Annotated in this window: 57 protein-coding genes (1 of these 57 only partly in view); 21 read left to right on the plus strand and 36 right to left on the minus strand. The window is 70.8% G+C overall.

Annotated elements, in window-relative coordinates:
* Positions 1 to 279: 279 nt before the first annotated feature.
* From DEJ06_RS14155 to DEJ06_RS14210, 12 genes are all read right to left on the minus strand, one after another.
* The gene (locus DEJ06_RS14155) at positions 280 to 1602 is read right to left on the minus strand and encodes an ATP-dependent RecD-like DNA helicase (protein ID WP_111030936.1); all 1323 of its coding nucleotides are present in this window, start codon (positions 1600 to 1602) and stop codon (positions 280 to 282) included.
* Positions 1599 to 3641 (minus strand): cytochrome c oxidase assembly protein, encoded by a 2043-nt coding sequence (locus DEJ06_RS14160; RefSeq protein ID WP_111039735.1) that lies wholly within the window; start codon positions 3639 to 3641, stop codon positions 1599 to 1601. Before DEJ06_RS14160 ends, DEJ06_RS14155 begins: the two co-directional genes overlap by 4 nt.
* Positions 3642 to 3804: 163 nt before the next feature.
* Positions 3805 to 4092, minus strand: a complete 288-nt coding sequence (locus DEJ06_RS14165) for an HU family DNA-binding protein (protein ID WP_017886454.1) — start codon at positions 4090 to 4092, stop codon at positions 3805 to 3807.
* A gap of 290 nt (positions 4093 to 4382) precedes the next feature.
* Entirely contained in the window at positions 4383 to 4688 is a 306-nt protein-coding gene (gene rpsN, locus DEJ06_RS14170; protein WP_111039736.1) for a 30S ribosomal protein S14, read from the minus strand.
* Between the two features lie 2 nt (positions 4689 to 4690).
* Complete coding sequence (gene rpmG, locus DEJ06_RS14175) at positions 4691 to 4861, minus strand: 50S ribosomal protein L33 (protein ID WP_017886456.1); 171 nt, start codon at positions 4859 to 4861, stop codon at positions 4691 to 4693.
* A complete protein-coding gene (gene rpmB, locus DEJ06_RS14180) occupies positions 4861 to 5097 on the minus strand; it encodes a 50S ribosomal protein L28 (protein WP_027464952.1) in 237 nt (78 codons plus the stop codon). Before rpmB ends, rpmG begins: the two co-directional genes overlap by 1 nt.
* Positions 5098 to 5528: 431 nt before the next feature.
* On the minus strand, positions 5529 to 6224 hold the full coding sequence (locus DEJ06_RS14185; protein WP_071246243.1) for an alpha/beta fold hydrolase: 696 nt from the start codon (positions 6222 to 6224) through the stop codon (positions 5529 to 5531).
* 10 nt (positions 6225 to 6234) lie between these two features.
* Entirely contained in the window at positions 6235 to 6660 is a 426-nt protein-coding gene (locus tag DEJ06_RS14190) for a Fur family transcriptional regulator (protein WP_111033016.1), read from the minus strand.
* The gene (locus DEJ06_RS14195) at positions 6657 to 7595 is read right to left on the minus strand and encodes a metal ABC transporter permease (protein WP_071404908.1); all 939 of its coding nucleotides are present in this window, start codon (positions 7593 to 7595) and stop codon (positions 6657 to 6659) included. The genes DEJ06_RS14190 and DEJ06_RS14195 overlap by 4 nt, the downstream gene beginning before the upstream one ends.
* Positions 7595 to 8440: a metal ABC transporter ATP-binding protein gene (locus DEJ06_RS14200; RefSeq protein WP_051596603.1), complete on the minus strand. Its 846-nt coding sequence runs from the start codon at positions 8438 to 8440 to the stop codon at positions 7595 to 7597. The genes DEJ06_RS14195 and DEJ06_RS14200 overlap by 1 nt, the downstream gene beginning before the upstream one ends.
* A gap of 47 nt (positions 8441 to 8487) precedes the next feature.
* Complete coding sequence (locus tag DEJ06_RS14205; protein ID WP_111039737.1) at positions 8488 to 9399, minus strand: metal ABC transporter solute-binding protein, Zn/Mn family; 912 nt, start codon at positions 9397 to 9399, stop codon at positions 8488 to 8490.
* A gap of 128 nt (positions 9400 to 9527) precedes the next feature.
* Positions 9528 to 10796, minus strand: coding sequence for a PTS transporter subunit EIIC (locus DEJ06_RS14210; protein ID WP_111039738.1), 1269 nt, complete (start codon positions 10794 to 10796; stop codon positions 9528 to 9530).
* 178 nt (positions 10797 to 10974) lie between these two features.
* Between DEJ06_RS14210 and DEJ06_RS14215 the strand changes: the two genes are divergently transcribed.
* Positions 10975 to 11211, plus strand: coding sequence for a PTS transporter subunit EIIB (locus tag DEJ06_RS14215; RefSeq protein WP_017886464.1), 237 nt, complete (start codon positions 10975 to 10977; stop codon positions 11209 to 11211).
* Positions 11208 to 11660: a glucose PTS transporter subunit IIA gene (locus tag DEJ06_RS14220; protein ID WP_027464960.1), complete on the plus strand. Its 453-nt coding sequence runs from the start codon at positions 11208 to 11210 to the stop codon at positions 11658 to 11660. Before DEJ06_RS14215 ends, DEJ06_RS14220 begins: the two co-directional genes overlap by 4 nt.
* Positions 11661 to 11738: 78 nt before the next feature.
* Here DEJ06_RS14220 and DEJ06_RS14225 read toward each other — a convergent pair whose 3' ends face one another.
* The 6 genes from DEJ06_RS14225 to DEJ06_RS14250 form a co-directional block, all read right to left on the minus strand.
* Positions 11739 to 12473 (minus strand): GntR family transcriptional regulator, encoded by a 735-nt coding sequence (locus DEJ06_RS14225; protein WP_111039739.1) that lies wholly within the window; start codon positions 12471 to 12473, stop codon positions 11739 to 11741.
* Between the two features lie 126 nt (positions 12474 to 12599).
* Positions 12600 to 13181 (minus strand): GNAT family N-acetyltransferase, encoded by a 582-nt coding sequence (locus DEJ06_RS14230; protein ID WP_111030920.1) that lies wholly within the window; start codon positions 13179 to 13181, stop codon positions 12600 to 12602.
* Positions 13182 to 13320: 139 nt separating this feature from the next.
* Positions 13321 to 14907: a dihydrolipoamide acetyltransferase family protein gene (locus DEJ06_RS14235; RefSeq protein WP_111039740.1), complete on the minus strand. Its 1587-nt coding sequence runs from the start codon at positions 14905 to 14907 to the stop codon at positions 13321 to 13323.
* Between the two features lie 41 nt (positions 14908 to 14948).
* On the minus strand, positions 14949 to 15908 hold the full coding sequence (locus DEJ06_RS14240; protein ID WP_071404980.1) for an alpha-ketoacid dehydrogenase subunit beta: 960 nt from the start codon (positions 15906 to 15908) through the stop codon (positions 14949 to 14951).
* 86 nt (positions 15909 to 15994) lie between these two features.
* Entirely contained in the window at positions 15995 to 17131 is a 1137-nt protein-coding gene (locus DEJ06_RS14245; protein ID WP_071404900.1) for a thiamine pyrophosphate-dependent dehydrogenase E1 component subunit alpha, read from the minus strand.
* Between the two features lie 23 nt (positions 17132 to 17154).
* The gene (locus DEJ06_RS14250) at positions 17155 to 18234 is read right to left on the minus strand and encodes a histidinol-phosphate transaminase (protein ID WP_111039741.1); all 1080 of its coding nucleotides are present in this window, start codon (positions 18232 to 18234) and stop codon (positions 17155 to 17157) included.
* A 61-nt stretch (positions 18235 to 18295) separates the two neighbouring features.
* Here DEJ06_RS14250 and DEJ06_RS14255 point away from each other — a divergent pair, with 61 nt between their 5' ends.
* The 5 genes from DEJ06_RS14255 to DEJ06_RS14275 all read left to right on the plus strand — a co-directional run bounded on the left by DEJ06_RS14255 (position 18296) and on the right by DEJ06_RS14275 (position 22817).
* A complete protein-coding gene (locus tag DEJ06_RS14255; protein ID WP_071404898.1) occupies positions 18296 to 18694 on the plus strand; it encodes a phage holin family protein in 399 nt (132 codons plus the stop codon).
* A 47-nt stretch (positions 18695 to 18741) separates the two neighbouring features.
* Entirely contained in the window at positions 18742 to 19254 is a 513-nt protein-coding gene (locus DEJ06_RS14260; RefSeq protein WP_017886476.1) for a low molecular weight protein-tyrosine-phosphatase, read from the plus strand.
* Entirely contained in the window at positions 19251 to 20636 is a 1386-nt protein-coding gene (purB, locus tag DEJ06_RS14265) for an adenylosuccinate lyase (RefSeq protein ID WP_111039742.1), read from the plus strand. Before DEJ06_RS14260 ends, purB begins: the two co-directional genes overlap by 4 nt.
* A gap of 151 nt (positions 20637 to 20787) precedes the next feature.
* A complete protein-coding gene (locus tag DEJ06_RS14270; protein ID WP_111039743.1) occupies positions 20788 to 22008 on the plus strand; it encodes a hypothetical protein in 1221 nt (406 codons plus the stop codon).
* Positions 22009 to 22010: 2 nt separating this feature from the next.
* Positions 22011 to 22817, plus strand: a complete 807-nt coding sequence (locus DEJ06_RS14275) for a L,D-transpeptidase family protein (protein WP_258372601.1) — start codon at positions 22011 to 22013, stop codon at positions 22815 to 22817.
* Between the two features lie 99 nt (positions 22818 to 22916).
* Here the strand turns inward: DEJ06_RS14275 and DEJ06_RS14280 are convergent, their stop codons facing one another.
* Positions 22917 to 23831 carry a LysR family transcriptional regulator gene (locus DEJ06_RS14280; RefSeq protein WP_017886480.1) on the minus strand — a complete coding sequence of 305 codons (915 nt, stop codon included), beginning with the start codon at positions 23829 to 23831 and terminating at the stop codon, positions 22917 to 22919.
* 72 nt (positions 23832 to 23903) lie between these two features.
* Between DEJ06_RS14280 and DEJ06_RS14285 the strand changes: the two genes are divergently transcribed.
* The gene (locus DEJ06_RS14285; RefSeq protein WP_258372527.1) at positions 23904 to 24926 is read left to right on the plus strand and encodes an EamA family transporter; all 1023 of its coding nucleotides are present in this window, start codon (positions 23904 to 23906) and stop codon (positions 24924 to 24926) included.
* On the opposite strand, the gene DEJ06_RS14290 is transcribed toward DEJ06_RS14285, so the two are convergent.
* Together DEJ06_RS14290 and DEJ06_RS14295 are read right to left on the minus strand one after the other, a co-directional pair.
* Positions 24895 to 25872 (minus strand): epimerase, encoded by a 978-nt coding sequence (locus tag DEJ06_RS14290; RefSeq protein WP_111039745.1) that lies wholly within the window; start codon positions 25870 to 25872, stop codon positions 24895 to 24897. The genes DEJ06_RS14285 and DEJ06_RS14290 overlap by 32 nt on opposite strands.
* Before the next feature lies 1 nt (position 25873).
* Positions 25874 to 26542, minus strand: a complete 669-nt coding sequence (locus DEJ06_RS14295; protein ID WP_111039746.1) for a DUF4166 domain-containing protein — start codon at positions 26540 to 26542, stop codon at positions 25874 to 25876.
* Positions 26543 to 26589: 47 nt separating this feature from the next.
* Here DEJ06_RS14295 and DEJ06_RS14300 point away from each other — a divergent pair, with 47 nt between their 5' ends.
* A complete protein-coding gene (locus DEJ06_RS14300) occupies positions 26590 to 27504 on the plus strand; it encodes a cation diffusion facilitator family transporter (protein ID WP_111030904.1) in 915 nt (304 codons plus the stop codon).
* Positions 27505 to 27614: 110 nt separating this feature from the next.
* Here DEJ06_RS14300 and DEJ06_RS14305 read toward each other — a convergent pair whose 3' ends face one another.
* On the minus strand, positions 27615 to 28220 hold the full coding sequence (locus DEJ06_RS14305; protein WP_111039747.1) for a hypothetical protein: 606 nt from the start codon (positions 28218 to 28220) through the stop codon (positions 27615 to 27617).
* Between the two features lie 120 nt (positions 28221 to 28340).
* Positions 28341 to 29630, minus strand: a complete 1290-nt coding sequence (locus DEJ06_RS14310; protein WP_111039748.1) for an MFS transporter — start codon at positions 29628 to 29630, stop codon at positions 28341 to 28343.
* Between the two features lie 81 nt (positions 29631 to 29711).
* Here DEJ06_RS14310 and DEJ06_RS14315 point away from each other — a divergent pair, with 81 nt between their 5' ends.
* Entirely contained in the window at positions 29712 to 30590 is an 879-nt protein-coding gene (locus DEJ06_RS14315; protein ID WP_181436883.1) for a LysR family transcriptional regulator, read from the plus strand.
* Between the two features lie 72 nt (positions 30591 to 30662).
* Here the strand turns inward: DEJ06_RS14315 and DEJ06_RS14320 are convergent, their stop codons facing one another.
* The 8 genes from DEJ06_RS14320 to DEJ06_RS14355 form a co-directional block, all read right to left on the minus strand.
* Positions 30663 to 31439, minus strand: a complete 777-nt coding sequence (locus DEJ06_RS14320) for a hypothetical protein (RefSeq protein WP_146237731.1) — start codon at positions 31437 to 31439, stop codon at positions 30663 to 30665.
* On the minus strand, positions 31429 to 31968 hold the full coding sequence (locus tag DEJ06_RS14325) for an RNA polymerase sigma factor (RefSeq protein ID WP_017886488.1): 540 nt from the start codon (positions 31966 to 31968) through the stop codon (positions 31429 to 31431). The genes DEJ06_RS14320 and DEJ06_RS14325 overlap by 11 nt, the downstream gene beginning before the upstream one ends.
* Positions 31969 to 32211: 243 nt before the next feature.
* The gene (locus DEJ06_RS18715) at positions 32212 to 32925 is read right to left on the minus strand and encodes an HNH endonuclease (RefSeq protein ID WP_111039750.1); all 714 of its coding nucleotides are present in this window, start codon (positions 32923 to 32925) and stop codon (positions 32212 to 32214) included.
* Entirely contained in the window at positions 32922 to 34157 is a 1236-nt protein-coding gene (locus tag DEJ06_RS14335; protein ID WP_111039751.1) for an AAA family ATPase, read from the minus strand. Before DEJ06_RS14335 ends, DEJ06_RS18715 begins: the two co-directional genes overlap by 4 nt.
* A gap of 419 nt (positions 34158 to 34576) precedes the next feature.
* Positions 34577 to 34840: a hypothetical protein gene (locus tag DEJ06_RS14340; protein WP_111032976.1), complete on the minus strand. Its 264-nt coding sequence runs from the start codon at positions 34838 to 34840 to the stop codon at positions 34577 to 34579.
* Positions 34837 to 35496, minus strand: coding sequence for a DUF308 domain-containing protein (locus DEJ06_RS14345; RefSeq protein ID WP_228513510.1), 660 nt, complete (start codon positions 35494 to 35496; stop codon positions 34837 to 34839). Before DEJ06_RS14345 ends, DEJ06_RS14340 begins: the two co-directional genes overlap by 4 nt.
* Before the next feature lie 143 nt (positions 35497 to 35639).
* On the minus strand, positions 35640 to 37655 hold the full coding sequence (locus tag DEJ06_RS14350; protein ID WP_111039752.1) for a DUF11 domain-containing protein: 2016 nt from the start codon (positions 37653 to 37655) through the stop codon (positions 35640 to 35642).
* A gap of 109 nt (positions 37656 to 37764) precedes the next feature.
* Positions 37765 to 39411 (minus strand): glycoside hydrolase family 13 protein, encoded by a 1647-nt coding sequence (locus DEJ06_RS14355; RefSeq protein ID WP_111039753.1) that lies wholly within the window; start codon positions 39409 to 39411, stop codon positions 37765 to 37767.
* 106 nt (positions 39412 to 39517) lie between these two features.
* Here DEJ06_RS14355 and DEJ06_RS14360 point away from each other — a divergent pair, with 106 nt between their 5' ends.
* The 5 genes from DEJ06_RS14360 to DEJ06_RS14380 all read left to right on the plus strand — a co-directional run bounded on the left by DEJ06_RS14360 (position 39518) and on the right by DEJ06_RS14380 (position 43425).
* Positions 39518 to 40084 carry an NADPH-dependent FMN reductase gene (locus tag DEJ06_RS14360; RefSeq protein ID WP_027464982.1) on the plus strand — a complete coding sequence of 189 codons (567 nt, stop codon included), beginning with the start codon at positions 39518 to 39520 and terminating at the stop codon, positions 40082 to 40084.
* Between the two features lie 174 nt (positions 40085 to 40258).
* Positions 40259 to 40771, plus strand: coding sequence for a MarR family winged helix-turn-helix transcriptional regulator (locus DEJ06_RS14365; RefSeq protein ID WP_111024711.1), 513 nt, complete (start codon positions 40259 to 40261; stop codon positions 40769 to 40771).
* Positions 40772 to 40884: 113 nt separating this feature from the next.
* Positions 40885 to 41391: a Dps family protein gene (locus tag DEJ06_RS14370; protein WP_017886495.1), complete on the plus strand. Its 507-nt coding sequence runs from the start codon at positions 40885 to 40887 to the stop codon at positions 41389 to 41391.
* 8 nt (positions 41392 to 41399) lie between these two features.
* The gene (locus tag DEJ06_RS14375) at positions 41400 to 42200 is read left to right on the plus strand and encodes an SDR family NAD(P)-dependent oxidoreductase (protein WP_111039754.1); all 801 of its coding nucleotides are present in this window, start codon (positions 41400 to 41402) and stop codon (positions 42198 to 42200) included.
* A 31-nt stretch (positions 42201 to 42231) separates the two neighbouring features.
* Positions 42232 to 43425, plus strand: coding sequence for an NAD(P)/FAD-dependent oxidoreductase (locus DEJ06_RS14380; protein ID WP_111039755.1), 1194 nt, complete (start codon positions 42232 to 42234; stop codon positions 43423 to 43425).
* Positions 43426 to 43581: 156 nt separating this feature from the next.
* On the opposite strand, the gene DEJ06_RS14385 is transcribed toward DEJ06_RS14380, so the two are convergent.
* From DEJ06_RS14385 to DEJ06_RS14400, 4 genes are all read right to left on the minus strand, one after another.
* On the minus strand, positions 43582 to 44652 hold the full coding sequence (locus tag DEJ06_RS14385) for an alpha/beta fold hydrolase (protein ID WP_111039756.1): 1071 nt from the start codon (positions 44650 to 44652) through the stop codon (positions 43582 to 43584).
* Positions 44653 to 44722: 70 nt separating this feature from the next.
* On the minus strand, positions 44723 to 45598 hold the full coding sequence (locus DEJ06_RS14390) for an SMP-30/gluconolactonase/LRE family protein (protein WP_111039757.1): 876 nt from the start codon (positions 45596 to 45598) through the stop codon (positions 44723 to 44725).
* Positions 45599 to 45677: 79 nt separating this feature from the next.
* On the minus strand, positions 45678 to 46511 hold the full coding sequence (locus tag DEJ06_RS14395; RefSeq protein ID WP_111039758.1) for a DUF1206 domain-containing protein: 834 nt from the start codon (positions 46509 to 46511) through the stop codon (positions 45678 to 45680).
* Positions 46512 to 46638: 127 nt separating this feature from the next.
* On the minus strand, positions 46639 to 47805 hold the full coding sequence (locus DEJ06_RS14400) for an RtcB family protein (protein WP_111039759.1): 1167 nt from the start codon (positions 47803 to 47805) through the stop codon (positions 46639 to 46641).
* Between the two features lie 503 nt (positions 47806 to 48308).
* Here DEJ06_RS14400 and DEJ06_RS14405 point away from each other — a divergent pair.
* Positions 48309 to 50129 (plus strand): glycoside hydrolase family 15 protein, encoded by a 1821-nt coding sequence (locus tag DEJ06_RS14405; protein WP_111030882.1) that lies wholly within the window; start codon positions 48309 to 48311, stop codon positions 50127 to 50129.
* A 46-nt stretch (positions 50130 to 50175) separates the two neighbouring features.
* Positions 50176 to 50778, plus strand: a complete 603-nt coding sequence (locus DEJ06_RS14410) for a DUF1992 domain-containing protein (RefSeq protein WP_111039760.1) — start codon at positions 50176 to 50178, stop codon at positions 50776 to 50778.
* A gap of 417 nt (positions 50779 to 51195) precedes the next feature.
* Here the strand turns inward: DEJ06_RS14410 and DEJ06_RS14415 are convergent, their stop codons facing one another.
* A complete protein-coding gene (locus tag DEJ06_RS14415; RefSeq protein ID WP_110865654.1) occupies positions 51196 to 51879 on the minus strand; it encodes a hypothetical protein in 684 nt (227 codons plus the stop codon).
* A gap of 195 nt (positions 51880 to 52074) precedes the next feature.
* Between DEJ06_RS14415 and DEJ06_RS14420 the strand changes: the two genes are divergently transcribed.
* The 4 genes from DEJ06_RS14420 to DEJ06_RS14435 all read left to right on the plus strand — a co-directional run.
* Positions 52075 to 54531 carry a phosphoketolase gene (locus DEJ06_RS14420; RefSeq protein ID WP_111039761.1) on the plus strand — a complete coding sequence of 819 codons (2457 nt, stop codon included), beginning with the start codon at positions 52075 to 52077 and terminating at the stop codon, positions 54529 to 54531.
* A 93-nt stretch (positions 54532 to 54624) separates the two neighbouring features.
* Complete coding sequence (locus tag DEJ06_RS14425) at positions 54625 to 54975, plus strand: hypothetical protein (RefSeq protein ID WP_111039762.1); 351 nt, start codon at positions 54625 to 54627, stop codon at positions 54973 to 54975.
* Positions 54956 to 55171, plus strand: a complete 216-nt coding sequence (locus DEJ06_RS14430) for a hypothetical protein (RefSeq protein WP_111039763.1) — start codon at positions 54956 to 54958, stop codon at positions 55169 to 55171. Before DEJ06_RS14425 ends, DEJ06_RS14430 begins: the two co-directional genes overlap by 20 nt.
* A gap of 33 nt (positions 55172 to 55204) precedes the next feature.
* A protein-coding gene (locus DEJ06_RS14435; protein ID WP_111039764.1) for a fumarylacetoacetate hydrolase family protein crosses the window boundary here: on the plus strand, positions 55205 to 55668 show its 5' portion. The gene runs 220 nt beyond the window's last position; the window shows 464 of its 684 coding nt (coding positions 1-464); its start codon is at positions 55205 to 55207; its stop codon lies off the right edge, out of view.

A 55668-nucleotide genomic window follows, 5' to 3' on the forward strand; every position in this document is an offset into this window, starting at 1 on the left:
TGCCGCTTCCGACGGACCCGTTGGGTCCGCTTCGGCCACACGCCGCCGGCACGCGCGCCTGCATGCCCGGACGCACACCGCCGAGCGGTCACGACTCCCCGCTCAGGTGCTTCGGCCGGTCACGAACTGTCGGATGCGGAGTGTCCAGGCGACAACGAGTGACCACTCGGCGCAGGACCGACGGGGAGTCGTGACCGCTCGGCGGTGTGCGTCCGGGCATGCAGGCGCGCGTGCCGGCGGCGTGTGGCCGAAGCGGACCCAACGGGTCAGTCGGACGCGTCAGTCGGCGTCGGGCTCCGCGTCCGGCTGCTTCTTCGGGGCCTCGAGCTCGGTGGCGACGATGCGGGGCGCCTCGGACATGAAGCGTCGGACGTCCAGGTCGACGATGATGTCCTGCGGCCGGAGCGGCCGGGTGAGGAACAGCCCCTCGAGGGAGGTCAGCCGCGACAGCGCCACGTACGTCTGACCCGCGCTGAACACCCGGTTGCCGAGGTCGACCACGGCCCGGTCGTAGGTGCTGCCCTGGGACTTGTGGATGGTCACGGCCCAGGCGAGCCGGAGCGGGAACTGCTGGAACTCCCCGACGGTGTCCTTCTTGAGTTCCTTCTTGTCCGCGTCGTACGAGTACTTGAACTTCTCCCACACCGACGGCTGGACCTCGAACGACTCGCCGTCGACGTCGACCCACACCGTGTCGCGGATGGCCGTCACGATGCCCAGGGTGCCGTTCACCCAGCGCTGGTCGGCGTCATTGCGCAGGAACATCACGTGCGCGCCGGGCTTCAGCTCGAGGGCTTCGTCGGCCGGGAAGTTCCGTCCACCGAAGTCCCCGTTGACGTCGGCCTTGGCGGTCTTCACCTTGCCGGGCAGCCGTTCGAGGGCCGCCTTGTTGATCCGGGCGACCGTGTCGTTGCGGGTCGCCAGGGTGATGGCGTCGTCCGGGGCCGGGCGGGCCCCCGCGGTGTTCAGCTGCTCGGCGATGTCCGCGGTGACCCGACCGTGCCGGACGGCGGTGAGCATCGCGGCGAAGGCGTCGTCGCGCTGCCGGTGCACCGTGGCGAGCTCGATGATGTTGAGCTCGGCTTCGAGCCACACCTTGGCGTCGAAGAACCACATCGACCGGTAGTGGTCGGTGAAGTAGGCGCGCTCGTCGGCGTCGCCGGGCACCGGGGGCAGCTGGTACGGGTCGCCGAACATCACGACCTGCACACCGCCGAACGGCTCGAACTGCCGACCGCGGGCCTTGCGGAGCGACCGGTCCATGCCGTCGAGCAGGTCGGCGTTGACCATCGAGACCTCGTCGATGACCAGGGTGTCGATCGTGTTGAGCAGCTTGCGGGTGTCCGGGCCCTGCCGCAGCTCGGCGTCGGCGATGAGCCCGATCGGCAGCCGGAACAGCGAGTGGATCGTCTGGCCGCCGACGTTGAGCGCGGCGACCCCCGTCGGGGCGCAGATGACGACCTGCTTCTCGGTGTTCCACGACAGGTGGTTGAGCAGCGTGGACTTGCCCGTGCCGGCCCGGCCGGTGATGAACACGTGGTCACGGGTGTGCTCGATGTACTCGAAGACGGCGCGCTGTTCGTCGCTCAGCTCGATGCTCATCGGGCGTCCGCTCCGGGCGAGGGTTCGAGGTCGTCGCTGCCGTCGTCGAAGTCCAGGTCGTCCTGGTCAACCCGGGAAGCGGGCTCGGCGGCGGCGGTCGGACCGGCCACAGCTGCGTCGCCGGCAGCAACTGCGTCGACGACGTCGGCCGGGTCTCCCCCGTCACGACGCAGCCGCACGAGCACCACCACGACCACGGTCACCAGGAGCAGCACCCCGGCGACGATCAGCACCAGGCCCGCCCGGGCCTGGTCGACGAGCGGATCGGGCCCCCACGTCCGGCCCATCGCGCCGAACCACGATGCCTGCAGCAGCCCGAGCGGCCCGCGCATCGCGATGCCGAGCGAGACGATGCCCGCCGCGATCACCACCGCCCCGACGATCCGGACGACGGCGGCAGCCGTGGTCGGGCGGCGGTGCCCGGCAGGGATCGGTGTGCAGAGCGTCGGGACGGCCAGCAGCCCGACCAGCAGGAACACGGCGTCGCTGACGGTACGACCGGTGGGGTCGCTCACGGACCACCGGACGGCATCGGTGGCGAAGAAGGCCCACCACAGGGCTGCCGCGAGCAGGAACGCGGGGAACGGCTGGGCCAGGTACCGCACGGACGGGTGCTCGACGATGACGTCGGTCCACTCACGCACCCCGGTGCTGTCGTCGCTGCGGGGGTGCACGGCGGCGCGGATCAGGGCGACCGGTGCCGCCGCCCACACCAGGGCGGGGACCACCAGGCCGAGCAGCACGTGGGCGCCGACGTTCGCCGAGACCAGGAACCGGTCGTACTGGTGGAGCGAGCCCGAGGTCGCGACCACCAGGGACACGATCGCCAGGGCCGCGGCGATCGAGCGTCGCGCCGGCCACCGCACGCCGCTCCGCCGCAGTCGCACGACGCCGGCCACGTACGTCGCGGCGAGCAGCACGGCGGCCATCAGCCAGAACAGGTCGATGTTCCACTGGGTCAGCCAGCCCCACGCACCGGGCGCGTGCGGCAGCAGGTCGTCGGTCAGGAGCTCCGCCGGGCTCGGGTCGGTGGTCTTGCTCAGGGCGATCTGGTCGACCGGGGTGGCGGTCCGTCCGAGTGCCGCGGCGAACCCCGACGCCACACCCATCACCGCGAGTTCGACGACGATGAGGGTCCAGAAGGGCCGCTGCCGACCGGGCGAGGTGGTCAGCGCACGGATGGCCCGACGGCGCTGCACCGCGCCGAGGACCCCGATGGCGACGATCGCGCCGATCTTCACCAGGACGAGCGTGCCGTACGGGGTGAACAGGTTCGACAGCGCTCCGACGCGGATCTGCGCCGACGCGGTGCCCGAGACGGCGACGAGCACGAAGCAGCCGAGGGCGATGCTCGAGTACCGCGCCACGACCACGGCCAGCCGCTCCCCGGGCAGCACCCCGCGCAGCAGCACGAGCATGACGAGCCCACCGACCCACAGCGCCGCACCGACCAGGTGCAGCCCCAGTGCCGTCACGGCGGCGTCGTGGCTCGCGGTGCCGGCGGCGTGGCCCTGCTGCGCGAGCGGGATGAGGCCGATCATCGAGACGCCAGCGGTCAGGGCGACCATGCCCCGCGAACGGACGGCGAAGCAGAGCACCGTGACGGCCGCGGCGACGAGGACGGTCACGAGCCAGGCGAGCCCGAGCTCGGTGCCGGTGAGGAAGACCCCCATCGACTGCCCGAACTGCTCGTCGATGCTGATGCGCGAACCGGCGACGCTGAGGAACGTGCAGAACGTGGCGACGGCCGACGCGACCGTCCAGACACCACTGGCCCCGGCGGCGACGTCGATCGCGCGGTTCCACTCGGGGCCGGAGCGCGAGAGGCCGATGGTCGCCAGTGCGAGCCCACCGATCGTGGTGGCCGCGGACAGGTCGACGACGAGCCGGGCGATCGGCAGCCCGAAGCGGACGACGGGCCCTGGGTCGGCGATGAGTGCGGGGTTCGCGCCCCCACCGATGACGAGTGCCGTGAGCAGCGCCACGAACCCGACGAGCAGGAGCACGGCGGGACCGGCGATGCGCGCGATCCGATTCACCCGTCAAGCCTAGGCGGTGCCCACCCGGCCGACGGACGGGGCGGGCCGATCTGTGCAAACCGGCACGGGCCTCCAGGCCAGGACCCGCGCACCACGCGCCCGCGCGCCCCGGGAACGACGAAAGGGACGGCCGAAGCCGTCCCTCCCGATGCGCGGAACAGTCTTACTTGACCGCAGCCTTGAGCTTCGAGCCGGCGCTGACCTTGACCGAGTCGCTCGCGGCGATCTCGATGGCGTCACCCGTCTGCGGGTTGCGGCCGGTGCGGGCGGCGCGGTGCGTCTTCTCGAAGGCGATCCAACCGGGGATCGTGACCTTCGTGCCGTCGGCGACGGACGACGAGACGACGCTGAAGAGCGCGTCGACGACGCCGTTGACGGTGGCCTGGCTCTGGCCGGACTCAGCGGCGACGGCAGCGACGAGCTCGGTGCGGTTCAGTGACTTGTCAGCCATGGATGTCCTCCTCGGACTTCTTGCAGTATCGGTCGGACGCACGTGTCGTCCGGCGCCCGGAGCGGTTGCCCCGTGCCACGGTGCCAGTGGGCCGAGGGCCCGGCGGAACCGGAGTTGAACCTACCAGCCGCCGGGGGTGAAAACCGCCGACTCGCCCGGATTTCCGGGGTTGTCGGGGCTCCGAGGGGGTGCTGGAGGGGCAGATGTGACGAATGACGGCTCGCATGTACCCCGTACACAGCGAACGCCCCGCCACCAGGAGGTGACGGGGCGTCGTGTACTGCGAGTGCTTACCAGGAGCTCTTCGTGATGCCGGGGAGCTCGCCGCGGTGGGCCATGTCACGGAAACGGACACGGCTGATGCCGAACTCACCGAGGTGGCCACGGGGGCGGCCGTCGATGGCGTCGCGGTTGCGGTAGCGGATGGGCGATGCGTCGCGGGGCAGCTTCTGCAGGCCCACGCGGGCGGCCTCACGCGACTCGTCGGTGCCGTTCGGGTCCACGAGGGCCTTCTTCAGCTCGAGACGACGCTCGACGTAGCGCGCGATGATGACGGCACGCTGGTTGTTCTTCGCGATCTTGCTCTTCTTCGCCATGCTTAGCGCTCCTCACGGAAGTCGACGTGCTTGCGGATCACCGGGTCGTACTTCTTGAGCACGAGTCGGTCGGGGTTGTTCCGACGGTTCTTCTTGGTCACGTAGGTGAACCCGGTGCCCGCCGTCGAGCGGAGCTTGATGATCGGACGGATGTCCTGACCCTTTTTCGCCATCAGATCTTCTCCCCACGGGCGAGGAGATCCTTGACGACGGACTCGATGCCACGTGCGTCGATCACCTTGATGCCCTTCGCGCTGAGCGTGAGCGTGACGTTACGACGAAGCGAGGGCACGTAGTACGTCTTCTTCTGCACGTTCGGGTCGAAGCGACGCTTCGTCCGGCGGTGCGAGTGCGAGATGTTGTGACCGAAGCCGGGAACGGCGCCGGTCACCTGGCACACTGCTGCCATGGTTTCCTCCTGAGTACCGTGCGACCGGACGGCCGCACCCAAGTTCACTTGCCTGGTGCGCACGCGCAGTGCCACCGGGGTGGCCGTGCGAGGGGGTTGTGTGCACCGCCCAGGTCCGCATCCCCTGTCGAAGGAGAGCCGGACACCGCGCGACCGCGGCGTTCGCGACGGTCGGAGGGCTTGGAACAACGGGTCCGCCGCGCGGACGCGGAGAACCAGGGGTCCACGTTACGCGAGGACCGGGCGTGTCGCAAGCCGCGCCTCCAGGCCTGGAGGCCCGTGGCGGCCGACCGCCCCGCTCACGTGGCCCCGTTGGTCGCCCCCACGGCGTTCGAGTGTGCAGAAGACACCGGGTGCCGGAGGCGGACCCGACGTCTTCTGCTCACTCGACGGCGACGCGCGCTCGAGGCCGCGCGCTCGGCGCTGCGCGCCTACGGCGCCTGCGTCGGCTTGGGCGCCAGCGCCTGCACCATCAGCTCGCCGAGCTGCTGCGGCGCCGTGAACATCGGCCAGTGGCCGGTCTCGAGCCCGACGATGGAGAGTTCCTCGGTCGCGACGAGCTCCGCCGCCCAGGCCTGGTGGTCCGCCACCATCGCCAGCAGCTCGGCGGCGGGGATTTCGCAGGTGATGATCGTCGCGGGGATCGTGTGCCGTGCCGGGTCGGCGTAGTGGAACCGGTCGGACGGCACCGAGGCCGGCTCGGGGATCGCCCGGTGCTCGACGTCCTGCCGGACCTCGGGCGTCATGCCCCGGACGGTGGCGGGCTCCCAGATGTCCCACGACGGCAGCGGCACGACCCCGTCGACCACGGGCAGCTCGTCGTTGACGCACCCGCCCTCGGGCCCCGGGAACGTGTCGACGTAGAGCAGGTGCGCGACGAGCGACGGGCGCTGGTCGGCGGCCATGTACGCGATCGGCCCGGCACCCGAGTGTCCGGCGAGCACGACGGGTTCGTCGGCGGACGCGACGTCGTCCAGGATCGCGACCAGCGCGGCGACCTGCTCGTCGAGCGTGTCACCATCGCGCGTGACGGCCTGCACCGAGTGCCCGGCTTCCCGGAGCACCGGGGCGACGTCGTCCCACGCGCTCGCGTCGAGCCAGAACCCGGGGACCAGGATGACGTGCATGCGGGGCAGGTTACTCGCCGGTGGAGTCCGTCGTGCGGGCTGCCGTGCAGACGGCGCACTCGCCGAAGATGTCGACGACGTGGCTGGCGTTGGTGAACCCGTTGGCGGCGGCGACGTCCTGCGCCCACTGCTCCACCGGGTCCGCCTCGATCTCGACGGTCCGGCCGCAGTTCCGGCAGATCAGGTGGTGGTGGTGCGCGTCCGTCGTGCACGCCCGGTACAGCGATTCGCCGTCCTGCTGCAGCGAGTCGGCATCACCCTCGGTGGCCAGGTCGGCGAGCGCCCGGTAGACGGTGGCCAGACCGATGGTCGATCCCTCGTCCCGCAGGTGCTGGTGCAGCGCCTGCGCACTGACGAACCCCTCGGTCGAGTCGAGGGCTCCGCGCACCGCTTCGCGCTGCCACGTGTTCCGCTTGGTCTTCTGCACGGCGTTCATGCTGACACCTCTTCCTTCCGACCGGCTGTCGACGTCGTCCCTGCCTGGAGGCCCGGCTCGCCCCCGCCACGCTGGCTCCGGCCGGCGACGCGGTTGCGTCCCCGCTTGTCGCGTCGCGACCCGATGATCCGGCAGACCACCCAGATCGCGAACGAGATGGTCGTCACGTACGGACTGATCGGCAGGCCGCCGCCCAGTGCCAGCAGGATGCCACCGACGACCGACGTCACCGCGAACACCGTCGACAGCACCGGCACGACGACCGGGTGCGAGCTGAGGCGCAGGGCAGCGGCCGCCGGGGTGACGAGCAGGGACAGCACGAGCAACGCACCGACGATCTGCACCGACACGGCGGTGGCCAGTCCGAGCACGAGCATGAACACGATCGCGAGGGTCCGCACCGGGATCCCCGCGGCCGCAGCCACGTCGGGGTCGACCGAGGCGAACATCAGCGGGCGCCAGATGACGAGCAGCGTCGCCACGACGATCGCGGCGACCACGATCAGGAACGTCAGCTGCGGGTTGTCGACCGAGACGATCTGCCCGGTGAGCAGCCCGAACTTGTTGGCGGCCCGGCCCTTGTAGAGCGCCAGGCAGAGGATGCCGAGCCCGAGCCCGAACGGCATGAGGACGGCGATGATCGAGTTGCGTTCCCGGGCACGCGACCCGAGGAGACCGATGAGCAGGGCGGCGATGACCGACCCGACGAGTGAGCCGGACACCACGTTCACCCCGAGCAGCAGCGAGGCGCTGGCCCCGGCGAACGAGAGCTCCGAGATGCCGTGCACGGCGAACGGCATGTTCCGGGCGACGACGAACGGGCCGATGAGGCCGCCGACGATGCCGAGCACCGCGCCGGCCCAGATCGAGTTCTGCACGAGCACGAGGAGCTCGCCGTAGTCCTGGAACGAGAAGACGGTCGACAGCAGGTCCATCAGATCCGCCCTTCGTCGGGCTGGTCGGCGTGCGGGTCGACCTCGCCCGGGTGGTGCTCGTGGGCCTCGTTGGCCCCGACGATGACGATGCGCCCCATGGTGCGGACGACGTCGACGGGCGTGCCGTACAGGTCGCTGAGCACGTCGGCACGCAGGACCTCGTCTGGTGAACCGATCCGGAACCGACCGCCGGCGATGTAGAGGACCCGGTCGACGACGTCGAGGATCGGGTTGACGTCGTGCGTCACGAAGAGCACGGCGGCCTCGCGCTGCCGGCGCTCACGGTCGATGAGCTCGGTGATCCCGCGCTGGTGTCGCAGGTCGAGCGAGATGAGGGGTTCGTCGCACAGCAGCAGGGCGGGGTCGGCTGCGATGGCCTGCCCGACGCGGGTGCGCTGCTGCTCGCCGCCGGAGAGCTCGGCGACGGGGGCGTCCGCGAAGGCGGTGGCGCCGACCTCGTCGAGGACCCGGTCGATGCGCATCCGGTCGGCCTTCGACGCACGTCGGATGCCCCACCGGTGCCCGGTCACGCCCTGGGCGATCATGTCCCGCGCGCGCAGGGGCGTCCCCGCCTCCATCAGGCGCTGCTGCGGGATGTAGCCGATCTTCCGGTGGCCGCGGTGCACCGGCTGCCCGAGGAACGACATCGTGCCGCTCGTGAGCCGCTGCTGCCCGAGGACGGTGCGGAGCAGTGAGGTCTTGCCGGCGCCGTTCGGACCGAGGACCGCGACGAACTCCCCCGGCGCGAGGTCGAGGTCGAGGCCTGCCCAGAGCTTCCGGGCGCCGTAGGACAACCCGGCGTCGCGGAGCGCGAGGACCGGACGAGCCGCAGCCCGGTCGTCCACCGTGGTGGTCGCCGGGCTGGGGGTCGCCGCTGCTGCGGTCGAGGTCGTCACTTCTGGAGCGCTGCCTTCACCGCGTCGATGTTCGCCTGCTGCCACGAGACGTAATCCTGCCCCTTGGGGAGCGTCTCCGTGACACCGACGACGGGGATGTCGTTCTGCTCGGCCGCCTTCTGGACCTGCTCGGTCTCGGGGCTGGACGCCTGGTTGTTGTAGGCGAGGAGCTGCACGCGCTTGCCGGTGAACAGCGCGAGGGTGTCGCGGAGGGCCGCCGGCGGGACGTCGTCGCCTTCCTCGATGGCCTCGGAGAAGTCCGGCGGGGTCTCGTTCTCGAGCCCCATCGCGTCGAACAGGTACCCGGGCACCGGCTCCGTGTACGCCACCTTGTCGCCGGAGTCCTGCTTCTTGACGGCGTCGGTCTGGGACTCGAGGTCCTCGAGCTTGGTGGTGAGCGTGGCGGCGTTCTTCTCGAAGGCGTCCTTGCCGCTCTCGTCGAGCGCACTGAGATCCTTCGTGACCGCCTCGACCAGCTTCACCATCGTGGGGTAGCTGTAGAAGACGTGCTCGTTGAACTCGGCGCTGCCGCCCTTGTCGAGGCCGGAGAGCTTCACGACGTTGATCGTGTCCGCCTTGGTGTCCGAGGCGTTCGCGAGCGTCGTCATGAAGTCGTCGTACCCGCCACCGTTCTCGATGAGCAGGTCGGCCTTGGAAACGGAGAGCTGCGTGCGGGCGCTCGACTCGAACGAGTGCGGGTCCTGCGACGGGTCGCTCAGGATGCTCGTCACGGTGACGGCGTCGCCACCGATCGTCTTGACGATCGAGCCGTAGACGTTGGTGGAGGCGACGACGTTGACCGTGCCGTCACCGCTGGCCTCCCCCGAGGCGGACGAGGTGGCGCACCCGGTCAGGGCGAGCGCGGCGGCGCCGGCGACGAGCGGGAGGGCGAGGAGGCGGTTGTGCATGGCACGACGCTAACGCCTACTGATAACGATTGTCAAAACCGCTATGAGGGCTCTCAGCGCGACCCGGAGACGGACGGGAGGCCCGGTGCCAGCTGGCACCGGGCCTCCCGTCATGGAGACGCTCGCGTCTACGGCTTGGTGGCCGCGTCGATCGTGTTCTCGGCGATCGTGTCCTCTTCACGCCCGGGGGTGCGGAGGTTCCACTTCTTGATCACGAAACTGAACAGGAAGTAGTAGACGACCGCGTAGCCGAGGCCGATCGGGATGAGCCAGATCGCCCCGTCCGCCTTGCCGAAGTTCAGCACGTAGTCGATCGCGCCGGCCGAGAACGAGAACCCGTCGTGGATCCCGAGGGCGTTCACCAGGGCGAGCGAGGTGCCCGTGAGCACCGCGTGGATGATGTACAGCGGGAACGCGACGAACATGAACGAGTACTCGAGCGGCTCGGTGATGCCCGTGACGAACGAGGTCAGTGCGGCGGAGATCATGATGCCGCCGACGAGCTTGCGGTTCTGCGGCTTGGCGTTGCGCCAGATCGCCAGGGCGCCGGCGGGCAGCGCGAACATCATGATCGGGAAGAAGCCGGTCTGGAAGATGCCGGCGGTCGGGTCGCCGTTGAGGAAGCGCGCGATGTCGCCGTGGTAGATCACGCCGTCCGCGCCCGTGAAGCTGCCGAGCTGGAACCACGGGAAGAAGTTGAGCAGCTGGTGCAGCCCGATCGGGATGAGCATGCGGTTCACGAAGCCGAAGATGCCGCCACCGATCACGGCGTTGTCGGCCACGGCCGTACCCGCCGCGGTCAGCGCGATGTCGAAGTAGCGGTACACGAACGACATCGCGACGGCGATGACGAGACCCGCGACCGCGGTGAGGATGGGGACGAGGCGACGGCCCGAGAAGAACCCGAGGAAGTCGGGCATCTTCGTGCGGTGGAACTTCTCCCACATGACCGCGGAGACGAGCCCCATCACGATGCCGCCGAGCACCCCGAAGTTGATCATCGCCTGGTCGCCGTTGGCGTCCTTCACACCGTCGAGGACGATCGGCGACATCACCTTCCAGACCTCGAACATGACCATGTAGCCGACGACCGCCGCGAGCGCGGTGGTGCCGTCGGACTTCTTCGCCCAGCCGATCGCGATGCCCACTGCGAAGAGCAGCGGCAGCCAGTTGAAGACACCGTTTCCGGCCGCCGAGATGACTCCGGCCCACTGGCCGAAGCCGGGGATCGCACCGAGGAGGTCGGGCTGGCCGATGCGGAGCAGGATGCCCGCTGCAGGCATGACCGCGATCGGCAGGAGCAGGCTCCGTCCGAGGCGCTGGGCCTGTGCGAACAGCCGTGACTGCTTCTTCGGCTTCTTCTTCTCCGGCACATCCGTGGCAGTGGTGGCGCTCATCGGAGGTCCTCTCGTCATTGGGTGGAGCTGTCGGGGTGAGTTGAGTCGTGCAGCCAGCGCAGGTAACCTCGGCGGTGTCGCCAGGTCCGGTCCTGTCCGGTCATGACCAGTTCCGTAGTCTGATCCGAGAGCGGTCCGGTGTCAACCTGCGACGCAAACCCTTAACGAGGAGGAAACGATGGCCGACATCAAGGCAGCCGACATCATCGCCGCACTCGGCGGTGCCGAGAACATCGAAGAGGTCGAGGGCTGCATCACGCGCCTCCGCGTCGAGGTCGAGGACGGGGACCTGGTCGACAAGGCCGCCCTGCAGGCAGCCGGAGCCCAGGCCGTCGTCGGAGGCGGCACCGGCTGGCAGGTCATCGTCGGCACGGTCGCCGACAACCTCGCCCAGGACATCCAGGACGAACTGTGACCGTCGTCCGCACCCCGTTCGGCGGCCCGGTCGTCGCCCTCGCCGACGTGCCCGACCCGGTGTTCGCCGGGCAGCTCGTCGGCGCCGGCGTCGCGGTCGACCCGACGGGCGTCGAGGGCGCGGTCACCGCGGTGGCCCCGGTCGACGGCACCATCGTGAAGCTGCACCCGCACGCGTTCGCCCTGCAGGGCGCCGCTGGCACCGACGTCCTGGTGCACGTCGGCATCGACACCGTGAAGCTCTCCGGCGAGGGCTTCGAGCTCCTCGCGACCGAGGGCGACACCGTCACCGCCGGTGACCCCGTCGTCCGGTTCACCCCCTCGGTGATCTCAGCAGCCGGGTACTCGCCGATCTGCCCGGTCGTGGTGCTCGGGTCCACGGCCGACAGCGTCGACCAGGGGACGGTCGGCACCACGGTGCTCGACGGCGACACCCTCTTCGAGGTCTAGGGCCACTTCCCCCTTCGAGAGCGACTGTGTACTGCGGAACACCCGCGGCACACAGTCGCTTTCGTGTTGTCGGGCGGACTACGCGACCGCGGGGGTCGCGGTGACCTCCATCTGCACCCGGTAGCGGTCCGATCGGTACCAGCTGCGGGTGTGCTCCACGGGTCGTTCCCCCGCGTACGACACCCGGTCGAACTCGAGGACCGGTGCTCCGGTCTTCGTCCCGAGCAGGGTCGCGACGTCGTCGGCCGCCGGGTTCGCCGCGACGGTCTGCTGCGCGCGGTCGATCGGGGTGCCGTACTCCGTGGCGATGATCGAGTACACCGACCCCGACAGGTCGTGCTCGAGCAGGCCCGGGAACGCGTCGGCCACGAGCCAGGCGTCGTCGATCGACACCGGGGCGCCGTCAGCCATCCGCAGGCGCTTCACGTGGAAGGCCGGCACGTCCGGGTCGATCCGCAGGGCCGCGGCGGTGTCGGCCGGCGGTACCCGCTCTTCGCGCACGAGCACCACGGTGGTCGGCTCGTGCCCCATCGCCCGCATCTCCTCGGTGAACGAGGCGAGGTGCAGCGTCGACTGCACGGGCCGGTGCGCGACGAAGGTGCCCTTGCCGCGGACGCGCTCCAGGTAGCCCTCGTTCACCAGCTGCCCGAGGGCTTCACGCACGGTGATCCGCGAGACGCCGTACTCGGCGATGAGCTGCCGTTCGGACGGGATCGCAGCACCGGGAGCCAGTCGCGTGGTGACGAGGTCGAGCAGGATGCGCCGCAGCTGCTGGTGCTTCGGTTCGGCACCCTCGGTGATGCGGCTCGTCATGCGTCCCTCGTGCTCCGTTGCTGGTCCTGGGCGGTGGTCATGCGCGGACATGACCAGTGCCCATCACAGTAGCGAGTCAGGCCGGGAAGACCAACGTGCGCGGCGACGAACGAACGGAGCGGGCGTTCAGGCGTTGGCGACGAGCCAGGCGAACTGCTCGTCGGAGAGCAGCCGATCGGTCCAGACCTGCCCCTCGACGCCGGCGGCGGCGCGGTTCTGCGCGGCGGGAGCCCCCTGCCACACCAGCGACAGCCCGGCACGACGCAGCACGGCTGCAGAAGCAGGGTTGTTCGTGAGCACCCGGCCGGTCACCGGGACGTCCGGAGCGGTGTCGGCGGCGGCACGCACGGCAGCGAGGGCGATCTCGGACGCGAAGCCCTGCCCCCATGCCGCGGGCGCCAGGCGGTAGCCGAGGTTCCAGACCCCACCGGCGGTCATGTCGACCCCGCCCACACCGACGAAGGCGTGGTCGGAGGCGCTGCGGACCGCCCAGGACCCGAGGCCGTGGCGTGCACGACCGCCGATCTTGCGCTGCACCATGTCCACGCTCGAGCTCCGCGCCACGTGCCGCCCCGTGGGCAGGTGCTGCCACGTGCGGGCGTCCGAGAAGAGCGCGTGCACGTCGTCGATGTCTGCCGGGGTCAGCGGGGTGAGCAGGAGGCGATCCGTTCGGATCTCCTGCGAGGGGGTCAGGAGCTGGTGGACCATGCACCGATCATGCCGCCGACCCCCGACATCCGTGTGAACACCACGCGACGTTTGCGGAAGCCCGCAGATGGTGAGCAGGAATGGTCGAGTGGCTCGAAGCAACCCGACCACTTCTGCTCACGAAGCGGAACGACCGACGCTAGTCGAGCAGGAGCGCGGGCTCCTCGAGCACCGAGGCGACGTCGTGCACGAAGCGGGACGCCACGTCACCGTCGACGACACGGTGGTCGAACGACGCACCGATCGTGGTCACCATGCGCGAACGGACCTCGCCGTCGACGACCCACGGCTTCGGCTTGATCGTGCCCATCGCGACGATCGCGACCTCGCCGGGGTTGAGGATCGGGGTCCCGGTGTCCATGCCGAACACACCGATGTTCGTGATCGACACCGTGCCGTTCGCCATCTGCTTCGGCGTGGTCTTGCCGTCGCGGGCGGTCAGGGTGAGCTCTTCGAGCGCCTGCGCCAGCTCGAGCAGCGACATGTCCTGCGCGTCCTTGATGTTCGGCACGATGAGCCCGCGCGGGGTCGCCGCGGCGATGCCGAGGTTCACGAAGTGGTGGACGATGATCTCGCGGTCGGTCCAGGTCGAGTTCACCGAACGGTTCCGACGGACGGCCCAGATGACGGCCTTCGCAACGATGAGCAGCGGCGAGACCTTGACGCCGGCGAACGTCGGCGAGGCCTTGAGGCGCTTGACGAACTCCATCGTGTGGGTCGCGTCGACGTCGACGAACAGCGACACGTGCGGTGCCGTGAACGCGGACGTGGTCATCGCGGTGGCGATGGCCTTGCGGACGCCCTTGACCGGGATCGTCTCGCTGCGGACCTCACCCCACTCGGGCGTCTCGATGTTCCGGAAGACGCTGGCCTGCTTCGCGTGCCGGATGACGTCGTCGCGGGTGACCTCGCCGGCAAGACCGGTCGCGACGATCTCGGTCAGTTCGACGCCGAGGTCCTTCGCGAGCTTCCGGATCGGCGGCTTCGCCAGCACGTTGGTCGCGGTGCTCTGCTTGTGCGCGGAGCCCGTGCCGAGGGCGCTGATCGCCTCGGCGGTGCTCTCCTCGCCCGGGTCGACGGAGGCTTCGGCCGCCGCGGCGGTGTCCACACTGGAGGCGCGGCTCGCCTCGGCCGCGAGCGCTGCGGCCCGGCGGGCGCCCGGCTTGCGACGGGAGGGCGACGAGGTCGCCGAGCCGTAGCCGACGAGGACGGCACCGGAGGACTCGTCCGTGCCCTGGACGGAGGCGTCGACCGCGACCGGTTGGACCGGCGCCGCCGGCGCGGCGGCAGGGGCAGGTGCTGCCGGTGCGGGGGCAGCAGCGCGCGCCGGAGCGGGCGGCGTCTGCGCGACCGGGGCCGACGGGGCGGCAGGGGCAGGCGGGGTGGACGCGACCACGGGCGAGACCGGGGCGGACTCGGCGACGGGCACCGTGCCTCCAGGCTGTTCCGCAGGCGGCGTGAGGGCCGCTCCGGAGGCGACCGACGCGTCCGAGTCGACGCGGATGATCGGCTTGCCGACCTCGACCGTGTCGCCCTCGGACACGAGCAGGCCGGTGACGGTGCCGGCGAACGGCGACGGCAGCTCGACGAGCGACTTCGCGGTCTCGATCTCGACGAGCACCTGGTCGACGGCGATCTCGTCCCCGATCGCGACGCGCCACTGCACGATCTCGGCCTCGGTGAGACCTTCACCCACGTCGGGCAGGGGGAATTCGGCGGCGGCCACTACGGCTCCTTCGCGGATCTGGTCGAGCTCGGTCGGACGGGTCAGTAGGCGAGGGCGCGGTCGACGGCCTCGAGGATGCGGTCGGCATCCGGCAGGTGCAGGTGCTCGAGCTTCGACACCGGGAACGGCACGTCGAAGCCGGAGACCCGGAGCGGCGGTGCCTGCATCGTGTAGAACGCCCGCTCGGCGACGGTCGCGGCGATCTCGCTGCCGACGCTGACGAAGCCGGAGGCCTCTTGTGCGATGACCAGGCGACCGGTCTTGCGGACGGAGGCCAGCAGCGGCTCCCAGTCGATCGGCGAGATCGAGCGGAGGTCGATGACCTCGCAGCTGGTGCCCTCGGCCTCGGCGATGTCCGCCGCCTGCATCAGGGTGGCGACCATCGCGCCGTGCCCGACGAGCGTGACCTCGGTGCCGGTGCGGGCGACGCGGGTCGTGTGCATCGGGACGTGGCCGTCGACCAGGTCGACCTGGCCCTTGGGCCAGTAGCGGGACTTCGGCTCGAGGAAGATCACCGGGTCCTTCGACGCGATGGCTTCCTGGATCATCCAGTAGGCGTCGTTCGGGGTGCTCGGGCTGACGACCCGCAGGCCCGGGGTGTGCGCGAAGTACGCCTCGGGGGACTCCTGGTGGTGCTCCACGGCGCCGATGTGGCCGCCGTAGGGGATGCGGATGACGACGGGCAGCGACATGTGCGCCGGCAGGCGGTTCGCCATCTTCGCGAGCTGCGAGGTGATCTGGTCGAACCCGGGCCACACGAAGCCGTCGAACTGGATCTCGACGACCGGGCGGTAGCCGCGCAGGGCGAGGCCGATCGCGGTGCCGATGATGCCGGCCTCGGCGAGCGGGGTGTCCCGCACGCGCTCGGCGCCGAAGCGGTCCTGCAGGCCCTCGGTGATGCGGAAGACGCCGCCCAGCTGGCCGATGTCCTCGCCCATCAGCAGGACCTTGTCGTCCGCTTCCATGGCCGCGGCGAGCCCGGCGTTGAGGGCCTTGGCCATCGGCAGGGTCGGGGTGGGGTCGCTCGGGACCTCGCCGGCGCCCGGGTGGGAGCGCAGCGTGTAGTCGAAGAGCTGCTCGGTGGTGCTCATGCGTGGGCGCCCCCTTCGAAGCCGGCCTCGTACTGGGCGAGCCAGGCCTTCTGCTCGGTGATCCGCGGGTGCGGTTCGCGGTACACGTTGTCGAACATGACGTCCACGGACGGTGCGGTCAGGGCGACGGTGCGGCGTCGGACGTCGGCGGCGATGTCCTCGCCCTCTTCGTCGAACGCGGCGAACTGCTCGTCCGTCGCGCCCTTCGAGCGCAGGTACGCCTCGGACCGGACGATCGGGTCGCGGAGGACCCACTCCTCGAGCTCGCCGTCGGCGCGGTACCGGCTCGGGTCGTCGGAGCTGGTGTGCGCACCGATGCGGTAGGTGTCGGCCTCGATGAAGGCCGGGCCCTGGCCGCTGCGGGCGTGCTCGGTCGCGACGACCGACGCCGTGTAGGACGCGAGGATGTCGTTGCCGTCGATCAGGACGCTCGGGATCCCGAAGCCGCGCGGGCGGTCGACGAGCGGCGTCGGGGACTGCACCGACACCGGCACCGAGATGGCCCAGTGGTTGTTCTGCAGGAAGAAGACGACCGGCGCCTTGGTCGACGCGGAGAACACGAAGGCCTCGTTCACGTCGCCCTGGCTGGTGGCGCCGTCGCCGAAGTAGACGATCGAGCAGGCGTCGCGGTCCGGGTCGCCCGTGCCGACGTCGCCGTCGAGCTTCTGGCCGAGCGCGTACCCGGTGGCGTGCAGGGTCTGCGAGCCGATCACCAGCGTGGAGATGTGCGTGTTGCCGCGCTGGTCCGGGTCCCACCCGCCGTGGGTCTGCCCGCGGTACATCGCGATGATCTCCATCGGCTCGACGCCGCGGTGCATCGTGACAGCGTGCTCGCGGTAGGACGGGAACACGTGGTCCTGGGCGCGCAGGGCGAAGGCCGAGCCGGTCTGTGCCGCCTCTTGCCCGTGGCTGGGCACCCACAGGCCGAGCTGGCCGGTGCGCTGGAGGTTGTGGCCGGCGTGGTCGAACCGACGGGTGAGCACCATGCGGCGGTGCATCGCCAGCAGGGTCTCGTCGGGGATCGCCCGCGCGGCGGCGGCGAACTCGGCGTTCTCGTCGGTCTCCACGAACCGACCCTCGGGGTCGAGGAGCCGGACGGTGGTCGTCGCGGGAGCCGCGGCGCGGAATGACATGCGGGCCAGCGTAGCGCCAGGCACTAGTCGGCCACCTGGAGGTCCCCCACAAGTGAGCGGGCTGTTTGGAGGAGCGTTTCCACAGCTTCGTGCTCGCCGATCGAGATGCGGATGCCCTCAGGCGGGAAGGCCCGGACGATGATGCCGGCGGCCTCGAACGCGGCCGCCGCGGTCGCCGTCCGCTCGCCCGTCGGCAGCCAGAGGAAGTTGCCCTGGGCGTCGGGGACGTCCCAGCCCTGTGCCCGGAGCTCGACGACGATCCGGTCGCGCAGGGTGGCGATCTCGGTCACGCGCTCGAGCAGCTCGGCCTCGCGTTCCAGGCTGGCGAGCGCCGCCGCCTGGCCCTGGGCGGTCACGGACAGCGGGATCGCGCAGGCCCGGACGGCGTCGAGCACGTAGTCCGGACCGAGCGCGTAGCCCACGCGGAGCCCGGCGAGCCCGTACGCCTTCGAGAAGGTGCGGAGGACCACGAGGTTGGGGTGCGCGGCGAGCAGCGGGTGACCGTGCACGGCGGCCTCGTCGGTCACGAACTCGGCGTATGCCTCGTCGAGCACGACCAGCACCGACTGCGGCACCGCGGCCATGAACGCGTCGAACTCCGCGGCGGTCACGATCGGCCCCGTCGGGTTGTTCGGCGAGCAGACGAGCACCATGCGGGTGCGCTCGGTGACGGCCGCGGCCATCGCGTCGAGGTCGTGCCCGCCGTCGGCGCGGTTCGGCACCTGCACGCTCGTGGCGCCGGCAACCGTGACGACGCCCGGGTACGCCTCGAACGAGCGCCAGGCGTAGACGATCTCGTCACCAGGGCCGGAGGTCGCGCGGGCGAGCTCGTGCAGGATCGCGACACTTCCCGGGGCGACGTGCACCTGCTCGGCGGTCAGCCCGAAGCGGTTGGCCAGCACGGCGCGCAGGGCGAGGGCGGTGGCGTCGGGGTAGCGGTTGTACGAGGTCTGGGCCTGCACGGCCTCGACGACCCCGGGGAGCGGCGGGAACGGGTTCTCGTTGCTCGACAGCTTGTAGGCGGAGTCGGACGCCTGTCGCCCCTGCTTGTACGCGGGGAGGACGGCCACCTCGGGCCGGATGTGCACACGCTGCTCGCTCACGGGTTCAGGCTACCGGCAGGCCCACGGCACCCACGAGGGGAAGCGAGGGCATCATGGGCGCATGCGATTCCTCGTCCGCCTCGTCGTCAACGCCCTCGCGCTCTGGCTCACCACGCTCATCGTCAGCGGCGTCTCCGTGACGCCGTTCGGTGACGGCGGGACCACTGCGACCGTCCTCACCTTCCTGCTCGTGGCGTTCGTGTTCGGTCTCGTGAACGCGGTGATCGGCACGCTCATCCGGATCGTGGCGTTCCCGCTCTACATCCTCACGCTCGGGCTCATCTCGTTCGTCGTGAACGCGATCCTGCTGCTCATCGTCGCGGGCATCTCGGAGGCGTTCGGCTTCGGGCTCGAGGTCGACTCCTTCGGCTGGGGCATCGTCGGTGCCTTCGTGCTCGCGGTCTTCGCCTGGCTGATCGGGCTCTTCGCCCGCCCGGTGCTCAACCGCCAGCGGGCGTGACCCCGGCGGACCTCGCGGAGGACCCCGCCCTGCGTCATGATGTGCTCATGACCCAGGACGTCGACGCCCCGTTCCGCGTCTCGTTCGTCTGCAGCGGCAACATCTGCCGCTCCCCCATGGCCGGTGTCGTGTTCGCGCAGATCGCTGCGGACGCCGGTCTCGCCGACCGGTTCCAGGTGGAGTCGGCCGGTACCGGTGACTGGCACGTCGGCGAACCCGCCGACGAGCGCACGATCGCAGCGCTGGCGGCGCGCGGATACGATGGCAGCAGGCATCGCGCCCGTCAGTTCGACCCGGACCGGTTCCCGGACCTCGACCTGGTGGTCGCACTCGACCGCTCCCACGAGCGCATCCTGCGTTCGTGGGCCCCGACCATGGACGACTCCGCCAAGGTGACGCTCCTGTTGCGGTACGACGCAGCCTGGCCCCAGCAGGCCGACGTGCCGGACCCGTACTACGCGGACCGGCACGAGTTCGACCGAGTGCTCTCGACCGTCGAACGGGCCTGCCGGGCGCTCTTCCACCAGCTCGAGCCGGCAGTCCGTCAGGGAGCCCCATGACCCCCCTTCCCCCGCAGCCGATCAGCCCGCTCGACGGGCGCTACTACCCGATCGTGCACACGGTGGGCGAGCACCTCTCCGAGGCCGGCCTCAACCGCGCGCGCATCGTGGTCGAGGTCGAGTGGCTCATCTTCCTGACCGACCACGCGATGTTCACCACCTCGCCGCTCAGCGTCGACGACAAGGCAGCACTGCGCCGGATCGTCGAGACCTTCGGCCAGGACCAGATCGCGGAGCTCGCCGAGATCGAGGCGACGACCCGTCACGACGTCAAGGCCGTCGAGTACTTCGTGCGCCGCCGACTGTCCGAGCTCGGGCTCGACGCGATCGCCGAGCTCACCCACTTCGCCGCCACGAGCGAGGACGTCAACAACCTGTCCTACGCACTCACCGTGCGGGACACCGTCGACCAGGTCTGGCTGCCCGGCTTCCGTGCCGTGCTCGAGAAGCTCCGGACGCTCGCCGTCGAGCTGCGGAGCGTGCCGATGCTCTCGCACACGCACGGTCAGCCGGCCACCCCGACGACGCTCGGCAAGGAGCTCGCGGTCGTCGTCTACCGACTCGAGCGCGTGCTCGCCCAGATCGAGGGCGGCGAGTACCTCGGCAAGTTCTCCGGCGCGACCGGCACCTTCTCGGCACACCTCGCCGCCGACCCCGAGGCCGACTGGCCCGCGCTGTCCCGCGAGTTCGTCGAGGGCCTCGGCCTGACGTGGAACCCACTCACCACGCAGATCGAGTCGCACGACTGGCAGGCCGAGCTCTACGACCGGGTGCGTCACGCCAACCGGATCCTGCACAACCTGGCCACCGACGTGTGGACCTACATCTCGATGGGGTACTTCACGCAGATCCCCGTGGCGGGTGCCACCGGGTCGTCGACGATGCCCCACAAGATCAACCCGATCAAGTTCGAGAACGCCGAGGCGAACCTCGAGATCTCGTCGGCGCTCTTCTCGACGCTGTCCGAGACCCTCGTGACGAGCCGACTGCAGCGCGACCTGACCGACTCCACCACCCAGCGGAACATCGGCGTCGCGTTCGGGCACTCGCTGCTCGCACTCGACAACCTGCGCCGCGGTCTGGGCGAGATCGCCGTGAACGAGGCCAAGCTCGCCGACGACCTCGACCACAACTGGGAGGTCCTCGCCGAGGCGATCCAGACGGTCATCCGTGCCGAGGTCACCGCCGGGCAGTCGAACATCGAGGACCCCTACGCGATGCTCAAGGAGCTCACGCGCGGCAAGCGGGTGAGCCAGCAGGACCTCATCGTCTTCGTGAACCGTCTGGACATCTCCGACGGCGCGAAGGCCCGGCTGACCAACCTGACGCCGGCGACCTACACGGGCCTGGCGGACGAGCTGGTCGACCACCTCGACGTCTGAGCACGACGGACCGGCGGCCGGACGGTCGTCGGTCCGTCATCGGATCCGCGTCCGGGGGGTGCGGAATCCTGAGCGGTTCGATAGGTTCGTATCGCTGAGTACATCTCAGCACGGGGGGCGTCGCAGTGGATGCACCCTGTCCACTGACCGGATGGATCTCCACACCGTGCTTCGTTCTCGCATCACCGCGGCCGCCGTCGGCGCCACCGTGCTCGGCGTCTCCGCCGCCCTCGTCCCGACGGTCTCGACCGCCCTGGTGACGAGCACCGCTGCTTCGGCCATCGTCACCTGGACCGACTCGGCCGACGACTTCACCGCCGCGCCGACGGGCACCTTCCCGCTGACCGACCAGTGGTACTGGGCGTCCGTGACCGACCTGGACGGTGGCGGTTCGATCGCCGACCACGCCACGCTGGACGAGGACGGCCTGTCCGTCTCCGAGGGCGAGGCCGTCGGCCTGGTCCGCGGCCTGAACAAGCCCGTGCCCGCGAGCAGCGTCCCCGCCCTCGCCGCCGGCATCAGCATGACGACCACCGGCGCGACGAGCTTCGGTCTCGCGGTCCAGGAGGGCGGCGACACCAGCGCGCAGACCGTGGTCTTCGCCACGGACGCGCCCGAGACCGGTGACGGCGTCGGCATCTCCGACGGCACCAGCAACTGGATCGACCCCGCGACCGGCGAGGTCGAGTCGACGACGGAGCTCACGGCCGACCTCGAGGCCGCCGACGCGCAGGTCGTCGGGTACGTCGTCTACGTCGGCATCGACGTCGCCGCCGACACCACGGCCCCGCCGACGCCCGAGCCGACCGAGACGCCCGCTCCGACCGACGAGCCCACCCCGGCCCCGACCGTCGACGGCACCCCGGCACCGAGCGCGCTGCCCAGCAGCGAGCTGAAGAGCCTCGCCGCCCCGCTCGAGGCGAACGGTCAGTCCCTCGCCGCCGACGCCAGCGGTTCGATCTCCGCGCTGCGCATCGACGACACCACGACGTACTTCACGCCGCAGCCGACCGCGACCGCCGACGCGCCGACGTCCGTGCGCGTGTCACAGACCCTCACCGGATTCCAGGTGACGGGTGCAGGCTTCGCCCCGAACGAGTCCGTCGCGGCGACCATCACGCAGGGTGGCGAGACCTACTCGATCCGCACCAACGCCTCGGTGGCGGACGACGAGGGCGACATCGTCGTCGTGGTGGTCCTGCCCGAGGGCGCCGTGAGCGCCGGCGCGTACACCGCCACGCTCGAAGGCCGGTCCTCGACCCAGACGGCTTCGGCCGATGGCGCCTTCATCGCCGACCCGGCCGCTGCCGGTGACCCGGGCACGGCACCGGTCGCCGTCCCGGTACCCGGAACGGCGAACTTCACGGGCTGATCTTGCCGATCCTCCCGACCGAGCCACGGCGGCGTGCGACTGTGATCGCCGCCGCCGTGGCCGTCGTCTGCGCAGGGGCCGTCGCGTTCGTCGCGCTCGGTCCCCTGTCAGCCGCGCCCGCCCCGACACCGACCCGGTCCGTCGCGGCGCCGACGCCCACCCCGACGACGACACCGGAGCCGACCCGGTCGGCAGCACCCGTCGACGCGCTCGACGCCCCGGCCAGCACCACGGTCGCCGCCGTGACCGGCGCGTCCGTCCCGGTCAGCGCGAGCGCGGGCGGCACGGCGACACAGACCCTCGAGAACCCGCAGGCGTCCGGTGCCCCGCTCGTCTTCCGGGTCGTCGACCAGCAGGACGGCTGGGCGGAGGTGCAGCTCGCACAGCGCCCGAACGGCAGCACCGGCTGGGTGCCGACCAGCGCCGTCAGCCTGACCGAGGACCCGTACGCGATCGTCGTCACCCGCTCGACGAAGACGCTCGACCTGTACAAGGACGGCAAGGTCGTCGACAGCTACCCCGTCGCCACCGGCACCGGCGGCACACCGTCGCCGACCGGCCGGTTCGCGCTGACCGAGCTGCTCGCACCGACCAACGAGGGCTACGGCCCGTACGCGTACGGCACGACGGCGTTCTCGGACGTGCTCAACTCGTTCGGCGGTGGCCCCGGCCAGATCGGGCTGCACGGCACGGAGGACACGTCGAGCATCGGCACCGCCGCCTCGCACGGCTGCATCCGCATGCACAACGCCGACATCACGGCGCTGGCGGAGCGCCTGCCGCTCGGCACGCCGTTCCAGGTGCGCTGACGTTCCAGGTGCGCTGACGTTCCAGGTGCGCTGACGTTCCAGGTGCGCTGACAGGCGGCCTGGAGGCACGGCGTGCGTCCGGCGGTGGGCGCCACCGTCTCAGGTGGTGACGTCCAGGGCCACGGCGACCAGCGCCTCCAGGACGGTGCGCACCACGGGACGGACGGCACGGTCGGGGCGGACCAGTGCCTCGATGCGGCGTCCGGCACGGACGTCGGCGAGTTCCGCCAGGTGGAAGCGCCCGGCGGCCCGCGTCCCCGACGTGTACCGCGGGACGAGTGCGATGCCGTGGCCGCCCGCCACCAGGTTCTCGATGACCGGCAGGTGGATCGTCCGGAACGCGACACTCGGCGGGGTGTCCGTCGCCGCAGCCATCGCGTGCAGCACCCGGTCGATCGGGTAGCCCTCCGGCACGCCGATCCAGCGTTCCCCGACGACCTCGTCGATGCCCACGCGTGCGCGGCCGGCCAGGGCGTGCCCGGGCGGCAGGGCCACGTCGAGGGGTTCGCGGAGCAGCGGCACGGTGTCGACCGATCCCTGGTCCGCCGGGCGGACGCCGTCCGACCGGTGCCCGACGACCACGTCGTGGTCGGCCGCGAGCGGTGCGAACTCCCCCTCGCTGACGTCCACGTCGACCAGGGTCAGCGCGATGCCCGGGTGCGCCTGCATCCGGGTGAGCACGCCGGGCAGCAGCAGTTCCGCCGCCGACGGGAAGATCGCCAGCGACACCGGTCCGGTCGTGCCGCCGAGGTGCTCCTGCCAGGCGGCGTCCACCCGCGCGATGGCGGTCGCGACCCCGGAGGCCAGGCCCGCGAGCACTTCGCCGTGCGGGGTCAGCCGGACCCCGCGCCCGACGCGTTCGACCAGCGGGACGCCGACCTGCCGCTGCAGCGTCTGCAGCTGCTGGGAGACGGCGCTCGGTGTGCGGTGGGTGGCCTCGGCGACGGCTGTGACGCTGCCGCGCTCGGCGAGCTCCCGCAGGACCGCCAGCAGCTGCACGTCGAAGTCGACCATGCAGGGACCCTACATCGTCGTTCGTGAAGGTTTCGATGGACCTACAACGTGCGGGCCGGGACGATGGGGAGCATGACCACCCGAGACCGCCTCCTCGCCGTCGTCGTCGCCGTGGTCTGGGGACTGAACTTCCCCGCGACGGCACTCGCGCTCGAGCACTTCCCACCGTTCCTGCTCGCAGCGCTGCGGTTCACGATCCTGGCGGTCCCGACGCTGCTGTTCGTGCCGCGGCCGCGGATCCCGTTCGGGCGGCTGCTGCTCGTCGGTCTCGGGCTCGGCGTGCTGCAGTTCTCGTTCCTCTACCTCAGCATGGCGTCCGGCATGCCGTCAGGGCTGGCCTCGCTCGTGCTGCAGGCCTCCGCGCCGTTCACGGTGGTGCTGGCCGGGGTGTTCCTGCGCGAGCGGCTGACCGGCCGGCAGGTCGTCGGGGTCACCGTCGCCGTGGCCGCCCTCGCCGCGATCGCCCTGCACCGTTCCCAGACCGCTGCGCTGCTGCCCGTCGTGCTCGCACTGTGCGGTGCGCTCGGGTGGGCGATCGGCAACGTCGCGACCCGGCGGGCCGGGGCCGCGAACCCGCTGCACCTGACCCTGTGGTGGTCCGTCGTGCCGCCGGTCCCGATGGTCGTGCTGTCGCTCGTGGTCGAGGGTCCGGACCGCATCGGCACCGCACTCGGTTCGGCGTTCACGGCGGCCGCGCTGCCCGCCGACCTCGGCCTGCTCTACATCGTGGTCGTCGCCACCCTGGTGGGCTACGGCATCTGGTCGCGGCTGCTGGCGGCCTACCCCTCGAGCACGGTCGCGCCGTTCTCGATGCTCGTGCCCGTGGTCGGGGTGCTCGCGTCGTGGGCGGCCTTCGGCGAGGTGCCCGACCTGGTCGAGGTGCTCGCCGGCGCGGTCGTCGTGGCCGCCGTGCTGTGGTCGTCGCGACCGGCGCGGGACCACGGGCCGCGACCGGCCCCCGTCGACGAGGTCGCACGACGCGCCGCTGCCGTGTCGCCGAGGTCGCACGACGTGCCGCACGGACCGCTCGCGAGCGGCAGTCCGCGCGACCTCGACCCGGCGCTCAGCCCCGGTGCTGGCGACGCTCCGCGATGATCCCGGCGAGCGCCCCGCGCAGGTGCGGGTACCGGAACTCGTAGCCGGCCTGGGTCAACCGGGTCGGCACCACCCACCGGCTCTTCAGCACGAGTTCGGTCTCGGTGCGGATCGCGAACGACCCGAGCTCGAGCATCCACCGCCAGGTCGGCACGCCCAACCGGCGCCCGACGGCGTCGCGGAGGGTCGCCATCACGGTGCGGTTGTCGGACGGGTTCGGGCTCGAGATGTTCACCGGCCCCTCGATCTCCGGGTGGTCGCGGAGGAACCGGATCGACCCGAGGACGTCGGCGATGTGCACCCAGCTGAAGCGCTGCCGACCGTGCGTGGGCCGGTGGTGGTGGTACGTGCCGGCGCGGAGCCGGGAGCGCGTCGGCACCCACGGCCCGTCGTACTGCGGCCCGCCGAGGCCGGCCTGCGCGAGCCGGAGGAGCGGCAGCAGGGCGCTGCCGTCGCCGAACACGATCGCCATCCGGAGCGCCACGCGACGGGTGCCGGGCAGGTCGGCGCCGAAGAAGGCGTCCTCCCACGCGCGGGCGACGGAGACCGAGAACCCCTCGCCGATCTCCCCCGTCGCTTCGTCCTGTGGTCGGTCGTCGGCGTGCCGGTAGATCGTCGCGGTCGAGGCGTTCATCCACAGCGGCGTCGGGTGCTCGGACGTGCGGATGGCCTCGGCGAGCTCGAGCGTGGTGTCCACCCGCGAGCGCATGATCTCCGCGCGGTTGCGTCGGCCGTAGCGGCAGTTGACGCTCTTGCCCGCCATGTTCACGACCATGGCGGCGCCGTCGACGAGTTCCCGGATGCGCATGGTGTTGCCCCACACGGCGTCGCCGGTCCGGCCGATGGTGACGACCCGGTACCCCTCTTCCGTGAAGGCGTCCCGCAGGTACCGCCCCACGAAGCCGCTCGCTCCCGCGATCACGACGCGGCCCTTCTGGTCGCTCATCTCATCCCCGTTCTGTGTCCGGCGCGATCTCGTACCGGAACGCCCCCTCGTACCGGTACAGCGTGCCGAGCACCGGTGCCGAGAGCACCAGGGACACGCGCTGGAGGTCCGCTTCGTCATCGAATCGTTCCATCAGCGTCACACGCGGGCTCAGGGCGACCGGGAGGCGCAGATCGCGTCCCAGCGCACGGAACGTCACGCGCATGGAGACCAGGCGCAGGGCGCCCGCGTCCGGGCCGTCAGCGTCGACCTGCGCCCGGAGCCGGGCGCTGACGCGCCCGTGGCGACCCAGGTGGTCGACCAGGCCGTCCGGTTCGGCGGTGATGGCGTCCACCATCGTGCGGCTCCCGGAGCGGAACCGGAAGGTGCGGTGCGCGCGGACGGCGACCCGGGCCTCCAGGCTGACCCCTGACCCGCGGCGGACGCGAGCCGGCCGGTTCTCGACCGTGAACGGGACGTCCCGCTCCCAGACCGGGAACATGACGGAATCGCGGGCGAACACCGCGAGCACCGGCCAGAGCCACCGACGTGGGGTGCCGACGACGTCGAAGACGCCCTCGCCGCGGCCGACGTGCCCGGGCGGAACGGGGCCGAAGTACGTGCGGAGCCGCGGGTGCAGCCGAGCCAGCACGTCCGGCGGCGTGGACAGCTCGTAGGGCGACCGGCTCACGGTTCGATCCTGGCATGTCGTCAGTGCGGATCCCTACGATGTCGCACATGGGACACGACCACGGGCACGGCGTCGGGCACGCCTCGGAGCGCGCCCTGCTCATCGCGTTCTGCATCTCGGCGGGCATCCTGCTCGCCGAGGTCGTGGGCGCCGTGGTCACGGGTTCGCTCGCGCTGCTCGTCGATGCCGGGCACATGGTCGTCGACACCGGCGGACTCGGCATCGGGCTCGTCGCGACGCGGCTCGCCCGCCGGTCCCCGACTGCACAGCGCACCTGGGGCTTCCAGCGGGCCGAGGTCCTCGGGGCCACCGCGCAGGCCGCGATCCTGCTCGCCGTCGGGGTCTACGTGATCATCTCGGCGGTGCAGCGGCTGTTCGTGCCGGAGGAGATCCACTCCGGGCCGCTGCTCGTCTTCGGCATCGTCGGACTCGTCGGCAACCTGGTGGCCTACGCGGTGCTGCTGCGGGCCTCGGGCGAGGGGTTCACGTCGCGCGCCGCCCGGCTCGAGGTCCTCAACGACACCCTCGGGTCAGTCGCCGTCATCATCGCCGCGGTCGTGCTCATGCTGACCGGGTGGGAGCGGGCGGACTCCGTCGCCGCGATCCTGATCGGCCTGCTCATCCTGCCGCGAGCGATCCGGCTGCTGCGCGAGACCGCGAACGTGCTGCTCGAGTCGACGCCGCCGGGGCTCGACCTCGACGACGTGCGTGGTCACATCCTCGAACTCGACCACGTCATCGCGGTGCACGACCTGCACGCCACGCTCGTCGCGACCGGGGTGCCGAACCTGACCGCGCACGTGGTCGTCGACGACCACTGCTTCTCGACGGCGCACGCCCCGGCGATCCTCGACGAGCTGCAGCGGTGCGTGGCGGAGCACTTCGACGTGCCGGTGGAGCACTCGACGTTCCAGTTGGAGCCGGTGTCGCACCGGCGGCACGAGTACGAGGTGCACGCGTAGGGTCCGCGCTCGGGCGTGCGGGTCTAGGTCGGGGTCGCTTCGGCTTCGCGACGATCCACCAGGTGATCGACGCGTGGTCTGTCGCACAACGGGTGTCCGCAGGTGCCGCGTCAGCAGTCGTCGGTGCGCGTGGGGTACGCCGTGATCACCCGGTCGGTGGTGGCCGAGACGATCACCTTCACCCAGGGCTCGTCGTCGGGGCGTGAACCGTCGTCGAACCGGACGGGTGCGGCGTAGCAGACCTTGCCGTCGCCGGCGTCGAGCGGGAACCCGGGGCGCGGGTCCTCGAGCGCCGTCTGCACCGCGGTGAGCATGGCGTCGTCCCAGTCGCGCGAGCCGTGCCCGGTGACGACGTCCTGCCAGTCGGCGGTGTGCCGCACCCGGATGTGCTCGTAGCCCTGGGCAGCGGTGCCGCACTGCAGGGTGACGCGGCCCAGGGCCTCGGTCTCGTACTGCGCGACGGCCGCCTGGGTCGTGGTGTCGCATCGGCCGAGCGCGGTGCTGCCGGGCATGTCCGGCCCGGTGCGGGTGATCGTGACGGTGCCGTCACCGGCGGCCGTCGGCGCGTCGCTCGGCGTCCGTGAGGCCGAGCCGGCACCGATGGTCGGGTCGTCCGCGCCCTGCCGTGCCGTCAGGAACAACCCGCCGGCGAGGAGACCGGCGGCCACCACGGCCGCGACGCCGGTGATCACGGGACGGTTGCGGTTCCGGGGCACGCGCCCAGTATGCCGGGAGTTCGACCGCACGACGGAACCAGGCTCCGGACACCGCACTGCGCGATCGCGTGGTGCGGTGTCCGGAACCTGGTTCCGGGCGGACGGGAGGCCCGCCACACGTCAGGCGCGCGCGGCCAGCCGGGTGCCGGCGACGACGGCCAGGACGGCGACGAGCACCACGTACCCGATCAGGACGGGGAGCGTCGGGATCACCAGCAGCGCCGCCCCGACGGCCACGACCGGCACGGTGAGCCCGGCGTACGCGATGAGGAACGTGGCGGCGAGCACGCCGCCCCGGCGCTCCGGGCCGACCAGTGCTGCGGCGCTGCCGATCGCGGCGCGGAACAGCAGGCCGACGCCGGCTCCCGCGACGACCCCGCCGCCGATGAACCCGGCGACCTGCAGCAGGACCGCGGCGACGGCGAGGACGACCAGGCCGACGACCAGGAGCACCATGCCGAGGCGGATCTGCGCACGCTGCGACAGTCGGGCGAAGACGATCTGCGACAGCGCGCTCGCGGCGAAGACCCCGAAGGTCGTGGCACCGGCGGCCAGGCGGTCGGTGACGTGGAACGTGGTGCCGAGGAAGCTCGGCGCGACCGAGGTGAAGAGGCCCTGCACGGCGAGCGCGGCGAACGCGGCTGCGCCGGCGGCCCAGAACGCGGCCCCCTGCCCCTCCGGCGCCTGCATGCGCTGTGGGCGGTAGGCCACGGGCTGCTCGGGACGGTCGACCGTCTCCGGTGCGGCGAGCACCAGGACGAACGCGACGGCCAGCGCGATCACGAACACCACGTACGGGACCATGAGCGGCTGCCCGACGAACTCGGCGAGTGCACCGCCGACCAGGGCGCCGAGCGACAGCCCACCGAGGTTCACGGCTCCCGCGGCGACGCTCGCGCCCTTCGCGGAGTCGCTCGACCCGGTGGCACGGACCCGGAGCTCACCGAGGTGTGCCGTCGCGGTCGCCGTCAGCGTCCCGACGCCGAGGCCGGTCACGAGCCGGGCGACGACGAGGCCGGTGACGTCGTTCCAGAGCAGGAACAGCACGGCGGCGACGAGTTCGAGGGCGATCGACACCAGGATGAGCGGACGGCGTCCGTGCACGTCGCTGAGGTGCCCCGCCAGGTACAGCGACCCGACGACCCCGACCCCGTACGCCGCGAAGATCACCGTCGTGGTGAAGGTCGGGAAGCCGTCGCGGGCCTGGTAGATGACGTAGAGGGGTGCGGGGACGGTCGCGAAGGCCATCACCGTGAGGAACGCGAAGGCGACGGCCCAGAAGCCGAAACCGTGGCGCCGACGGCTGTGGACACGGCGTCCGCGCGGGGCGACGACACGGTCGCTCGCGGATGCGGGAGCGGCGGTGGTGGCGGGGACGGTGCCCGTCGGGGTGTCGGTGACGGTTGACATGCTCCGATGATCGCGCTCGCGGTGCATCGAGTCCAACGGATGCGCTTGATGTGCACGATCGATCTGTTCGATACTCGGACGATGGAGACCCGACTGCTCGAACAGTTCGTCACCGTCGCCGCCGAGGGCAGCGTCACCCGGGCGGCGGAACGGCTCTGGGCCGCGCAGTCCACGGTGTCCGCGGGCATCGCCTCGCTCGAGCGCAGCTTCGGCGTGCGGCTCTTCGACCGCACCGGACGACAGCTCGTGCTGACCCCCGCCGGCGAGGGCCTGCTCCCCCACGCCCGCGCGGTGCTCGAGTCCCTCGACCGGATGCGCGACCTGGCCACCGCCGACGACGCCGACCTGCGGGGCCGGGTGCGGCTCGGCATCTTCACGAGCATGGACATCGTCGACCTGACGGGCGTGCTGCAGCGGTTCCGACGACAGCACCCGCTCGTCGCCGTGGAGCTGATGACCTCACCGTCGGGGACGACCGGCCTCGTGCAGGACCTGGTCGCCGGGCGGCTCGACATCGCCTACACGGGCCTGCCCACCGTGCCCGCCGGCGTCGTCGTGGAGCCGCTGCGGGAGATGCCGTTCCGGGTGTTCACCGCGGCGGACCACCCGCTCGCCGGTCGGTCGTCGGTGTCGCTCGCCGAACTCGCCGACGAACCGTTCGTCGACACGGCGCACGGGTTCGGCAACCGGATCATCCTCGACGGGGCACTCGAGCGGCTCGGCATCCGTCGGCGCATCGTCGCGGAGATGAACGACATGCCCGCCGTGATCCGGTTCGCCTCCGCCGGGCTCGGCGTCGGGGTCGTGCCGGACTCGGGGGTGCGGTACGACGGGGCGGTGCTCGACCTGGAGGACGAGGTCGACCCGCTCCGCATCGGCCTGGCGGTCCGGACGTCCCCGGAGCCGAGCCGCGCGGTCCGGACGCTGGCGCGCGACATCGTGGCGGCGCGGGTGGGGTGAGGCGGGGCGGTGGGGTCGGCCCCACCGACGGACTGGAGGCACGGGTCGAGTCCGCCACGTGCCTCCAGGCCGTCAGTCCCCCCAGAACGTCGCGATGAGGGCGGGCAGGAGCCCGTCGGTCGGGACGTTGGTCTGTTCGATGGTGATCCAGGTGTCACCGCGGGCGAAGTACGTGTAGGCCTTCTCGACGCCGTACGGCTCGACGATCCCGCGGGACTGGCAGAAGGTTCCGCCGTCACGCTCCGTGCAGGTCCCGCCGCCGTCGTACGCGGGGAACTCCTCGATCTCCCGCTGGATGGTCGCCTCGGTGGCGGTCCCGGCCCGGACCTCGATCCCGGACACGTCCGCGCGCGGGTCACGCCACGAGCAGGAGACCTTCGACTGGGTGCCCTCCGGGTCCTGACCGTCCGGCACTCGATCGGTACCCGACGGTGGGTCGGCCTGCGTCAGCGGGGTGTCACCGAAGAAGCGGTCGTAGTCCTCGGCGGGGACGAGCGCGCGACAGTCCGTGGGGATGGTCGCCGCTGCGGGGGTCGGTGTCGACGTCGGGGTGGGCTTCGGGACCGGGGCACCCGTGATCGGGGCGGAGCTCGGCGTTGTGGAGGACGGCGCGGGCTCGGGCTGCTGGGTCTGGGTGGGAGCGGCGACCGGGTCGGCGTTCTGCTGCGACAGGGTCAGGGCGACCGCACCGGTCGCGGTGCCGACGGCGAGCAGCGCGACGACACCGATGACGATCCCGGACCGGCCCCGACGACGCTTCGGGAGCGGGGTGGCACGTTCGAGGACGTTCTGCTTCATCGAGACGAGCATGCGCTGCAGGTCGTCTCCCTGCGGAGGCTCAGTGTTCATCGTGCATCACCACCTTCTTGAGTCGTCGACGGTTGCGGGACACCCGCTGGGTGACCGCGCCGACCGTGAGTCCGAGGAGTTCGGCGGCCTCGGCGTACGAGTGCCCCTCGAGCAGGCAGAGCTCGCAGATGCGGCGGTCGAGGTCCGGGAGCGCGGCGATCTCGGCGCGGACCCAGCGCAGGGTCTCGCGGGCCTCGTCGTGGTCGGCGGGCGAGGCGAGGTGCTCCGGGAGCTCGTCCGTGCGGCGCCGGGCCTGCTTGCGGCCGGTGTTGAAGGCGTGGTTGCGGCACACGACGAGCAGCCACGGCAGCACCGTGTCCGCCGGCAGCTCCAGGGTCGCGGCGCGCTGCCAGAGCGTCAGGAACGCGTCCTGCACGATCTCCTCGACGTCGGACCGGTCGTCGACGAGCGCCCACGCGTAGCGGGTGAGGGTGGCGGCGTACCGGTCGAACGCCCGGGCGAGCGCGCCGGTGTCCCCTTGTGCCATCGCACGGACGAGTCCTTCGTCCGTGTCGGTGCCGGTCGTCACGTCCACATCCCACCTCCTTCACTCAGAGGTGTCGGCAGGACCCGCGATCCTGACAGGACCGTGGCGGATTCGTGATCTCGGGCGTGTCGACTCGCCCCGCTGCAAGGCTCCTCCGTGTCGGGACACCTGCTGGGACCGGGCAGATAGAGCAGAAGTTTTGGCACCCGACTGTCCGCATCCTAAGTCCAGCATCGACGCTTGACCGGGTTCGCACTGAGAACTAGCGCCTGACGTCCATAACCGCTAAGCGAACGACTTCTTGACTAGCAGGGTCGTCATTGCAGAATACGGTGATTCGACAGCACAGAAACGGGCCAAGTCTTTGACTGATTCTTCCCAGTCCAATCGATTCCCCGAAACTAGTGCCGCTTGCGCCCGATCGATGCATGGCCTAACCACCGCATCTAGGTGAAAGGACAGCTTGTTACTAAGGCGATCACGGTCGAGAGCGAGTACCTCGACCGTCCTTTGACCGCGGTTTGAGCGTCCAACAATTCGCCATCGACCACCTAGGTTCTGAAGATCGAAGTGTGGCTCAGGATCTTCCACCGTCGGATCTACTATTGCCGGCCGCTCGGACAACATCGGCGGGAATTGCCTCGGCGACAGTCGCTCACCGCCGGGCAAGAGCGGCCACTTAGCACGCTTTTTGTTGTTGCAGGATCTACAAGCGGCTAGGAGATTACTGAGCTCGAAAGCCAGCCACCAGTACCTCCTTGCACCCTTAGGTCGAATATGGTCGACTTCGACACAAACATCATCGAAAGGCGACTCGCACCAACCGCACTTGTCGAACTGTGCCTTCTCAAGCCCTGCACGAACGGACTTCCACGCCTCCGACGCCGGACGGAGATTCACGTAGAGAGCTCCTTCGGCATCGTCCATCGACGCCAAATCTGCTTGCGCCGCCAAAAGCTTTCGGGTCGGGGCAAGTCCAGTGCGGCTAAGCCTGATCATCGGTCGAGAAGTTCATTCCGGTCACTCCAGGCATTCTCGAGTATTCCGGCAATCTCGGGGTTGGGCGTCTTACCCTGAGCGATCGCGTGAGCATACGCACGCTCTCGTCGGATATAGGCGTCACTCGACGCGCGGGGTACGCCGAACACCGCGTCATAGATCTCATCCGCGTCGAGGGCCTGGAGCCGCTCGTCCAGAGAATCTACCTGAACGTCACCCCCGTCGTCGCTAACAGTCAGCAGTTGCACCTCACCGGGTTCAGCACTGCCAACTACTAGTGGCGAGTGCGTGGTGATTACGAACTGAACGTATGGAAAAATCTCCCGCAGAAGTGGCATAACGCTCCGCTGCCAACGAGGGTGCAAATGCGCCTCAAGTTCATCGATGAGAACCACTGCACGAAGGGAAGCGGGATCGGGGACAGCTTCTTTGTGAAGAGCCGCCTGAGTGAGGATTTCTAAGACGATTGTCAACATCGCCTGATAGCCATCACTCAGATCCTGAACCGCGACCTTTGCTTGGTATGCGGTCCCGTATCGGAGCCCGAAGCGCTCCTGCTCGAGAAGCTGAGCGTTTGTCGTGACGCCGCCGTTCCCGCGAAGCTCAAAAGCGTCGACGAGTGGGAACAATCTTTCGTTGGAATCCCGCAACTTGTGGACGATAACGTCACGCACAACGCCGGCAAATTCCCTCCGCTGCCCCTTTGTTGTGAGCTGCGCGAATGCGTCATGCGCAAGCAAGGGCAGATTTGGGTCGAATAGTCCGCGCACCCTCTCGACTTCGAAGTTACTGGTCTCCGGGAGCTCCCCCGGCTTGGCAATTCGACGTCTTGCCGAGAACGCCATAACCAGCGGGAGTTCGGTCGTACTCGAACGCACGTCCGACTGCTCGACATACGAGCCGCGGCTATTCTTTACGGTCTTCCGGAAGGTTTCATCGTTATCGAGTGTTACCGACATGGAGGCCGCAGTGCCATCCGGTGAACCTTGCCTCACCATGACCCACGGAGTGCTATTCAAAGCCGTCAATGGCCTCGGGTCGAGCAAAGCAAATACGATCGCCTGAAGGAGGCTCGACTTTCCCGTGCCGTTCTCACCCACCAAGACAGTCCAACCCGTGCCAGGCTTTTCGGCAGCCCGGAGCGAAAGCGCGACTTGATCGAAGCATCGGTAGTGCTCGACTTGTAGTTCCGTCAGCATGGTGACCTTCCCAGAGCTCTGGCTAGCAATCATCGCATGGGTCGCTAGCGCAAGCGCTATGGCTTCTCGCGTCGTAGTCTTGGCAGCAGCGAAGGACCGAGATCGCGTTCCGGCCAGACTATCCTCCAAAGAAGCTCGTCATGGCTTAGTGCAGCTTGTGAATCAGTCGTACCCGTGACGCTCGCTTCCAACGAGCGTGGTAGGACACGATCACAGTCTCGGGAGGCAGCATGCTCTGGACGCCTGGGTCACGGCAACCAACGTTGTCCGTAAGACATGCCCACGCCGCACCCGGATCCGCCCATAGATCGGCGCCGGTTCGCGATCAGTCCGATGCGGCTCCTCGGAGGATCGACCTGCCGAACCGACGCCAAAGAGCTGTTGGGGAGCATAAGTACATTTCCGCAGCAACTCGCTCCAACCTGTGCCGGGACCGGCGGCGCTGGTGTCGCTCAGTGGAACTCGTCGCCGTCGCCCTCGCCCGGCGTCTTGTGCCCGCCGAGCATGTCGTTGTCGTCCTGCTCGCTCGACGAGGCGAGCTGCAGCATCGCGAGCACGACGACGACGACGATGAACGCGACGCCGAGGAAGATCACGGCCAGCTGCAGTTCCCGCGTCGAGAACAGCACGACGAGCCCGGTGAACACCGCGATGATCGCGGAGATCCCGAGGAGCTCGACCGGGCGCAGACGGTCACGACGGCTGGGGGTGGTCATGCGTGTGGTGCTCCGTCCGGGGCGACGGCCGGCGTGGCCGTGCCCCACTTGTGCGAGAGGCCGGCGATCACGTGGAAGACGGCCGTGATGGCGAGGTACGCGCCGAGCAGGCCGACGAGCACGATCGAGGCGTCGAGGGTGCCGGTGACCTGCTCCACGCCACCGAGCTGCTGGGAGTAGTCCGGCGGCGTGACGAGGAAGGCGACCGCGAGCAGCAGCGTGAGGCCGCCGATCGTGGTCCAGTCGCGAGCGAAGGGCGAGCGTCGCCGGGCACGGAGCCCCTGCGACAGCTCGAGGGCCCCGGTCAGCACCGCGAACGCGACGATGACCGTGATGAAGGCCGGCAGCCCGAACCCGTTGCACGCGAAGGCGGCGACGGCCGCGAGCAGGGTGATGACGGCCTGCAGCAGGGTCGTGCGACGCGATCGACCGTCGAGGGGCAGTCGGGAGATCCCGGCGAACAGGAGCACGAGGCCCTCGACCAGGGCGAAGCCGCCGAACAGCAGGAGACCGTAGCCCGCGGCGTGGTTGGTCGAGAAGGTGATCACCATCGCAACGACCGCTGCGGGGACCGCCCGGAGGATCGGGATCGGCCAGTACCGCGCGCGCTGGGTCGCGTCTTCCACGGTGGTGGCGTCGTCCACGGTGTCGGACACGAGACCTCTTTCGGGCATGCGGATCGTGGATCCGATCCTACCGCCGGTGGGGTGGACGCCCGACCGGAGCGGACTCGACCCCCTGTGGACGTCCACACCCGTGCTCCGGGACGACACCGCCGTCCGGTGCCGTCCCGGCGGTGTCAGGGCTGCTGCGGGTCGTCGGACGGCGCGTCCCGACGAGCACGACGCCGGGCGAGCCACCAGCACACGGATCCGGCGGCGGCGGCCAGGGCGGCGAGCGCCGCGGCGAGGCCGAGCCCTTCGGCGCCGGTGTAGGCGAGGGCTCCGACGGGGGCAGCCGCCCGACGGTCGGCTGCGGGGTCACCCGCTCCGCCGTCGTCGTCGACACCGGCGCCGTCACCGTCGTCACCGCCGGAACCGTCACCACCGGCGTCCCCGTCGTCCGGAGCCGGCCCGGTCGTCGGCACGGGGCCGCTCGTCGGCACGGGGCTCGGCGCGGGCCCCTCGTCGTCCGGGCCCACGACGATCGCGACGCCGGTGGACGGGTCGCCGCCGTCCGCGTCGGTCGGCGAGGTCGCCGTCGCCACGTTCACCACGTCGGAGCCGTCCCCCTGGTACGCGGGGTCGAGCTCGGCGCGGATGCGGAAGTCCAGGGTCTCGCCCACCTCGAGCGACACGTCGGAGCTGCAGGTCACCCGCTGTCCCTCGGCAATGCACCCGTCCTCGGAGCCCACGAACCGCATGGCCTGGGGCAGGTCGTCGACCGCCCCGACCTGCTGCGCCACGGACGGCCCCCGGTTCCGGGCCGTCACGAGGTACTCGACCTCGTCACCGGGCCGGACGGTCGACGGCGACACCGACTTGTCGGTCTCGACGTCGGCGGCGATCACCGGTGCCGTCACGGTGGTGGTCGCCCGCGAGGCGTTGTCGGCCTCGTTCGTGTCGGACAACGAGGTCGGCGGGGCGATGGTGGCCACGCTCTCCAGCGCTCCGGACGTGCCCTCGGCCACCCGCCCCTCGATCGTGACGACGGCCGAACCCCCTCGGGGCAACGACAGGTCGGTCGCGACGTCACCGGTGCCCGACCCGGTCGCGCAGGCGGAGCCGTCCGCGGCCGTGCAGGTCCAGGTGACGTCCTCGACGCCGTCGGGCACGTCGACCTGCAGCGGGCTCGGGTCGGCGGCGTTCGGGCCGGGGTTCCGCGCCGTCACGGTGTAGCGGAGCGGTTCGCCCGCCGTCGCGGTCGCGGGCAGGTCGTGCTCGACGGACAGGTCCGCCGGCTTCCAGACCCGGAGCGCGTCGACCTCGTGCTTGTCGACGTGGCTGCCGGTGGCCCCGGCGAACCCGAGGCGCAGCGTGCTCGGCAGCGCGGCCTGCCCGTCGCCGTGCAGCGGGACCGAGTCGAGCACGGTGCGCATGGTCGAGCCGACCTGCAGCCGGACGGAGACCGCGAGCCCGCCGTCGTCGTCGGGCAGCAGGGTGATCCGGACCGTCCGGGGCGTGGATCCGGCCGTCACGGTGCCACCAGGTGCCGCGGCACCGGCGACGTACCGGTAGCCCTCGGTCCCGTTGCCGGAGCCCCGGACCACCACGTGGTCGGGCTGTGCTCCGGGACCGGACCCGTTGATGCGTGACGAGAAGTTGCCGTAGTGGTCGATCGCGACGGCCGCGAAGCCCCCGGGGACGCCCGGCAGGTCACATTCGCGACCGCCGCCCTCGGTCGCTTCCTTCCGGCAGGCGTACCCGAGACCGGCGCCGAAGGACCCGACGCCCTGCGCCGCAGCGCCGTCGGCCAGGTACAGCAGCAGGCCGTCGGCGCCGGGGTCGTCCTTCTCGGTGTGCATCGCGTACGTGAACTCGATCTCGAGCCCGGTGTCGGACGGGAACGTGTCGTTCGTCGACCACGCCCCCGCCTGGTTCCGGATGTCGTCGGTGAGCCGCAGTCGGCCGCCGGACACCGCGGCGTCACCGTGCAGGGCACCGCCGGACGCACTGGAGAACTGGTTGACGTACGGGAAGTCGAGGGCGGCCGCACTCGACCCGGACGGCAGGACCGCGGGTGCCGCGAGCACGCCGAGCGCGGTCAGGGTGGCGCACGCCGCGGCGAGACGGCGGACGACCCGCGAGCGGAACGACCGCCGGTCGAGGGAAGACGCTGGGGCAGGAGCTGGAGCTGATGCAGTGGGATCTGTCATGCCCCGATGCTCGCGACCGGGACGTCACCCCCGGGCGGCGGGGAGACGATCTGTGGAACGCCCCCACGGGCCTCCCGGCTGTGGAGGACGAACGACGCAAGCGGACCGCTCAGGCCAGCCACACCGTCGTCTCACCCGGCAGCAGCCCCGGTGCGACCCCGTCGAGCGGCCCGGACGCGACGACGACGGTCCCGGCCGGCAGGGGCACCGGCGCGGTGCCGAAGTTCGTGACCGAACGCCAGCCGTCGTGCCGCGCGAACGCCACGACCTCGGAGCCGGACTCCAGCCACGTCAGCGCCTCCCCCTGCTGCAGGCGACGGCGGGCGGCCAGCGCCCGGCGGTACAGCGACAGGGTCGACTCGGGATCGCCGTCCTCGGCCTCGACCGAGGACTCCCCGAAGTCCTGCGGCTGCGGCAGGTGCGGTGCGACGTCCCCGAAGCCGAACGACGGTCCGGAGCGCGTCCACGGGATCGGTACGCGGCAGCCGTCCCGGCCCTTGACGGTGTGTCCGGTGCGGAGCCACTTCGGGTCCTGCAGCAGGTCGCGCGGGATCGCGGCGGCCTCGTGCAACCCGAGCTCCTCGCCCTGGTAGACGTACGACGCCCCGGGCAGCGCGAGCATCAGCATCGTCGCCGCTCGGGCCCGACGGAGTCCCTGTGCACGGTCAAGCTCCGGCGTCGTGCCGTCCGTCATGAGCCAGGCGTCGGTGTCGGTGCCGTCCGGCAGGCCGTAGCGGGTGGGGTGCCGCACGACGTCGTGGTTCGACAGCACCCAGGTGCTCGAGGCACCGGACTGCTCCGAGGCGGCCAGGTTCCGCTCGATGATCCGACGGAACGCATCGGGCTCGAACGGGGCCTCGAGCAGGTCGAAGTTGAAGGCCTGCCCGAGCTCCGTCGGCCGGGCGTACAGGACACGGCGGGGTGCCGGGGCCCAGGCCTCGGCGACCGCGGCACGGGGCGGGTCGTACTCGTCGAGCACCCGACGCCAGGTGGCGAAGATCTCGTGCACCTCGTCGCGGTCGTACAGCGGGTCGGAGCCGTCGAGCGGCAGGTCCTGCTCGTTCGACGGCCGGTACGGGGTCGACAGGTCCTTCGCCAGCCCGTGCGCGACGTCCACGCGGAAGCCGTCGACACCGCGATCGGACCAGAAGCGCAGCGTGTCCTCGAAGTCGGCGCGGACCTCGGGGTTCGACCAGTCCAGGTCGGGCTGCTCGGGGGCGAACAGGTGCAGGTACCACTGCCCGTCGGGCACTCGGGTCCACGCGCTGCCACCGAAGTTCGACACCCAGTCGCTCGGCGGCAGTTCCCCGGAGGCGCCCGAGCCCTCACGGAACACGTACCGCGCACGCTCGGCCGACCCCGGCGAGGACGCCAACGCGGCCCGGAACCACTCGTGCTGGTCCGAGGTGTGGTTCGGCACGATGTCGACGATGACCTTGAGGTCGTGCTCGTGGGCGGCCCTGACCAGGGCGTCCAGGTCGTCGAGGGACCCGAGCTTCGGGTCGACGGCGCGGTAGTCGGCGACGTCGTAACCACCGTCGGCGAGCGGCGACGGGAAGAACGGGGAGAGCCACAGGGCATCGACGCCCAGCGATGCCAGGTACGGCACCCGGCTCGTGATGCCCGCGACGTCACCGAGCCCGTCGCCGTCCGTGTCGGCGAAGCTGCGCGGGTAGACCTGGTAGACGACGGCATCGCGCCACCAGGTCGGGTCGGTGGTTCGTGGCGTGCTGGCCGGGGTCCGAAGCGTGGTCACGTCGCCACCGTACCCAGGGTGCTGGGAATAGCGCCCCCTACGATCGCATTGGTTGTCGCTGACACCTTTCCGTCCAGCAACAGCATCCCGCAACAGAAGGAGCTCCATGACGAACGTCCTCGTCCTCGTCGGCAGCCTGCGCGCCGACTCCATCAACCGCAAGCTCGCCGAGGCCGCCGCGCACCACGCGCCGGAGGGCATCGAGCTGCACACCTTCGACGGCATCGTCGACCTGCCGTTCTACAACGAGGACATCGACGGCGACACCCCGCCCGCCGCTGCCGTCGCCTTCCGCGACGCCGTCGCCACCGCGGACGCCGTCCTGCTGATCACCCCCGAGTACAACGGCACCATCCCCGCCGTCCTGAAGAACGCGCTCGACTGGGGTTCGCGTCCGTTCGGCGCCTCGCCGCTGTCCGGCAAGCCCCTCGCCGTGATCGGCTCGGCGTTCGGCCAGTACGGCGGCGTCTGGGCCCACGACGACGCCCGCAAGGCCGCCGGCATCGCTGGCGCGAAGGTCCTGGAGGACGTCAAGGTCGCCATCCCGCAGTCGGTCGTCCGCTTCGCGGAGACTCACCCGCGCGAGGACGCCGAGGTCACGACGCTCGTGCAGGGCGCGCTCACCGCGCTCGCCGAGGCCGCAGCCGGCACGGACGAGCAGGCAGCCGCGTAACGCGACGAACCATCGGACAGGAGGCCCGTGGCGACCCCGCCACGGGCCTCCTGTCCGTCCGGCGCGGACGCAACGGTCGTTGCGAACGCATCGGACGGTGCGGACGCACCGGTCGTGGCGGAACCCGGGAGTTCGCTAGACGGCCGAGATACGAGACGGGTTACCCTGAACGCCATGTCGACGCAGGAGATCACCGAGGCGTCCGGGTACTGGTTCCCGGACGACGACGCGACCCAACGCGGGGTCGCGGTGCTGAACGCCCTGCGCCGGTACCGATCCGCCGAGACGGCCATGCGCCGCCGGACCCGTGACTCGATGGGCATGGGCGAGACCGACCTGCTCGCCGTGCGCTTCCTGCTGCAGGCGCAGCGCTCCGGCACCGCCGTGAGCCCGAAGGACCTCGCCGCGTACCTGAAGATCTCGTCGGCCTCGACGACCATCCTCATCGACCGCCTGGTCAAGTCGAACCACGTCCGCCGCGACCCGCACCCCACCGACCGCCGGGCCCTCGTCATCACGCCGACGACCGAGACCGACGACGAGGTCCGCGCCACGCTCGGCGTGATGCACCGCCGGATGATGTCGATCGCCGAGGGGCTCCCCGCGTCCGAGGCGCGGATCGTCGCCGGGTTCCTGGAGCAGATGCGCGACGCCGTCGACCAGGTCGACCCCGCGCCGTCGCACTGAGCAGCCCTGCACCGAACGCCCTCGGGGGACGCTGCCTCCGAGCGCACTGAGAGCGCGCACTGCGGCACCGCGTAGACCGGAACGGTCACACCGACGCGAAAGGAGCCACAACCATGCACGCTTCGGACAAGATGGCCAAGAACCTCCAGGCGGTCCTCGTGGACCTCATCGACCTGCACCTGCAGGGCAAGCAGGCCCACTGGAACATCCTGGGCACCAACTTCCGCGACCTCCACCTGCAGCTCGACGAGATCGTCGACGCAGCTCGTGAGTTCGCCGACGACACCGCCGAGCGCATGCGTGCGCTGTACCTCGTGCCGGACGGCCGCTCGGCGACCGTCTCCGCGGGCAGCCACCTCGACGCGTTCCCCTCGGGCGAGATCACCACGCACGACGCCATCGACCAGGTCACGCTCCGGCTGTACCAGGCGACCGGCACCATGCGCGATGTCCACGACGAGGTCGACGAAGAGGACCCGACGACCGCGGACCTGCTCCACGGCTTCATCGAGCGCCTCGAGCAGCTCGCGTGGATGGTCTCCGCCGAGAACCGCGCGCCCAGCACCCCGCTGGCCTCCGCCACCACGCCCGCGGTCGCCGACGCGTCGGCACACGCGTAGGGGCCCGGGTGGACCTCGGTATCCAGGGCAAGACCGCACTCGTCTTCGGCGGCGACTCCGGCATCGGCTGGAACACGGCGCGCATCCTCCTGGCAGAGGGTGCGACCGTGGTCGTCACCGACATCGACCAGAGCCGTCTGGACACCAGTGCGGACCAGCTCGAGGCGCCGCTCGGCAAGCTGCACGCCTTCGCCGCCGACGTCCGGAGCGCCGAGAGCCTCGCCGCCCTGCACGACAAGGTGCGCGAAGCGGTCGGCGAGATCGACATCCTGGTGCAGTCCTCGGGCGTCACCGGCGCCCAGGGCATGTTCCACGAGATCGACGAGGCCGGCTGGGCGGAGACGCTCGACATCGACCTGATGGGGCCGGTGCGGATCACGCGCGAGTTCATCGGCGACCTGCGACAGGGCGGCTGGGGACGCATCGTCTACCTGGTGTCCGAGGACGCCTCGCAGCCGTACGACGACGAACTGCCCTACTGCGCCGCGAAGGCCGGGGTGCTCTCGTTCGCCAAGGGCCTGTCGCGCTCCTACGCCTCCGAGGGGCTGCTGGTGAACACGGTCTCCCCCGCGTTCATCCACACGCCGATGACCGACGCGATGATGGACAAGCGGGCCAAGCAGCGCGGGACCTCGTTCGACGAGGCCATCGGCAGCTTCCTCGAAGAGGAGCGCCCGTACATGGAGCTCAAGCGCCGCGGCGAGCCGGAAGAGGTCGCGAACGTGGTGGCCTTCCTGTGCTCGGACCTGGCCAGCTTCGTGAACGGCGCCAACTACCGGGTCGACTCCGGCTCGGTCGCCACGATCTGATCGTGGCACCACAGCACCGCCAGGAGGCGTCATGACCGACTTCCGCTACCTCATCGTCGGCGGCGGGATGGTCGCCGACGCTGCTGCCCGTGGCATCCGCGAGCTCGACACCGACGGGTCGATCGGCATCCTCAGCGAGGACGTCGATCGGCCCTACGCCCGACCCGCGTTGTCGAAGAAGCTCTGGACCGACCCGGACTTCAGCTGGGACGACAAGGTCGACCTGCACACCGAGGAGACCGGGGCGCAGTTCGTCCTGGGAACCGCGGTCACCGCGATCGACCGTGCCGCGAAGACCGTCACGACGGCCGACGGCGCGACCCACCGCTACGAGCGGCTCCTGCTCGCGACCGGCGGAAAGCCACGCGGGCTGCCGGGGCTGTCCCCGTCGGCACGCGTGCTCGACTACCGCAGCGCGTCGGACTACCGCCGGCTGCGTGAACTCGCGGACGCTGGAGCACACGTCGCCGTCGTGGGCGGCGGGTACATCGGTCAGGAGATCACGGCGGGCATCGTGCAGAACGGCGCACGCGTCACGCTGGTCGACCCGGACGAGGTCGTCGGCGGACGGATGTTCCCGGAGGACCTGGCACGGGCGTTTCAGCAGCGCTTCGTCGACCACGGCGTCGAGCTCCGCACCGGCCGCCGGGTGTCCGAGGGCACCGAGACGGCCGACGGCGTGCGGCTGACGCTCGACGACGGCTCCGTGGTCGAGGCCGACGCGGTCGTCGCCGGACTCGGCATCGAACCCGCGACGCAGCTCGCCGCCGACGCCGGCCTCACCGTCCGCGACGGCATCGTGGTGACCTCGACGCTGCTCACCGACGACGACTCCGTGTTCGCCGCCGGTGACGTCGCCGAGTACCCGGACCGGATCCTCGGCACCCGCCGGGTGGAGCACGTCGACAACGCCCAGCAGCAGGGTCGGCAGGCAGGCCGCAACCTGGCCGACGCCGACGAGACCTACGACCACACGCCGATGTTCTACTCCGACGTCTTCGACATGGGGTACGAGGCCGTGGGGCAGGTCAGCTCCAAGCTCCGCACGGTCGAGGACTGGCAGGACCCCACCGTGACCGGCGTCGTCTACTACCTGGACGACGACGACACGGTCCGGGGCGTGCTGCTCTGGAACGTGTGGGAGAAGACCGACGAGGCCCGCAAGGTCCTCGCCGAGGCGAACGCGCTGACGCCCGACATGCTGCCGGGCCGCATCACGCCCTGACCGCTCGCCCGTCGCGGTGGTCGCGACCGCCTGGAGGCCCGGTGCCGGTCCGGTGGACCGGCACCGGGCCTCCAGGCGGTCACCCGCAGATCGCGACGGACGCTGGTCCGACGGTGCTCGCTGCTTCGACGGTGCTGGCTACTTCGACCGTGCTCGCTACTTCGACTCCGGCGCGACTTCGTCGACGACCGCCCGGCGGTCCGCCGGGTCGACCGGCAGGTCGTCGCCGTCCGCCATCGCGACGGCGTGTGCGGACTTGGCCGCCTCGAGCGTCTCGTCGTCGTTCCGGGCCATCCCGAACAGCTCGATGAACCGCGACTTGACCAGCAACCAGGCGTCCCCCGGGCTGAGCCGCGCCAGGTCCGACGACGTCGAGTCGTCGCGCACCCGCTGCAGCGACGACACGCCCCGGTCGGGGATCCGGTGGTCGACGTGCGCCACGGCGAGCCGCGCGACCGCGTCGGCCTGTGCGTGCATGACCGAGTGTGCGCCGTCGACGACCTCACGGAGGACCGCGTACGGGAACACCCGCGCCAGCCGACGGACCCAGTCCCGCGGCACCATCGCGTCGTGCTCACCGCGGACGATCAGGGTGCGGGCCTGCACGTGGGCGGCGCGCTCCTCGATCGGGAACGCGATCATCCGCGGCAGGACCTTCCGGAACCAGTGCCACCCGCACAGTGCGTACGCCGTGATGCCGTGCCAGCGGACCGCGGCGGGCTCGTGCAGCGTCGACCGGAGGAACCGGAACGCCGACTGCCGCACCGTGCGCGCCGACGAGTCGACCACCGGGCTGATGAGCACGAGGTCGGAGATCCCCGGACGGCGGGCGGCGACCTCGGTGACGACCTGGGTGCCCATCGAGTGCCCGACCAGGACCGGGTCCTGGAGCCCGAGGTCGTCGATGACCCGCTCGACCGCGTCGGCGTAGCGCTCGATCGAGACCTTGCCGCGGAACCGCGGGACCCCGGCGAAGCCCGGCAGGTCGAGCGCGTGCACCGGCCCGTTCTCGTTGAGGTGCGGGGCGAGCCGCTCGTAGTAGGTCGAGGCGATGCCGAGCCCCGCGACGAGCAGGAAGGCCCGCTCGCCCGGCTCACCGATCGAGCTCACCCGGACGTAGGTGCCGTCGACCGCGACCCGGTCCACCTGCACCGTGACGTCAGCGTCCTCGGCCTGGGCGAGTTCGCCGGCCGGGTCTGGCCGGGGTGCCTGGCGTTCGTCGTCCACGTGGGTCTCCTCCGGTCGGGCGGTCGCCCAGGATACCCGGCCGCCGTCCGCGCGGGCGGCGACGACGTGCTCAGCCGCTGAAGGTGTTCGCGGGGAACCCGTGCACCGTCGTCGGCACCGCGAAGACCGCCCCGGACCGGGGCGCCTGCTCCAGGTCCTGCTCGGTGAGGTTCTCGCGGGCCGTCCCGACGAAGAGCGTCGACATGTCCGGGCCGCCGAACGCCACCGACGTCGCGTTTGCGACGGGGAGCGCCACCGTCTCCAGGTGCGAGCCGTCGGGCCCGTAGCGCTCGACGCGGGACCCGCCGTAGATCGCGCTCCAGAAGCAGCCCTCGTCGTCGCGGACCAGGCCGTCGTGCGCCTGACCGACGATGAACGGCTCGAGTTCGCCGAGCTCGCCGTCCGGGCCGTACGACCCCCGGAAGACGGTCGAGGCGCTGGTGTCGGTGACGTACATCGTGCTGCCGTCCTCTGACCACTCCATGCCGTTCGTCACGCCGAAGCCGCCGCGGAGCACCCGGGTCGTGCCGTCGGCCTCGATCGAGTAGAGCGCTGCGTCGGGTTCGCCGGTCGTCACGTTCATGCTGCCGACCAGGAACCGGCCGAACGGGTCGCACTTGCCCTCGTTGAACCGGTTGCCCGAGGTGCTGTGGGTGACGCGGGCGATCTCACGCTCCACGGCTCCCTGCTCGTCCGTCACCACGACGGTGTCGCCGAGGGCCGCGACGAACCCGCCGGAGGCCCGGGGCTGGAAGCTCGCCAACGGGGGCGGCAGCGGCACGCTCGAGCGCACGGTGCCGTCGGCCTCGGCGGTGTTGAGGGTGCCGAGGGTGATGTCGGCCCACCGGAGCAGCTGTGCGGACGGGTCCCAGACGATGCTCTCGGCGAGGACCGCTCGGGCGTCGGCGAAGACGGTCGCGGGGCCGGTCGTGACGTTGGTGCTCATCGACCCCGTCTACCGCGGGGGCGGTCCGTGCTCGCTCAGGCGTGCGTGCGTCGGTGGGTAGCGCGGCGGCGCCGGCGGGTCAGAGGCGGGCGAACCGCGCGCGGAAGAAGCTGTAGACGCCGAAGGCCAGGAACCCGATGCCGATCGCGACGAGGACGAACACCCCACCGGGCATGCTCCGCACCGCGTCGAACGCGGCGTCGAGGCCGGTGGCCTGGTCGGGGTCGCTCTGCAGCCCCGCGACGGCGATGAGCACGCCCACGATGACCACGGCGACGCCCTTGCCGACGTACCCGACGACGCCGAGCACGGTGACCACGCGGTCGAGCTGGCCCGACGGTCGCGTGATCTGCTTGCGGAACGACCGGCGGCAGCCGATCACCACGAGCCCGATGCCGACCGCGACCGCGATCGCCCCGGCCAGGACCAGCACGAACACCCCGCCGGGCGTCGCCAGGGTCTTCGCCGCGGCACTCTGCGACGAGCTGCTCGAGCTCGACCCGGCACCGAGCGCGTACGAGGCCGCCGAGTACGCGATCACGCCGTAGACCACGGCCTTCGCGACGTCCTTCAGCCGGGCGAGCCAGCCCCGGGTGGTGTCGGAACGGCCGCCGACGATCGCCTCGACGACCAGGCGCACGGTGAGTGCGGCCGTGCCGACGGCGATCAGCCAGAGCAGGAACACCCCGCCGGGGACCGCGGCGATCTGCTGCAGCGCACCGGACTGGTCCGTCTCGCCGCCCGAGGACGCGTTGCCGATCCCGAGCAGGATCGCCAGGTACCCGATCAGCAGGTGGACGATGCCGCTGCCGACGAACCCGGCGCGTGCCGTGACCTCGAACCAGCGGCTGTCGGCCGCCCGCCGGACCTGTCGTCCGGTTTCCTTCGCTGCGTGCTCCGCCGTGTCGCTCATCACGGCCCAGCGTGCCCGACGCGTGCCGTCCTGTCCGGGGCGCGCCGGGCCGTGCGGTCCGCCACGTGGCGGACGGGAGGCCCGTGGCGGTGCCGCCACGGTCCTCCCGTCCGTCGGTGGGCGCGTCTCAGTCGCCCTTCACGTTGACGACCTGCCGCAGGGTGTGCCGGATCGACACGAGGTCCTCGGCGTCCGCCATGACCTGGTCGATCGGCTTGTAGGCCGCCGGGATCTCGTCGAGGAAGGCGTCGGTGTCGCGGTACTCGATGCCCGTCATCGCCTCGCGCAGCTGCTCGTGGGTGAAGGTCCGCCGGGCAGCGCTCCGCGAGAACAGCCGACCCGCACCGTGCGGCGACGACTCGAGCGAGGGCTTGTTGCCGAGCCCCTCGACCACGTACGAGGCGGTGCCCATCGACCCCGGGATCAGGCCGGGCTGACCGGCCTTCGCCTGGATCGCACCCTTGCGCGACACCCACACGGACTTGCCCCAGTGCGTCTCCCGCTGCGTGAAGTTGTGGTGGCAGTTGATCCGCTCGCGCTCGTCGACGGGCGTGCCGACGGCCTCGGACAGCTGCCGCACGACGCGGTCCATCATCTCCTCGCGGTTGAGCAGCGCGAAGTGCTGGGCCCACCGCAGCTCGGCGATGTACCGGTCGAACTCCGGCGTGCCCTCGACCAGGTAGGCCAGGTCGGGGTCCGCCAGCTGGATCCACCAGCGCTCCATGGCCTTCTTGGCGACCTTGATGTGCCGCTGCGCGATCTTGTTCCCGACGCCCCGCGACCCGGAGTGCAGGAAGAGCCAGACCCGGTCCTGCTCGTCGAGGGAGACCTCGATGAAGTGGTTGCCGGACCCGAGCGTGCCGAGCTGGTTCCGCCACCCGCCGTGCACGCCGTCGGGGTCGAACCCCGCGGTCTCGGCCATCGCCTCGAGCTCGGCGATCCGGGGTGCGGCGGTCGCCACGATCTTCCGGTTCGACGCACCGGCCGACAGCGGGATCGCTCGCTCGATCTGCTCGCGCAGGCCCTGCAGGTCGGCGGGCAGGTCGGTGGCGGTGAACTGCGTGCGGACCGCGATCATGCCGCAGCCGATGTCGACGCCGACGGCCGCCGGCATGATCGCGCCGAGGGTCGGGATCACGGACCCCACTGTGGCCCCGAGGCCGAGGTGTGCGTCGGGCATGAGGGCCAGGTGCGGGAACACGAACGGCATGCGCGCGGTCGTGCGGGCCTGCTGCTCGGTGTTGTCCTCGAGCATCGAGGCCCAGCTGAGCAATCGGTCGTTGATCTTCTTCATGGAGTCGTCTCGCTTTCGTGACGGTCGAGGTGACGGTCCGAGACGGTCGTACGCCGGGCCTCCTGGTCGTCGCCGGACGTGGCGGACGGAAGGAAGCGGTGCTGACGAACGCCCCGGGCCGGGTGGGCACGGGGCGTCGTGGGACGTCGCGTGCCTACACGGGATAGCGGAGGGACCACTGCTGCTCGGGCAGCACGGCGGCCGCGGCGAGCTGGAGCTCGACGCGTTCCTCGTTGTGCTGCACGGTGCGCATGCGCGGTCCTTCCGGTGTGCCCGGGGCGGGCGGTCTGCCGATCGGCAGGAGGACGACGCTAGTGCGACACGCCCGGGATGCGCAAGTCGCGTGGGCGTGTCGGCTGGGCGCCGGGGGTTCGCCGGCGGTTGTCCTGGGGTGCTCCGGCGGTTCGCCGGTGGTTCTCCACAGGCGGGAGGCCCGGCGTGCGTTCTCCACGAGGGGTACGTCCGCCTGATGGTCGCCACCGCGGCCGGGGCAGGCTGGACGCATGACCGAGCGCACGCGAGACACCCCCGACGCGACCGAGAACGAGGAACGGACGAACGGGTACGTCCCGCTCCGTTCGTACGGCGCGATCGGCGACGGGCGGACGGTCGCCCTCATCGCGCTCGACGGCCGGATCGACTGGCTACCGATCCCGTCGATGGACTCGCCGCCGGTGTTCGCGAGCATCGTCGACGCCGAGCACGGCGGACACGTCGCCCTGCGGCCGGTGGACGACCAGGCGCAGGTGTCCCGCGCCTACCTGCCGGGGACGAACGTGCTCGTGACGACGTGGACGACCCCGTCCGGCACCGCCACCGTGACCGACGCCATGGTCACCGGTGTGGCCGGACGCCTGCCGTGGGCCGAGATCGGCCGCTGCGTGCAGGGGGTCGAAGGGTCGGTCGAGATGGAGTGGGCGGTCGTGCCCGGCACGATCCTGAACACGGCGGAACCGCGCCGACTCGACACCGCGAACGGCACGGTGATCGGCATCGACGGCGTGACCATCGCGATCGTCGAGCAGGGCTTCGAACCGGTGCACGACGACGGCCCCCGGTTCTCGGGGCGGTTCACGACGACCGAGGGCTCGAAGTCGATCCTGACCATCGTCGGCACGTACGACGAGCCGATCTTCCTGCCCGAGCCCGAGCGCACCCTCGAAGGGGTCGACCGCACGATCGAGAACTGGTCGACCTGGTCGAAGGAGTTCAGCTACGACGGCCCCTGGTCGGACGCCGTCCAGCGCAGCGCCCTCGCCCTGAAGCTCCTGATCTTCGCCCCCACCGGCGCCATCGCCGCTGCACCGACGACGAGCCTGCCCGAGGACCGCACCGGCGGGAAGAACTGGGACTACCGGTTCGCCTGGGTGCGCGACCTGGCGTACACGGTGCACGCGCTCACCCGCTTCGGCCTGCGCGAGGAGACGCACGCCGCCGTGTCGTGGGTGATGCGCACGATCGCCGAGCACGACGAGACGATGCCGATCTTCTACGGGCTCGACGGGTCGAAGAGCGACACCGTCGAGGAGCGCGACGTCCCGGGCTGGAACGGCATCGGGCCGGTCACGATCGGCAACCGCGCCGGTGACCAGCTTCAGCTCGGGGTCTGGGGCGACGTGTTCGAGATCATGCGCCAGTACGTCCGGGCCGGCAACGTGCTCGACCGCAAGACGGCCTCGGTGCTGCAGGACCTGGCCGACGACGCCTGCCACCGCTGGGTGGAGCCCGACTCGGGCATGTGGGAGCTGCAGGAGGCGCAGCACTACACGACGAGCAAGATCGGCTGCTGGCAGGCGCTCGACGCCGCGGTCGAGCTGCACGACGCGGGGATGATCGACGGCCCGCGCGAGAAGTGGATCGAGAACCGCGAGCTCATCGAGGACTGGGTCGCCGAGAACGGGTGGAACGAGGAGCTCGGCCACTACGTCATGTACCCGGGCACCGACGCGCTCGACTGCTCGATCCTGCTGCACGCGATGTCGGCGTTCGACCGCGGACCGCGCATGGAGTCCACGATCCGGGCGATCGAGGAGCAGCTGCAGCACGGCCCGCTCGTGTACCGGTACTCCGGCATCCAGGACGAGGAATCGCCGTTCGTGGCGTGCTCGTTCTGGCTCGCTGCGGCCCTCGCCTGCGTCGGACGGGTCGACGACGCGAAGCAGCTGATGGACGACATGGTCGCGCAGGCGAACGACGTCGGCCTGTTCAGCGAGATGCTCAGTGCCGTCGACGGGGACTTCATGGGCAACATCCCCCAGGGGCTGTCGCACCTGGCGCTCATCCAGGCCGCGCTGACCATCGAAGAAGTCTCAGAGAAGTCCTGACCGGGCTGGACGAACCGTCGGGGGCGCGGGGCATCATGGTCTGACGATGAACGACGTCGATGCACGGATGGACCGGCTCCGCAGGGCCGCGCGCTACCGCTACCAGCAGCTCGTCGACCAGGAGATCGAGCGGGGGTCGCTCGACCCCGACGAGGTGCGCTCGGAACGCGAGGAACGTCGGCTGCTCAAGGCCGCCGACGTCGCCGCGCACGCCCGGGCCCAGATCGCGGAGGCCGAGCGCCGCGGGGTCTTCGAGGGCAACCCGTACCACGGCAAGCCACTGCCGGGACTCGACGGGCAGCACGACCCGGACTGGTGGATCAAGTCGAAGATCGAGCGTGAGGACATCCGGGGCATCGCGCCGCCGGCCCTGGCACTCCGGACCGAGGACGCCGAACTCGACGACGCACTCGACGCCCTGTCGCTCGAGACCGACGTGCGGGACGTCCTGGTGGACTTCAACGCGCGGGTGAAGGAGGCCCGACGGCAGCTGCTCGGCGGGCCGCCGGTGGTGACGCCGATGCGCGACGTCGAGGCCGAGGTGCTCGCGTGGCGGGAGCGCCGCGAGGTGCGCATGGCTTCGGCCGCGCGGGCTGCGGAGCAGGCGCGGCTCGAGGCGAAGCCGCGGCGGTGGTGGTGGCGCCGCTGAGCGGTGCGGTGCGGTGGGGTCCGGGCGCGATTTCGCGCTGAGCGACAGTCCACGCGAACGTGAGCACGTGAGGTGTCGCCCAGCCCGTGACGACGGCGGCCGCCGGCCCGGCGTACCCACACGACGGATGGGAGGCCCGGCGCCAGCTGGCACTGGGCCTCCCGTCCGTCGTGTGCGCCCGTTCTTTCCCATCGCGCGCGCGTTGGTTCGCAAGAACGGGCGTACCTGGTCGAAAGAACCGACCAGGTACGCCCGGTTCCGCCAGGTACGCCCGGTTCCAGCAGGTACGCCCGGTTCCGCCAGGTATGCCCGGTTCCGCCAGGTACGCCCGGTACCGCTCGGTGCGGGCCCGCGCAACGCAAGTCGGCCCGGACCGCGCTGCTGCGTGGTCCGGGCCGACTGTGGTGGTGCGGGGTGTTACTTGATCTGTGCGGTGATGGTGGCGGTGCCGACGAGGAGGCCGCGCTTGACGGCGTCGGTGCCGAAGGTCTTGTTCAGCAGGCCGGCGGCGTCTTCGGAGATGTGGACGGTGGTGCCGGTGAGGATGGCGTTGTCGCCCTCGAGCTGGAGGGGCTTGAGGGAGCCGCCGTGCAGCTCGAACAGGAACGCGTTGGCCGCGGCGACCTTGCCGTTGACGAGGACGTCGCCGTAGAGCTTGGACGAGCCCGGGTTCACGACGAAGTTCTCCAGCGTGACGGTGGTGTCGCCGGCCTTCAGGGTCAGCCCCGAGTCGTCGTGGTTCAGCAGGCCCTGCACGTACGGGCGGTAGTTGCCATCCGGCGACCAGTAGGTGACCGACCCGGCGGTGATCGGGAACGACACCGACCCGTCAGCCAGGGTCGCATCACCCGAGACGCCGGGGGTGAGCTTCAGGGCGGTGAGGGCGTCGGTGAAGCCGGAGTCGAGCTTCACGGCGGTGGAGCCACCGAGGACCTCGGGGACCGAGGCGACGGGTGCGGGGATCTTCGACTCGGACGACGAGGACACCGTGTGCACGTTCGGGGTCGCGGCCTGGGCGGAGGAGATCCCGAACGCGGCACCGCCGAGGACGAGGGCGCCGGTCGTGGCGAGGGTGATGGAGGTCTTGAGGCTCTTACGCATCGTGATCAGTCCTTTGCTCTGGAGGCGCTCCGGCCGGTGGCCGAATGTGCACTGTGCACACACTGAGTACCGGCCAACTGTGACCGGAGAGCGCCCTGGGCTTTTGCCCTGTGCAAGTCATTCGGCGCCCCCGCCCGAACGGTTTGGGACGAGTTTCCTGAGGTGCCGCAACCCGGTGTTTCGTACCGTGTACCCATGGCTCCAGCACACATCTCCACGACCGACCGGCTCCGGGCGGTCGACGCCTGGTGGCGCGCCGCCAACTACCTGACGGTCGGGCAGATCTACCTGCTGGACAACCCGCTACTCAGCCGGCCGATCGAACCCGACGACGTCAAGCCGCGGCTGCTCGGCCACTGGGGCACCTCCCCCGCACTGAACCTCGTGTACGCGCACTGCAACGCGCTGATCACGGAGACCGGGCGCGAGTTCCTGTACATCTGCGGCCCGGGGCACGGCGGTCCGGCGATGAACGCGAACGCCTGGCTGGACGGCACGTGGAACGAGCTGTACCAGGACGTCGACCTGCAGCGGTTCTTCCGCCAGTTCTCGTTCCCCGGCGGCATCCCCTCGCACGCCGCCCCGGAGACCCCCGGCTCCATCAACGAGGGCGGTGAACTCGGCTACTCGCTGTCGCACGCCTACGGTGCGGCGCTCGACAACCCGGACCTCGTCGTCGCATGCGTGGTCGGCGACGGTGAGGCCGAGACCGGTCCGCTCGCCGGTTCGTGGCAGGCGCACACGTTCCTCGACCCGGTCTCCGACGGCGCCGTGCTGCCGATCCTCAACCTCAACGGCTGGAAGATCGCGAACCCGACCGTCCTGGCCCGCATCCCCGACGAGGACCTCACCTCGTACTTCCGCGGGCTCGGCTACGACCCGATCGTGGTCGACTCCCGCCGCGTCGACGACGACCCGTACGCGGTCCACGCCCTGTTCGACGGTGCCCTGCGACGCGCCCTCGCCGGCATCGACGACATCCAGGCCGCTGCCCGCGCCCAGGCCGCCCGTGCCGCCGCGGGGCAGCCCGCCGGCGCCGCGGACCTGCGTCCGCGCTGGCCGATGATCGTGCTGCGCACCCCGAAGGGCTGGACCGGCCCGAAGGAGGTCGACGGCGAGCAGGTCGAGGGGACCTTCCGCGCGCACCAGGTGCCGCTGCCCGCGGTGCGCGAGGACGACGGCCACCGTGCGCAGCTCGAGGAGTGGATGCGCTCGTACCGCCCCGAGGAGCTCTTCGACGAGGACGGCCACCCCGTCGGCATCATGACCACGATCCGTCCGACCGGTGACGAGCGGATGAGTGCCACCCCGCACGGCAACGGCGGTCGGCTGCGGACCGCGCTCGACCGGCCGCCGCTCGAGCCGTACGCGGTCGAGGCCGGTTCCACGGCATCGGCCACGGGCACGCTCGGCCCCTGGCTCGCCGCACTCATCGAGAAGAACGCCTCGACCTTCCGGCTGTTCGGACCGGACGAGACGATCTCGAACAAGCTCGACGCCGTGTTCGACGTGACCTCGCGCGTCTGGCGGGCCCAGCGCGCCGCAGGCGACGAACACCTCGCCGCACGCGGACGGGTCACCGAGGTCCTGTCCGAGCACCTGCTGGAGGGGATGCTCGAGGGGTACGTGCTGTCCGGTCGGCACGGGATGCTCAACACCTACGAGGCGTTCGCCCACATCATCGACTCGATGGTCGGGCAGTACGCCAAGTGGCTGGAGTCCTCGACCGACATCGACTGGCGGGTGCCGGTGTCCAACCTGTCGCTCCTGCTCTCGTCGCACGTCTGGCGACAGGACCACAACGGGTTCTCCCACCAGGACCCCGGGTTCCTCGACGTCGTCGCGTCGAAGCAGCAGGACCTCGTCCGGATCAAGCTGCCGGCCGACGCCAACACGTTGCTCGCCGTCGCCGCGCACGCGATGGAGACCACGGACCGCATCGAGGTGATCGTCGCGGGCAAGCACCCGGAGCCGGTCTTCCTGTCCCTCGACGACGCGGTCGCGCACGCGCAGGCCGGACTCGGCGTGTGGGACTTCGCCGGCACCGAGCAGGCCGTCGGGAGGGTCGACGTCGTGCTCGCCTGCGCCGGTGACGTCCCCACGGTCGAGGCGATCGCCGCCACCGACATCATCCGGAAGCACGCTCCCGGCGTCGGGGTCCGCGTGCTCAACGTCGTCGACCTGCTCGCGCTCGGCGACCCGCGCAAGCACGAGCACCCGATCCCGGACGAGCAGTACGACGCGCTCTTCCTGCCCGGCACGCCCACGGTCTTCGCGTTCCACGGGTACCCGACGCTCGTGCACCAGCTGACGTACCGCCGGAACGGACACGACGACCTGCACGTGCACGGGTTCCTCGAGCAGGGCACGACGACCTCACCGTTCGACATGCTCATGCGCAACGAGATGGACCGCTTCGCCCTGGCCCACGACGCCCTGACGCGGGTGGACGCCGAGGCGCACGCCGATCTGCTCACGAAGCTGTCCGAGGCGCGTGACGCCGCGCGGACGTTCGCGTACACGAAGGGCGAGGACCACCCGTCCCTCGCGGGCTGGGAGTTCGCGGGCTGGCCGCAGGACGAGCCCGCCAGCGGCGGGACCGGCGGCGACCCGGGTGCGGGCGAGACCGAGGCGGCCGCGCCCGGCAACTGACGCACTCCTCCACAGGCCTGGAGGCCCGGAGCGCCCTCCACGGGACCGGTCACGCCCGCCGCGTGGCCGGTTCCGTGCTGTCAGGGTTCCGGCATGGACATCGGCTGGATCAGCGCGCTCGTGTCGGTCACGAGCGCGACCGTCGCGCTGGGTGCGCTCGTCGCCTCGGTGCTCGACGGGCGCGCAGCACGGCGAAATGCAGAGTTCTCGGTGCACCGCGACCTGTGGTGGCAGCGTTGGTCGTGGGTCGCCGACCGGGCGACCTCGGACGACGAAGGACAGCGCGCGGCCGCCGGTGTGATGTCCGCTGTGCTGGTGACCCGCAGTTGGACGACCGACGACGACACGTGGACGTCCTCGGCGCTCGCTGACTCCGAGGCAGCGCGAGCGAAAGCCCGGGGACAACAGGAAGGAGTGCTCGCAGATGATCTCGACGCTGACTGATGACGAGTTCAAGCGGTGGCTCGACAACCGAGAGATGACGACACCACGGCTCCTCGCGAGCCCCCACTACGGTCCGCTCATGCGCGCGAAGGGCGCCGAGGCGGAACTCGCGCAGATGCGCATCGAATGGCGCGAACGCCAGGAGCGCGCACGGGCGCGGAAGCTCAAGAACGAGGCGTCCTTCGGTGAGAGCTGAACCGATGCCCTGCGAGCCTGCCACGCTGGGACCGTGACCGAACTCGTCATCCCGGCCCCGAGCCTCCCGACCGTGCCCACGACGACGGGCGCGCGTTTCCCCGTCCGCCGTGTGTTCTGCGTCGGACGGAACTACGCCGCGCACGCCCGCGAGATGGGCCACGACCCGGACCGCGAGCCGCCGTTCTTCTTCACCAAGCCGGCAGACGCGGTCGTGGTCGACGGGGCCGACACCCCGTACCCGCCGCTGACGCAGCAACTGGAGCACGAGGTCGAGCTCGTCGTCGCGATCGGCACCGGCGGCACGGACATCGCCGTCGCCGACGCGCTCGCACACGTCTGGGGCTACGCCGTCGGGATCGACCTCACCCGTCGCGACCTGCAGGCCGAGGCGAAACGACTCGGGCGGCCGTGGGACACGGCCAAGGGCTTCGACGCCTCGGCGCCGATCGGGGCGATCACCCCGGCGGCCGAGGTCGACCCGACCAGCGGCGCGAT

Source organism: Curtobacterium sp. MCLR17_051 (assembly GCF_003234395.1).
Classification (GTDB): domain Bacteria; phylum Actinomycetota; class Actinomycetes; order Actinomycetales; family Microbacteriaceae; genus Curtobacterium; species Curtobacterium flaccumfaciens.

Bases quoted from the DNA above. Each gene is read 5' to 3' on its own strand.
- DEJ06_RS14155 (WP_111030936.1), bottom strand. From the start codon at position 1,602: ATGAGCATCGAGCTGAGCGACGAACAGCGCGCCGTCTTCGAGTACATC.
- DEJ06_RS14165 (WP_017886454.1), bottom strand. From the start codon at position 4,092: ATGGCTGACAAGTCACTGAACCGCACCGAGCTCGTCGCTGCCGTCGCC.
- rpsN (WP_111039736.1), bottom strand. From the start codon at position 4,688: ATGGCGAAGAAGAGCAAGATCGCGAAGAACAACCAGCGTGCCGTCATC.
- rpmG (WP_017886456.1), bottom strand. From the start codon at position 4,861: ATGGCGAAAAAGGGTCAGGACATCCGTCCGATCATCAAGCTCCGCTCG.
- rpmB (WP_027464952.1), bottom strand. From the start codon at position 5,097: ATGGCAGCAGTGTGCCAGGTGACCGGCGCCGTTCCCGGCTTCGGTCAC.
- DEJ06_RS14185 (WP_071246243.1), bottom strand. From the start codon at position 6,224: ATGCACGTCATCCTGGTCCCCGGGTTCTGGCTCGACGCGAGCGCGTGG.
- DEJ06_RS14190 (WP_111033016.1), bottom strand. From the start codon at position 6,660: ATGAACGCCGTGCAGAAGACCAAGCGGAACACGTGGCAGCGCGAAGCG.
- DEJ06_RS14195 (WP_071404908.1), bottom strand. From the start codon at position 7,595: ATGGACCTGCTGTCGACCGTCTTCTCGTTCCAGGACTACGGCGAGCTC.
- DEJ06_RS14205 (WP_111039737.1), bottom strand. From the start codon at position 9,399: ATGCACAACCGCCTCCTCGCCCTCCCGCTCGTCGCCGGCGCCGCCGCG.
- DEJ06_RS14210 (WP_111039738.1), bottom strand. From the start codon at position 10,796: ATGAGCGCCACCACTGCCACGGATGTGCCGGAGAAGAAGAAGCCGAAG.
- DEJ06_RS14215 (WP_017886464.1), top strand. From the start codon at position 10,975: ATGGCCGACATCAAGGCAGCCGACATCATCGCCGCACTCGGCGGTGCC.
- DEJ06_RS14225 (WP_111039739.1), bottom strand. From the start codon at position 12,473: ATGACGAGCCGCATCACCGAGGGTGCCGAACCGAAGCACCAGCAGCTG.
- DEJ06_RS14230 (WP_111030920.1), bottom strand. From the start codon at position 13,181: ATGGTCCACCAGCTCCTGACCCCCTCGCAGGAGATCCGAACGGATCGC.
- DEJ06_RS14240 (WP_071404980.1), bottom strand. From the start codon at position 15,908: ATGGCCAAGGCCCTCAACGCCGGGCTCGCCGCGGCCATGGAAGCGGAC.
- DEJ06_RS14245 (WP_071404900.1), bottom strand. From the start codon at position 17,131: ATGTCATTCCGCGCCGCGGCTCCCGCGACGACCACCGTCCGGCTCCTC.
- DEJ06_RS14255 (WP_071404898.1), top strand. From the start codon at position 18,296: ATGCGATTCCTCGTCCGCCTCGTCGTCAACGCCCTCGCGCTCTGGCTC.
- DEJ06_RS14260 (WP_017886476.1), top strand. From the start codon at position 18,742: ATGACCCAGGACGTCGACGCCCCGTTCCGCGTCTCGTTCGTCTGCAGC.
- purB (WP_111039742.1), top strand. From the start codon at position 19,251: ATGACCCCCCTTCCCCCGCAGCCGATCAGCCCGCTCGACGGGCGCTAC.
- DEJ06_RS14270 (WP_111039743.1), top strand. From the start codon at position 20,788: ATGGATCTCCACACCGTGCTTCGTTCTCGCATCACCGCGGCCGCCGTC.
- DEJ06_RS14280 (WP_017886480.1), bottom strand. From the start codon at position 23,831: ATGGTCGACTTCGACGTGCAGCTGCTGGCGGTCCTGCGGGAGCTCGCC.
- DEJ06_RS14285 (WP_258372527.1), top strand. From the start codon at position 23,904: ATGACCACCCGAGACCGCCTCCTCGCCGTCGTCGTCGCCGTGGTCTGG.
- DEJ06_RS14290 (WP_111039745.1), bottom strand. From the start codon at position 25,872: ATGAGCGACCAGAAGGGCCGCGTCGTGATCGCGGGAGCGAGCGGCTTC.
- DEJ06_RS14300 (WP_111030904.1), top strand. From the start codon at position 26,590: ATGGGACACGACCACGGGCACGGCGTCGGGCACGCCTCGGAGCGCGCC.
- DEJ06_RS14310 (WP_111039748.1), bottom strand. From the start codon at position 29,630: ATGTCAACCGTCACCGACACCCCGACGGGCACCGTCCCCGCCACCACC.
- DEJ06_RS14315 (WP_181436883.1), top strand. From the start codon at position 29,712: ATGGAGACCCGACTGCTCGAACAGTTCGTCACCGTCGCCGCCGAGGGC.
- DEJ06_RS14320 (WP_146237731.1), bottom strand. From the start codon at position 31,439: ATGAACACTGAGCCTCCGCAGGGAGACGACCTGCAGCGCATGCTCGTC.
- DEJ06_RS18715 (WP_111039750.1), bottom strand. From the start codon at position 32,925: ATGATCAGGCTTAGCCGCACTGGACTTGCCCCGACCCGAAAGCTTTTG.
- DEJ06_RS14335 (WP_111039751.1), bottom strand. From the start codon at position 34,157: ATGATTGCTAGCCAGAGCTCTGGGAAGGTCACCATGCTGACGGAACTA.
- DEJ06_RS14340 (WP_111032976.1), bottom strand. From the start codon at position 34,840: ATGACCACCCCCAGCCGTCGTGACCGTCTGCGCCCGGTCGAGCTCCTC.
- DEJ06_RS14350 (WP_111039752.1), bottom strand. From the start codon at position 37,655: ATGACAGATCCCACTGCATCAGCTCCAGCTCCTGCCCCAGCGTCTTCC.
- DEJ06_RS14360 (WP_027464982.1), top strand. From the start codon at position 39,518: ATGACGAACGTCCTCGTCCTCGTCGGCAGCCTGCGCGCCGACTCCATC.
- DEJ06_RS14365 (WP_111024711.1), top strand. From the start codon at position 40,259: ATGTCGACGCAGGAGATCACCGAGGCGTCCGGGTACTGGTTCCCGGAC.
- DEJ06_RS14370 (WP_017886495.1), top strand. From the start codon at position 40,885: ATGCACGCTTCGGACAAGATGGCCAAGAACCTCCAGGCGGTCCTCGTG.
- DEJ06_RS14380 (WP_111039755.1), top strand. From the start codon at position 42,232: ATGACCGACTTCCGCTACCTCATCGTCGGCGGCGGGATGGTCGCCGAC.
- DEJ06_RS14390 (WP_111039757.1), bottom strand. From the start codon at position 45,598: ATGAGCACCAACGTCACGACCGGCCCCGCGACCGTCTTCGCCGACGCC.
- DEJ06_RS14395 (WP_111039758.1), bottom strand. From the start codon at position 46,511: ATGAGCGACACGGCGGAGCACGCAGCGAAGGAAACCGGACGACAGGTC.
- DEJ06_RS14400 (WP_111039759.1), bottom strand. From the start codon at position 47,805: ATGAAGAAGATCAACGACCGATTGCTCAGCTGGGCCTCGATGCTCGAG.
- DEJ06_RS14405 (WP_111030882.1), top strand. From the start codon at position 48,309: ATGACCGAGCGCACGCGAGACACCCCCGACGCGACCGAGAACGAGGAA.
- DEJ06_RS14410 (WP_111039760.1), top strand. From the start codon at position 50,176: ATGAACGACGTCGATGCACGGATGGACCGGCTCCGCAGGGCCGCGCGC.
- DEJ06_RS14415 (WP_110865654.1), bottom strand. From the start codon at position 51,879: ATGCGTAAGAGCCTCAAGACCTCCATCACCCTCGCCACGACCGGCGCC.
- DEJ06_RS14420 (WP_111039761.1), top strand. From the start codon at position 52,075: ATGGCTCCAGCACACATCTCCACGACCGACCGGCTCCGGGCGGTCGAC.
- DEJ06_RS14425 (WP_111039762.1), top strand. From the start codon at position 54,625: ATGGACATCGGCTGGATCAGCGCGCTCGTGTCGGTCACGAGCGCGACC.
- DEJ06_RS14430 (WP_111039763.1), top strand. From the start codon at position 54,956: ATGATCTCGACGCTGACTGATGACGAGTTCAAGCGGTGGCTCGACAAC.